This is a genomic window from Salininema proteolyticum, assembly GCF_042685645.1.
In the GTDB taxonomy this organism is placed as follows: domain Bacteria; phylum Actinomycetota; class Actinomycetes; order Mycobacteriales; family Micromonosporaceae; genus Salininema; species Salininema proteolyticum.
The window spans coordinates 2,604,987-2,661,917 of sequence record NZ_JBHUNX010000001.1 but is presented as its reverse complement, the minus strand read 5'-3'; the positions used below and the strand labels follow the sequence as shown (position 1 = coordinate 2,661,917).

Here is a 56,931-nt window from a genome sequence, read left to right as displayed (position 1 = left end):
GAAGTGCTCCAGGAAGACGCCGCCCTGCAGCATGTGGCCGTCGCGGTTCATGCCCTGCGCGACCTGGCTGATGTCGGCGATCGGGGACTCCATGTTCTTGCGGATGTCCTCCGGGAGGGGCATCGGCCAGCCCTTCTCGCCGGTGAGGTCGCCCAGCCGCTTGACGCGGGCGGTCTCCTCCTCGCTGCCCATGAGGCCCATGGTGCGGCTGCCCAGGGCGACGACCTGTCCACCGGTGAGGGTGGCGATGTCGTAGACGGCGTCGGGCCCGTCCTCGACGGCGCGGGAGAGCGCGTCGGCCAGGACCATGCGCCCCTCGGCGTCGGTGTTGAGGACCTCGATGGTCTTGCCGTTGCGTGCGGTGACCACGTCGCCGGGGCGGTAGGCGGAGCCGGACGGCATGTTCTCGGCCAGCGCGACGGTCGCGGTCACGTTGATCGGAAGGCCGAGGCGGGCGATGGCGAAGATGGCGCCGATCGCGGCTGCGGAACCGCCCATGTCGCCCTTCATGTCCCACATGCCCTGCGAGGGCTTGAGGGAGATGCCGCCGGTGTCGAAGGTGATGCCCTTGCCGACCAGGGCGATGTGCTTGGAGGCGCCCTCCGGGCGGTACTCGACGCGGACCAGGCGGGGCTCGGCCTCGGACCCGCCGCCCACGGCGAGGATGCCGCCGTAGCCGCCGGAGGTCAGCTCTTCGGTCCCCAGGACCTCGGTCCGCATGCCCAGCTCGGCCGCGCCGCGCTCGATCTCCGCGGCGAAGGACGGGGGACGCAGGTAGTTGGGCGGGGTGTTGACCCAGTCGCGGGCGGCGAACACGCCGGCGGCGAGCGACTCGGCGCGCTTCACGGCGTCCTCGCCGACGCCCAGCAGGAGGACGCGGCCGGGCGCCTCGTCGGCCTCGTCGCCGCTCTTGTAGCCCTCGTAACGGTAGGTGCCCAGGGCGGCGCCGACGGCGATGGCGTCGGCGTCGCCGTCGAGGGCCACCGCGACGCTGTCGCGGCCGAAGGAGGCTTTGACGCCCTGAGCGGCGGCGCGGCGCAGCGACTCGTCGTCGGCGTCCCCGGCCTTGCCGAGCCCGACGACGGCGACCGTGTTGGCGGCGACACCCTCGGGGGCGGGGAGCTTGGCGACAGAGGCGGCCGCGCCCTTGAAGTCCACTTCTGCCAGGCGGGCCGCGAGGTCGCCGCCGAAGGCGGCGTCGACCCCGGAGGCCGAGGCGGTGAGGACGGGGACGGACTCCTCGGAGGAGTGGGCTCCGATGACCAGGACGTCTACCGCGGCCTCCTGAGCCGCTGCTACGTCGAAGCGGAGTTCAGACACGACTTACCTCAATTCGTTGCTGTTCGGTGCTTGCCTTGGCAATGCGGGGCGCCCGCAGGGGCTGTGGGGCCCGATCGAAGGGACCGGGGCTGCGGACCTTACGAAAACCCAATCCCGATCTTATGCCCCTCCGTCCGGCCAGTAACGTATAACTCATGGCCGAGACTCATGCATCACCTCACGAGGGAGACCTCCGTCCGTCGCCGCTGCACGCCCGCCACCTCGCGCTGGGCGCCAAGTTCGCGCCCTTCGCCGGCTGGGAGATGCCGCTGGAGTACGACGGAGTCATCGCCGAGCACACCGCCGTGCGATCCAAGGCGGGCGTCTTCGACGTATCGCACCTGGGCAAGCTCTGGATCACCGGTCCGGGGGCGGTCGAGTTCGTCAACTCGTGCTTCAGCAACGACCTGAACCGCATCAAGAACGGCGGAGCCCAGTACACGCTGTGCTGCACCTTCGAGGGCGGCGTCGTCGACGACATCATCTGCTACCGCTTCGACGAGGACAAGGTCCTGGCGATCCCCAACGCGGCGAACAACGCCGAGGTGGCACGCCGGCTGCGCGACGCGGCCCCCGCGGACATCCGCGTCGACGACGAGCACACCGAGTACGCGGTGCTGGCCGTCCAGGGCCCCGAGGCGCCCGGGATCGTGGCCGAGCTCGGCCTGCCGATCGACCACGAGGACTTCATGGAGTTCAAGACGGCCTCCTTCGAGGACGTCGAGGTGATCATCTGCCGCACCGGCTACACCGGCGAGAAGGGCTTCGAACTGCTCGTGCCCTCGGCCGAGGCCGGCCGGGTGTGGGACGCGCTCATGGAGAAGGGCGTCCAGCCCTGCGGCCTCGGCGCTCGCGACACCCTGCGCCTGGAGATGGGCTACCCGCTGCACGGCAACGACCTCAGCGTCGACATCACTCCCGTCCAGGCGCGCCTGATCTGGGCGGTCGGCTGGGACAAGCCGGACTTCTGGGGCAAGGAGATCCTGGCGGCCGAGCGCGAGGCCAAGCCGCGCCGCCGCCTGTGGGGACTGGAGTCCGAAGGCCGCCGTCCGCTGCGTGCGGGCATGGAGGTCTACGACGGGGAGACCAAGGTCGGAGAGACCACGTCCGGCGGTTTCGCCCCCAGCCTCCAGAAGGGCATCGCGCTCGGGCTGGTCTCGACCCAGTACAAGGTCGGCGCCGAGCTGGAGGTCGACGTGCGCGGCCGCCGCATGCCGGTCAAGATGGTCAAGCCGCCGTTCGTGGCCTCTTCCACGCGCTACTGAATTTGTAATTTCGGGGTCATCTGGCGTGTCCGAGTGGGCCTGTCCTCGTTGAACTATCTGTGAGATATGGAGACGGGGGCGGCCTGAACGCCGCAGCGCGCGCCAAGCGTGAGGCGATTCGTCTTGAGGCCGCCGCAATGTTCGACGCCGGAGCCACACCTTTGGAAGTGTCCCAGACGTTCGAGGTTTCGACCAAAACCGGCCATCAGTGGCATCGTGCCTGGAAGGAGGGCGGAGATGCTGCACTGAAATCCAAGGGCGCCTCGGGAGCAAAGGCGCGCCTGGATGCCGACCAGCTCGCACAGTTGGAGAAGGCACTGGAGGCCGGTCCGCAGGCCGCCGGCCTCGGAGACGATCAACGCTGGACTCTAGCGCGGGTGCGCGCTCTGGTCCAGCACCTGTTCGCCACCACCTACAGTCTCAAGGGCATTTCCCTGGTCTTGCACGGCATGGGCTGGAGTCCGCAGATACCCGACGCCAAAGCCTCCGACCGAGACGACGAAGCCATCGTGCAGTGGCAGAAGAAGACCTGGCCGCAGGTAAAAGGATCGCGCGCAGGCTGGGCGCGTGGATAGTCTTCGAAGACGAAGCGTCGCACACCCTCGTACCAGCCCGGTCCCGTACCTGGGGCCGACGAGGACGAACCCCGGTGGTCCGAGTCCGCAAACGCGGGTCAGGGCGAGTCTCCCTGGCCGGGCTGTCCGCCTACCGACCTGGTGAGCGCTCCCGGTTCTTCTACCGCACCATGCCCCACCGCAAACGCAAGGGTGAGAAGAACGGGTTCCGCGAACGCCAGTTCGCCGACATGCTCGATGCCGCCCACCGTGCTCTGGACGGTCCGATAGTCCTCGTATGGGACAACCTCAACGCCCACAAGTCGGCGCGGATGCGTGAGCTGATCGCCGCCCGCCCCTGGCTGCGGGTCTACCAACTGCCCTCCTACGCTCCCGAACTCAACCCCGTCGAGAGCGCATGGTCCCTGCTCAAACGCCGCATGGCCAACACCCTGATCGAGGGCGTCGACCACCTTCTCGAGCTCGTTCGAACACACCTGGAAGATATCCAGGCCCGCACCGACCTCATCGACGGATTCTTCGCCGGAACCGGCCTCAAACCGCCGTAAACCCCGACACTACAAGTTCGCTAGCGGGCCACAGGGGTCGAACGGCCCCTGGCGGGATCCGGGCCCACACCTGCGACCGACTCCGGCCGACGAGCGGCGAAGTCCGCCCGGCAGCGGGAGGGCGATGATCCGCGACATCGAAAAAGGGGCGGGGCGCATGCGCCCCGCCCCTTCGCCGTGCCGTGACCGCGTTCAGCGGCCACCTGGCGCGGCTACACTGCTTCGGTTCTCGGTAACGCTCGAGTCTATAAGTCTCCCTTCACCGTCCGCGTGTACATGGCCTGAGTGAGGACCGGGCGGGCCGCCGAGCTGGCGGCGAGGACCCCGGCGAAGCCGACGGCGACCGCGATGCCGAGGACCCACACCATGGACCCGCCCTCCGGGGCGATCTGCAGCAGCGGCAGTCCCGCGAGCACGCCCGCCAGGATCGAACCGCCGCCCAGGACCGTCATGGGCATGAGCGTCTCCTGCCGCCGGGCGGCGTTGAGAACGCGCCGCGGCGTGCCCGCCAAGTGGAGGAGGTGGTAGACCTCCTTGCGCTCCAAGGTGGAGGAGACGCCGACGATGGCGGAGGAGACGATCGCGGTCAGGAACGCCACGGCCAGCACCACGAGCACGCCCGTCCTCACACTGGCGCCGCTGCGCTCGTTGGCGACCGTCCAGTCGTCGACGGTCTGCGCGCTCGCCCCGGGGAGGATCTCCGCCATGAGGGTGCGCGCCTTGTCGACGTCCATGTCGAAGGCGGCCGACACCTGGCCCGCGCCGGACTCGCCGTCGAGGGTCACTTGCACGTCGGAGGCCTCGGGAACGGACTCCTCCAGTTCGGCGCCGGCCTTCTCGACGGACTCGGCCGAGGCCGTCGCGGAAAGCACGGGGTCCCCGCCGGGTGACTCCTCCGCGCCGAGGAGCGGCATGACCGCCATGAACCCGGCCACGAAGCCGATCAGCGTCACCCCCGAGACGGTCCGCCACGCGCTCTTGGGGTCGGCGCTCATCCTCCGGGCGGCCAAGAGCCGCGCCGGCCGCCGGGCCAGTGCCCCGGCGATCCTCCCGAGGGTCTGGACCACCCACGGTCCGATGAAGCTCAGCCCCCACAGGAAGGCCCCCATGAGGCCGAAGAGGATGAGCGACCCGGCCACATTGGGCGTGACCACCGTGGTGGCGGCGAAGAAGGCGCCGGCGAGGCCGAGGAAGACCAGCAGGCGCCCGGCCCTGATCCGCTTCCTGGTCTGATGCCGCACGACACCGAGCGGAGAGACGAGGACGCCCTTGAGCCCGACGAGGGCCGACAGCGCCACCAGGAGCGGGATTCCGGCCACGACGCCGAGCATCGGACCGACGCCCATCATCAAGTGGCCGGTGAACCAGGTCGTCCCGTCGATGGGAATGAGGCCCACCAACGGGATCGCGAGCGTCCAGACGATCGCCCCGAGGATCGACGCCGCCAGGGCCAGAAGTGCCGCCTCCATGACGGTGATCAGAGTCACCTGCGCCGGGGTGGCGCCCATGAGACGCATGGCGGCCAACCGGTCCTCCTTGCGGGAGACCGAGAGCCGGGCCGTCGCCGCACCGAAGACGAACAGCGGCACCAGCATGAACACCGTCGCCAGGACCATGAGCATCAGGTACATGGAATAGACGTCCGACGCCTCGCCGCCGTCGAACGAGGCGAAGGAGTAGGCGGAGGTTCCATCCATGTCGTACCGCGGCTCGGTGAGGGCCGCGTCGTCCGGCGAGTGCCCGACGACGATGACGGCCTCCTCCGGGCCGACGAGCGCGTCGTCGCCCAGCGTCCCCGTGACCGGCCCGTACCGGTCGCCCAGTTCGTCGGCGGGATATTGCCGCAAGAGGTCCTCCGCGGCGGGAGAGGCGTAGACCTCCCCCGGGGCGGGGAACCTGTCCAGCCCGGGCGGGGCGGGAGCGTCGCCCGGGTCGGCGCTGCCCAGGTCGATACGGGCCAACGACGTGTCGGCGACATAGTCGGTGGACGTGGCGATGACCGCCCCGCCCGACGCCGCCTCCTGCGGCGCGCGCCAGGCGGTCGCGTCGCTGCGCGCTTGGAAGGCGATGTTGCCCGCCACGGTGAACAGCAGGACCACCGCAACCGTCGTCACGGCCAGCACCGTCAGGGCGGAGGACAGGCGGCTCTGCCCCCGCCCGCCTTTGAAGAGCATCCAGGCGATGCCGGGCACTGTCCTCACGCGGCGGCCCCCTGCGCCAGCGGACCGGAGGGCAGCGAATCGGCGATGATGCGGCCGTCCTGGATCTCGACGACGCGCTCGCACGCCTGGGCGACGTTCGCGTCGTGGGTCACAACCACGAGGCTCGCTCCGCGCTGCTTGACGGAGGTCAGCAGGGTCTTCAGCGTCTCCGCCCCGGTGGCCTGGTCGAGCGCCCCCGTCGGTTCGTCCGCGAAGACGACGGCCGGCTCGATGACCAGCGCGCGCGCCAACGCCACCCGCTGGGCCTGGCCGCCGGACATCTCTCCGGGGCGGTTGTCGGCGAGGTCGCCGATGCCCAGCCAGTTGAGCCAGTCGGCCGCCGTCTTGGCCGCGCGGCGCCGGCTCTTCCCGTCCAGCATGAGCGGCAGGGCCACGTTGTCCAGCGCCGAAAGCTCGGGCAGCAGCCCGTTGAACTGGAAGAGGAAGCCGAACTCAGTGCGGCGCAGACGGGAGCGCTGTCCCTCGGTCAGGTCGTCCACTCGCTCGCCGCCGAGGCGGACCTCGCCGGCGTCGGGCGCCTGGATCGCGGCCAGGGCGTGCAGCAGTGTGGACTTTCCCGAGCCGGACGGGCCGACGATGGCGACCGTCTGCCCGGCCGGGATGGCGATGTCGACACCGCCGAGGGCGACGGTGGAACCGTAGTGCTTCTGGAGGGAGATCCCCCGCAGTTCTCCATGGGCGGACATCAGATGTGATTCCTTTCGTTGTCCTGGTCGTCGGCCAGGGGCATGGCGATCCCGGCGACGAGAAACGGTAGGGCCATCAGTGCGGCGATGGCGAAGCCGACGAGATTCAAAGCGTCCATGCCTTCGAGGATGCTCGGTGGGCGGGCGGGACCGCATCGGCTCGGGGACCGGTTCCGCGTCGGCGCCCTCCGCCTTTCGGCCGATGGCGCGTTCCACACGTATACGGTGGTCAAGTGATGCAACCGAGACACGTCAAGCGGATCAACAAGGTCGGCGAGAAGCTCTTCCAGTGGGGCATGGTCGCCGTCCTGGCGATGCTGGCGCTGCTGGAGCTGTCCCAGTACGGCTACTTCCCCTACAGCCTCGCGATCCTCGCCCCGCAGATCGTCGCCGCCTGGATGTTCCTGGAGTACCGGTCCGACCGCTACCGCCTCCTGCAGGTCCCCGCCTGGCTCTCGCTGGTGACGACCCTCGCCCTCACCCAGGTCATGCTCGGCCAGTACCAGAACTACTTCGGAGCCTCCGAACTGGTCTTCCTGGGCCTCATGGTCATCTACGCCGTCCGCGGATGGAAGGACCCCGGCGACTACCTCACCGTCGGCGTCCTCGTCCTGGCGATCCTCGCGACGCCGCTGCGCTCCGAGGCCACCGGCCTCGGCCTCGTGGCAGCCGACGTCATGCTCGCCTTCCCCACCACCGTCGCCGTCGCCATCGGCCTCTACCTGAGAGGCCTCGACAACACCCGCAAGCAGTCGGTCGATCAGGTGCGCCAAGAGGAGCGCACGGAGATGGCCCGCGAGATCCACGACTTCGTCGCCCACCACGTCACCGGCATGGTCGTCCGCGCCCAGGCGGCCCGGTTCGCCGCCGTCGACCGGCCCGAGGAGGCCGCCCGCGCCTTCGAGGAGATCGAACAGGCCGGCACCGAGGCGCTCAAGTCCATGCGCCGCATGGTGGCCATGCTCCGCCGCCAGGAGGACGGCGCGGAGTACACGCCCCTGGGGGACATCGCCCAGATCAAACCCATGGTCGAGTCCTGGGCGCGCAACGACGTGGACGCCACGGTCTTCCTCTCCCCGCAGCTGACCGCCGTGCCGCCGGACGTGGAGGCCACCGCGTTCCGCGTCGTGCGCGAGGCCCTGACCAACATCCGGAAGCACGCCCCCGACGCCGCCACCGTCCGCGTCACCGTCTCCCGCGCCGAAGAGGGCATCGAGGTGACCGTGCGCGACAACGGGTCGGGAAAGAACGCCAAGAAGTTCGCCGCCAGCGGCTTCGGCCTGGTCGGGCTCTCCGAGAGGGTCCGCGCCGTCGGCGGCCTGCTCCGCTGGGGGCCGCGAGAGGACGGCCTCGGCTGGGAGGTGTCGGCGTTCCTCCCCGACGAGATCGCCGGGGAGGAGTAGACCGTCAGTCACCCTGGACGTTCGCGGTCCGCATGGCCTGCGTCAGCACCGGCCTCGCCGCGGCACTCGCGAGCATCACGCCGGCGAAGCCGACGGCGGCGGCCACGGCGAGTATCCACTCCATGTCGCCGGTCGCGTTGGGAGGCGCGTACTTCGCCGTCGGCGCGGCCAGGAGCACTCCGGTGAGGATCGACCCTCCGCCGAGCAGCGCCAGGGGGAGCAGTACCTCCTGCGTCCGGGCGCGGTTGAGGACCTTGCGCGGCGTCCCCGTCAGGTGCAGGAGATGGTAGACCTCTTTTCGCTCCAGAGTGGAAGAGACGCCCGCGATCGCGGCCGAGACTATCGCCAGCGCGAAGGTGACTGCGAGGACGACGATCGCTCCGGTCTGGACCGAGACGGCCTGCCTGTTCATGACGACGACGGCGTCCCTGCCCGTGGTCGGCGCGGAACCGGGCACCAGCGCGCCCATGTCGGTGCGGGCCGCGTCGAGGTCTGTCCCCGGGGCGAACCGCATCCTCACAGTGCCGTCCTCGTGGGCCTCGGCCTCCTCGACCCCGACGATGTCGTCGGCCTTCTCGGCCGCCTGGGCCGCGACCTCCGGAGTCGTCCACACGCGGAGGGTGGCGGCCCCAGTCTGCTCCGGAGCTGTCTGCGTCATGGGCATGACGGCGACGAACCCGGCGACGAATCCGACCAGGGTGATGCCCGAGACCGTCCTCCAGGCGTTGCGCGGGTCGGAGGCGAGCCTCCGGCCCGCCAGAAGGGTCGACGGACGGCGGGCGGCGAGTCCCGTCAGAAAACCGATCAGCTGGATCAGCCACGGCCCCAGGAGGGACAGCGCGCCGACGAAGCTGCCCAGGGCCAGCAGGAGGACGATCGAGGACTCGACGGTCGGGTCGGGATAGTAGCGGACCGCCCCGAGGAACAGCGCCGCGAGCGCGACGAAGGCGACCGGGCGGACCCACTTGAGCCTGGGGTTCCGCTGCCGTTGGGCCACGCCGAGCGGCGAGACGACGGTCCGGCGCAGCCCCACGACGGCGGAGATTGCCACCAGGAGGGGGACGGCCAGCACGCATCCGAGCAGCGGGAGCGCGCCCATCCAGAGGTCGCCGGCGAACCAGGTGGTCCCGTCGATCTCGATCCGCGTCAACAGCGGAGCCAAAGCCGACCACGCGGCGGCGCCCACCGCGGACCCGACGAGCGCGAGCATCGAGGTCTCCAACGCCGTTATGCCCCGCACTTGCCCGGGGGTGGCTCCCATGAGGCGCATGGAGGCCAGACGGCGGTCCTTGCGGGCGACCGAGAGGCGGGCGATGGCCGCGCCGAAGATGAGGACCGGCACCAGCATGAACACCGTCGCCAGACCCATCAGGGCCCGGTACATCTTGTACTCGGAGGCGGTGCCGCCCTCCGCGAAGGAGCCGAACGGCCGTGCCGTCGGTTCGCCGAACATGTCCCGGTTGGCGGTCATGGCGGTTCCGTCATAGCTCCGGCCGACGACGACCAGCAGTTCTCCGGGGCCGGTGAGGGCGTCGTCGCCGATCGTTCCAGTCACTTCGCCGTAGCGGTCGGCCAGCTGCTCATCCGGGAACTGCTCCAGCAGGTCCGCGGCGGCGGGCGAGACGTAGACCTCGCCGGGCCGGGGGAAGGCGTCGAGGCCGGGCGGGGATTCCATGGTGGAGGCGTCCTCGGCGGCGAGGTCGATGCGGTGGATCGCGGTGCCGCCGACGTAATCGGGGTACTCGGCGATCAGGGCCGGTCCGTCCCGGTCCTCTGCCGGATAGCGCCACCGGGTGGAGTCGCCGCGGTCGGCGAAGGCGAAATTGCCCGCCACGCTGAAGAGGAGGATGAGGGTGACGACGGCGACGGCGGCGATCGTCATCGCCGAGGAGAGACGGCCTTCGCGCCGCCCTCCCTTGAACAACAGCCAGGCGAGCGGGGCGGTCGTCTTCACAGGGGTTCTCCAATCGGGGAATCGGGCCTATGGGCACCATACCAAGTATGGTCAAGGATCGGGGCTCCCGCCCTCGGCCGCAAGGACGAATCACTCCCCGACGCCTCCGCCTTTCGGCCGATGCCGCCCCTCGGCCCCCGTACAGTGGAGGCGAGACCCGTTCCCGCAGAAGAAGGCCCGACACCATGACCGTTTCCGTCCTGATAGCCGACGACCAGGCCATGGTGAGGGCCGGGTTCTCCATGGTCATCAACTCGCAGAGCGATATGGAGGTCGTCGCCGAGGCCTCCGACGGCGTCGAGGCCGTCGCCCTGTCGCGCAAGCTCATGCCGGACGTGGTCCTCATGGACATCCGCATGCCCAAACAGGACGGGCTCACCGCAACCAAGATCCTCTCGGAGTCGGCCGCCGCACCGCGCATCGTCGTCGTCACCACCTACGACACGGACGAGTACGTCTACGAGGCCCTCCGCAACGGCGCCACCGGATTCCTGCTCAAAGACTCCGGCCCCAACCTCCTCCTGGAGGCCATACGCGCGGCCGCCGACGGCCAGTCGCTCGTCTCCCCGTCGGTGACCGTCCGCCTGCTGGAGCACGTCACCCAGAGCAAGAGGCGCACCGCGGACTGGGAGAAGGCCGGACTCACCGAGCGCGAGCTCGACGTCGCGGAGAAGGTCGCCCGCGGTCGCACCAACGGGGAGATCGCCGCCGACCTGTTCCTGGCGCTGTCGACGGTCAAGACCCACCTGGAGTCCATCCGTACCAAACTGGGGGTGCGCAACCGCGTCGAGATCGCCGCCTGGGCCTGGGAGCACGGCCTCGTCGGCGGCGACCGCTGAACCGGGGCTCTCAGCCGGTGAAGAGCGAGGCCGCCTCGACGGGCTCGACGCCGGGGACGAGTCCCCAGAAGTCCTCCCCGGGCTGGGCGGTGACGTCCAGGCGCTCGCCCAGCCACTCGGCGTCGAACGCCAGGCGCGCCGAGTGCAGCCCCGTCCGCTCGGTGGACCGCTTGTCGAACAGGGGATCGCCCGCGATGGCGTGGCCTATCCACGCCAGGTGGACCCGGATCTGGTGGCGCCTGCCGCTCTCCGGATTCACCAGCAGCAGCGACCTGCCGTCCGCCCGCTCCAGCGTCCGGAACTCCGTCACCGACGGATACGTCTTCACATGGTCGAACACCGCGCCGTCGGGAACCGACCAGACGCCGCCCGACTCCGCGATCGCATCCCGCTCGGCCGCGATCCGCACGCGGTTCTTGCGGCCCACCGACAACGGCAGGTCGATCCGCCCGGCGTCGGGCACCTCGCCCTCCGCCACCGCCAGGTAGGCCTTCTCGACCGTCTTCTTGTTGAACTGGCGGGTCAGGCCGCCGTGCGCCTCCAAGTCCTTGGCGAAGAGGATCGCGCCGGACGTCACCTTGTCGATCCGGTGCACCGGCCACAGCTTCTCCCCGGCGTCCTCCGACAGCCGCGCCAGGTCGGTGTCGTGGCGCTCGCCCATGACCGACCACCCGGCCGGCTTGTTGAGCACCAGAATCCGCTCGTCCTCGAACACCAGGCCCTCGGCCCGGATCTCCCGCCAGTCCGCCACGTTCTTAGAGCCCCACTCGCTTCAGCAGCTCGTCGTGCAGGTTCCCGTTGGTCGCCAGGGCGGTGCCGCCCGCCGGACCGGGGTTCCCCTTCAGGTCGGTGAAGCGGCCGCCGGCCTCCTCCACGATGACCGCCAGGGGAGCCAGGTCCCAGAGGGACACGACGCACTCGGCGGCGACGTCCAGGGCGCCCTCGGCGAGCAGGCAGTAATGGTAGAAGTCGCCGTAGGCGCGCTCGCGCCAGGCATCGTCGAGCAGCTCCACCACGGCGTCGACCTTGCCGTAGCGCTTCCAGGTCGACAGCGCCGAGATGGAGACGAACGCGTCGGACACCGAGGAGACGTCGGAGACGTGCAGGCGCTCGACCTCGCCCTTGTGGCCCTCGGTCGGTCCGGCGAAGGCTCCGCCCCCCTTGACCGCCCACCAGCGCTTGCCCAGCGCCGGTGCGCTCGCGACGCCGACGACGGGCCGGTCGTTCTCGTCGAACAGCGCGATGAGCGTGCCCCACACCGGGTTTCCGCGGACGTAGTCGGCGGTGCCGTCGATCGGGTCGAGGACCCAGCGGCGGCCCGAGGTGCCCTCCGCGTCGGCGTACTCCTCGCCGTGGACCGCGTCCTCGGGACGCTCCTCGGCGAGAGTGTCGCGAATAGAGCGCTCGACGGCGAGGTCGGCCTCCGTCACGTGCGTCATGTCGGGCTTGTTGTCGATCTTCAGGTCGTTGGAGCGGAAGCGCTCCATGCTGATGCGGTCGGAGGCGTCGGCCAGGGACAGGGCCAGGCGCAGGTCGTCGCTGTAGGCGGTGTCGTTCACCATGGAAACCTTCGTGTCGAAAGCGGAATCACTGGTCGCCCTTCGCGCCGTACTGGTTCTTCCCGGCCTCGAGCAGCGAGGCGGCCATGCGGCGGAAGGATTCGAGACGGGCGGTGCGGGGGTCGTCGTCTTTGAAGACCCCGTTGAGGACGCAATCGGCAGTGTCGGCGGCGTGCTCGCAGCCCTTGGGACATTCCTGGGCGGCCTCCGCCAGTTCCGGGAAGGCGTCCAGCAGTGAATCTACCGTAACGTGGGCCAGCCCGAAGGAGCGCACCCCCGGAGTGTCGATGACCCAGCCGCCGCCGGGCAGCTCGAAGGAGACGGCGCTGGTGGAGGTGTGGCTGCCCTTGCCGATGGAGCGGACTTCGCCGACCGCGCGTCCCGCTCCGGGGATGAGGCGGTTGACCAGCGTCGACTTTCCGACTCCGGAATGGCCGAAGAAGACGTTCTCCCTGCCCTCCACCAGGTCGCGGATCTCGTCCAGGGGACGGTCGGGGGAGGTTTCCACAATGGTCAGGCCCGATCCGGTGAAGTAGCGGCGGACCTCGTCCAGCTCTCCCGAGTCCAGGTCGGTCTTGGTGCAGCACAGTACCGGGTCGATGCCCTCGTCCAGGGCCGCGACCAGGCAGCGGTCGACGAAGCCGTAGCTGATCGGGGGATCGGTCACCGAGGCGACGACCACCAGCTGGTCCACATTGGCCACCACGACGCGCTCGTGCGGGTTGTCGTCGTCGGCCGAGCGTCGGAGCACGCCGCGGCGCTCCTTGACGCGGACGATCCTGGCCAGCGTCCCCTCGGATCCCGACAGGTCGCCGACCAGGTCGACGCGGTCTCCCACCACGATGGACTTGCGGCCCAGCTCGCGGGCCTTCATGGCCGTCACCGTGACGCCGTCGGCCAGGCACCGGTAGCGGCCCCGGTCGACGCCGGTGACGACCGCGGTGGCGGCGTTTTCGTGCTTGGGGCGGATCTTGGTCCGGGGCCGGGATTTCTTGGGCGGGCGGACCCTAACGTCGTCCTCGTCCCAGTCGCGGCCCCTGTACGGCACTCTAGACCCCTTCTCCGTTCGCGAATTCCTCCCACACTTCGGGGAACTCCGGCCACGTCTTGGACGTGCAGGCCACGTCCGACAGCTCGATGCCGCGGACGGCGAGTCCCGCCAGGACCGCCGCGTGGGCGATCCGGTGATCATCGTAAGTCTCGAAGACCGACGCGGAGAGCAGTCCCGGGATGACAGTGAGCCCGTCGGCGTGCTCTTCCACCGTCGCACCGATCTTCCGCAGCTCGGTGACCATGGCGTCGATGCGGTCCGTCTCGTGACCGCGAATGTGCTCGACTCCGCGTATCTCCATGTGGCCCTTGGTGACCGCCGCCAGGGCGGCCAGTGTGGGGGTGATCTCCGAGGCGTCGGAGAGGTCGAAGCGGGAATTGGCGTTCATCGGTTGGGCCACCACCGTCAGCCCTCCGCGGGACCACTCGGTCCGGCCGCCCAGCTCGCCGATGACCTCGCGGAGGTGGTCGCCGGCCTGCGTGGTCTCCCTCGGCCATCCGGTGACCGTCACCCGGCCGCCCACGACCAGCGGCGCCAGCGCGAACGGGGCGGCGTTCTGCAGGTCCGGTTCGACGACCCATTCGCGGGCCGCGACGGGGCCCGGCTCGACCTTCCAGCGGTCGGGGACCGAGTCGTCCACGGTCACGCCCGCCTCGCGGAGCATCCCCACCGCCATGTCCAGGTACGGCCGGCTCGGGATCTCGCCGCCCACGTGCGTCAGCTCGAGGCCCTGCTCGAACCTCGGCGCGGCCAGCAGCAGCGCCGTCACGAACTGGGAGGAGGCCGAGGCGTCGATGGACACCGCTCCGCCCTTGACCGAGCCGGTTCCCTCGACGGAGAACGGCAGTGCTCCGCGGCCCTCGTCCTCGATGGCCACGCCCAGGGCCTTCAATGCCTCCAGGACGGGTTTGACCGGGCGTTTGTAGGCCGCCTCGTCGCCGTCGAACGACACCCGGCCCGGGGCCAGCGCGGCGACCGGCGGGAGGAAGCGCATGACCGTGCCGGCCAGGCCGCAGTCGACGGCGGCGTCCGAGCGGAGTTCGCCCGGTACGACCGTCCAGCGCTCGGGGTCGGAGGTGTCGACCTCGACGCCCAGGGACTCCAGCGCCTGCGCCATGAGAACGGTGTCGCGCGAGTTCAGTGGGCGCACCAGCGTCGACGGACCGTCGGCGAGCGCGGCCAGAACCAGGGCACGGGCGGTCTGCGACTTGGAGCCCGGGATGGAGACTACGGCGTCCAGCGGCTGCTCCCGGTGCGGCGCCGTCCATGCTCGTTTCTGGGGTTTCTCGGCTGTGTTCACCGTTCCAGTGTAGTGGCAGTGCGCGGTCCGGCCGCTCATGTCACATCCGCCTCTTACCATGTGATATATGTGCGGACGATATGTGAACGCCATGTCCTCGCCGGACATGGCCCGGGTCTTCGACGCCGAGGACCGGACGGCGGACTGGGCCGCCAGCTACAACGTGGCGCCCACCCAGATGGCGCCGGTCGTCGTCGGGGACGACGGCTCGCGGGAGCTGCGCCTGGCGCATTTCGGGCTGGTGCCGCCCTGGTCGAAGGACACTTCCATGTCCACCCGGATGATCAACGCCCGGATCGAGACGGTCGAGACCTCGCGGGCCTATAAGCGGCCCTTCGCCCGGCATCGCGGCGTCGTGCCCGTCTCCGGCTGGTACGAGTGGAAGAGCGTGCCGGGGGAGAAGAAGCAGCCGTACTTCTTCACCTTCGGGCCCGATGTGGCCGTTCCCCTCGCGGGGCTATGGGAGCGGTGGAGCTCCCGCCGCGAGGAGGAGCCCCTCTGGTCGTTCACCATCATCACTTGTCCCGCGATGGGCGAAGGCCTGGAGGAGATCCACCCTCGGATGCCCTACGTCCTGCCGGACTCGCGGATACCGGCGTGGCTGGGGGAGGAGGAGGCGCCCGCGTCCGAGCTGCTGCGCGGTCCCGACGCGGCCCAGATCGGCGACCTGGACGTCTTTCCGGTGAGCAGGGCGGTGGGTTCAGTCCGGAACAACGGGCCCGACCTGGTCCGGCCCGTGGAGGCTCCGGCCGGCGAGAGCGGCCCCGAGACCCTGCCCGGTCTCTGAACACTCCTCGCCGTGGGCTCCTGTCGGGCGGATATCCGGGCCCAGTCCACCGACAGTGTTCGCTGGGTGGTTCTCTGCGACCACCGGCCCGCTGAACCTTCCCGGGCGTTATCTGCGTCGGAAGACCCCGCCGCGGGTCCCGTCGGGCCGAGTTCGCGGCCGCCGCGTTGTGGACTTCCCGGTCTTCCGCCACTGCCCTGCCCTGTGCAGGCCTCCGGCGCGCGGCCCTGGCACGGGGCCCGCGGGCCTCCTACACCGGGCCCTGGAACGGGGGCCCGCAGGCCCCCGGCACCCGGCTCTGGAACGCACCTCGCAGGCCTCCGACACAGGGCCCTGGAACGTACCCCGGACGACGGAAGAGGGCCCACCGTGCGGTGGGCCCTCTTCCGTTCGCGATGACTCTGGTCGGACCGGGCTCGCCTGTCTCCCAGTCCGCCTTCTCCTCTTCGCGCGAGTAGTCGGTCGGGACTCCGACCGGCCACTGCTCTCGTGTCACGGCTTCGGCCGGAACCGCGGTCCCGGCGCGCTGGTGAGACTCGGCCCTACCGGGGCGTCGCGTCCCCGTTTCGAACCGATCCGACTGTGCGGAGTGACCCGTCGACGTCCGATCGCGACCTCGGGGAGGGAGCCGTGCTTCGTGAACGGTGTCCCCGCGGCCGCCGTTCTCGACGACGAGTGCGGTAGTGCGTTTTCAGCTGTAGCGGTGCCAGCTGCAGGTCGTACTCTGCAACCTAGACCTTCCGGGTCCGGGCGTCAACCTTCGCGGCACATACCGTCTAACGGACGTGGGTCCCACGGGGTTCTGCCACTGCACTATGTGGTGTGTCACAAGTGGTCGTGAACTGGGGCGACGTCGAACCGTTCGCGATCCGCCCCCTTCGGACCTGTGTCGGCGCTCATAGCGGAAATAACCGGGGGCCTCTTCGCGTTGAGCCGGATACACCACGGGAGGAGAGCACATGACGACCACGGCCACGGCGACGCTGCCCCGGGCGGAGCGCCACCCCCGCCGCGAGATTTCCACTGGAGCCCCCGAGGAGCAGGAGTCTAAACTGGCGAACGTGACAGTCAACAGCGTCGTAGGCTCTAAGGCATCCCGAGGAAATGAGGAGCCAGTGACGCCGAGTACGACCTCCGAGACCAGCGAAGAGCGCCGCGCCAGGTTCGAGCGCGAGGCCATGCCCCTCTTGGACCAGCTCTACGGCGCCGCCCTGCGTATGACCCGCAACCCCGCCGACGCCGAGGACCTCCTCCAGGAGACCTATCTCAAGGCCTACTCGAAGTTCCACCAGTTCAAGGCGGGGACGAACCTCAAGGCGTGGATGTACCGGATCCTGACCAACACCTACATCAACTCGTACCGGAAGAAGAAGCGCCAGCCGCTCACCTCGCCCACCGACGAGATCACGGACTGGCAGCTCGCCGAGGCCGAGTCCCACACCTCCAGCGGGCTCCGCTCGGCCGAGGTCGAGGCGCTCGACCGCCTTCCCGACAGCGACGTCAAGGACGCGCTGCAGGACCTTCCGGAGGACTTCCGGATCGTCGTCTACCTCGCCGATGTCGAGGGATTCTCCTATAAGGAGATCGCGGAGATCATGGGCACCCCCATCGGTACCGTCATGTCCCGGCTGCACCGCGGACGCCGCCAGCTGCGCGAGAAGCTGAGTTCCTACGCCGCCCGGTACGGCGCGGACGGCTCCCCGGACAGCGAGTCGAGCAGGGTGAAGGAGTTAAGAACCAACATGTGTGAGGAAGCCATGCCGACAGAGAACCACTCGGGCCGGGGCGACTGCGGCGACGTGATCGAAGCGGTCTACCTGTACCTCGACAACGAGTGCTCCGAGGATCGGCGTGCCGTGATCCGCCGGCACCTCGAAGAGTGCTCGCCCTGTCTCGCCGAGTACGGGATCGAACAGGAAGTGCGCACGCTCGTCCACCGCTGCTGCTCGCAGGAGCGCGCGCCGGAGAACGTCCGCGACCAACTGCGGGAGAAGCTAGCCGCCCTGGACAAGGTCGGCGACTCGGTCCTGCAGGGCGAGCGCGCCGTCGAGCACAACGAGGCCTGAGCCCGCCGTCGGCCGCAGAAGGGTCGGTCCGATCCCGAGCGGCGAGGCGCCTCCCGGGCGGTCGCCCGGAGCTGTGAAGACCCGTTTCAGGGCCGCTGGGCCCCGGGCCACACCGGACGGCACGGTGCTGAACGACCGCTCAGTCCGGGCCGGAACCGCCGACGGCGTCCACCGTCGTCACAGGAACGAGTTCGAGGGCCCCGTTCCGAGAACCCCGTCATGGACGGTGGGTTCTCGGAACGGGGCCCTCGTTCGTGTTGGGTCAGCCGTTCCATTCACTCTGCCCGCTCGCCGCCTCTCGGCCCTCGGCCGCCCTGCCGGCGATTGCCGCCGGCTCGCCGGGTCCGCGATCCGGGGCGGAACGCAGCGGGCGGTCGCGGCCCCGGGGCGGCCCGGTCACGCCCGGCTGTTGGCGTCGATCAGGCTCATCGAGATTTCCAGGGCGGCCTCGCGCATCTGCTGGTCGGTGTCGGTCTTCTGGCGTCCTCGCCAGGTCACCAGGCCCGAGTACAGGGTGGTGAGCGCGTCCCAGGCCCGGAGGCGGTTGGTCAGCGGTTCGTCCTGGTCCACGAGCAGGTCCCGCAGCCGGTCGAGCCGGTTCTGGAAGACGCTGCCCCTGTCCAGCCTCGTCAGGGCCGCCTGGTTGTGCTGCATGAAGCGCATGACGGGGACATGGCTCTGAACGACCTCCGCGTAGCGGCGGAGGAGCTCGCGGCGGGTCTCCAGGTCGCGCGGCTGCCGGTCTCCCCAGTCGCAGATGACGTCCACGTCTTTGGCGTAGGAGTCGAAGAAGGAGGCGGCGATGTCCTCCTTCGTCTTGAAGTGGTAGTAGAGCGCGGCCTTGGTCAGGCCCAGGTGCTCGGCGATCTCACGAAGAGAGGTCCGCTCGTACCCGTTCTCGCTGAACAGTTCGATGGCAGTCTTCTGGATGCGTTCACGGGTAGGTACGGGGTTCTGCGAAGTCTGGGTCATTAGTCTAAATCCATGGGCGAAGCGATCAACATGACCGCGGGCGGCAGTTCGTCGTACTGTACTACGTCAACTGCGACCAGTGGTTGACCGCCTCTGGGTCGGAGGCACCGCGGTGCCTCTGGTCTGAGTGTCGGGCATGCCGCCGACGGTCGACGTTCGCCGGCGTTCCTTTGTCGTCCATAACATTCTCTCCGAAAAGGCCGGTAATGACAAGCGGGGGACCGAAAACTGTCCGGTCTCGGCGGTGAATGGCATTGCGCCGACGGGCGAATCGGCCTCGGGGGCCGCGGTCGCGATTCGTTCCTGTGACTCCCCAAGGGAATGTGATGAAGACTCATAACAGGGTGGCAGCAGTGCCGAGTCGGGGATCGGCCAGTGGAATCCGGGAGTCAGGCGCCGCCGTTCCGGGCGGGCCGATTCCCCGATCGGCGCCCTCGGCCATTAGGTATTACCAATGGTACGGTCATGGGAAAATCCACATGGTGTCCGAGGTTCGTCGGGTTCTCGGCCGAGACTCCGCAGGGCGGTTCACGAGCGGGTGCCGAGTCCGGCCGGTCCGACGGCGAATAATCATGCGTCGTTTCCGCTGAAATAACATGCGTGCCTTCGCACTGATATCAGGATCGTCTGATCGTGCCCATCATATTGTAGACAATCAATTGAAACGAAACGTATCGTTTCGCGTTCAGTTGGTTCTGTCGCGGGCGCTGCCGGAATTCGGTGCCCGCAATTTTCGAATCTGCGCAGGCGGCCGATTTGTCGATCTTTGTCGGAATATCGTCGATATTGTTGTTTTCGGAGAACTGGCCGCATGAGGAAGGCGCCCGCCTGTTCCTCCGGCCGGCCCCGCGAAAGGCCCGACGGAGGATCGGCACCCTGCGCCGCAGGGGCGAAGGCCAGGCGGGCGGCTTCGCCGCCGTTCGGGCCGGGACAGTCCTCAGTGGCCCGACGAAACGGCCCTAGCTGTTCGGGCGCTTGCCGTGGTTGGCCTTCTTCCTCTTGCGCGCCTTGCGCTTGCGTGCGGCTTTCGCCATGGTCCGCGCACCTCCTCCCGTTGCCTCGGTCATTTCCGCCCCACGATACATCCGGAAGGTCGGAAAACCGGCTCGGACAGCGCTTTCCGCCCGCGGTTCGTTCCTCGCCGTTCTTTTCGGGCCCGCCTTCTCCCGGGATGCCGGCCGTTTTCCGAGCGCGGACTGCCGATCCCTGCTCGTTTCCGTTCGTTCATCCGTCGCGGTGCGCCGCCCGCGCCGGCCGATCGGCGTTCACCCGCTGAGGCGAGTGCTTCTCCTGTGTGCGGCCCGGGCTGCGCACGCGTCGGGGCGTCTGGAGTCAGCCTTGGCTCATCATCGGCGTGTTCCTTGTGAAAACAGTGGTCATGGCGGTGATGTGTCGATGAGATCCCGAGGACTCCGGCGGCGGTGTGCGGGCGGTGGAGGGTCTGGTTATCCGGATCTCTTCTTCCGTGCGGTCGGCCCTGTGGACATGATGAGAGCGGACCCTCTATCCTAGGGATGAAAGTTTATAATTCAAAACAGCGAATATCGCGCAATACTGCGCACAGAACGTTCTCATTTTGATCGTTTTGGTTTCGGTGCTCTGGGGTGCGGCTACTCGTCCAATCGTCGACAAGCAGGTCCGCGGCATCTCCACAGCGGAGATGCGGACGGCACGCTGTTCGGCTCGAATGAACGAAGGTGACCGCTTCTGCGATCATTCAATGCGTAATGATCACGGCAGGCAGCTGCACCGCGAACCGGGTGCGGGGTGGATCGTCGCGGCGGCCTCCGCGTCCGACGATGGCGCGGCGATCGTGCCGAATGGGATAGGCGCAGGCCAGAGTGGTCGAATCGCCCGTTCCGGTCCGCGATTCGAGCGAAGCTTGGACAATCGGCAGTGAGGCACGCCCAGGCGCGCCGCGTGATGTTCGAAGTTCTGCACATGACCAAGGAGCGCAACTGTGAACGACACGACGCAGGCCAAGCCTGGCGCGGGTATGGCTGCCGACATCTCCGAGCAGCCGGAGGTATACGCCGGCCTGATCGACAACGGCATGAGCGAGATTTCCGCCGTGGCCGCGGCCATCGCCGAACGCCGTCCCCGGTCCATCGTGTTCACCGCCCGCGGGACCTCGGACCACGCCGCCCTCTACGGTGCGTACCTCTCCGAGATCCGCCTGGGAATTCCCGCCGGCCTGGCCTCGCCGAGTGTGGTCACCGTCTTCGACGCCCGCCCCGACTGGAAGGACTCGCTGGTCATCGCGGTCAGCCAGTCCGGTGGATCGCCGGACCTCGCCGCCGTCGTCAAGGCGGCACGCGAGTCGGGCGCCATGACTCTGGCGATCACCAACAACCCGAACTCCCCGCTGGCGGCGGAGGCCGAGTTCCACATCGACGTCCGCGCCGGACACGAGCGCGCCGTGGCCGCCACCAAGACCTACACCGCGGAGCTCCTCGCGCTCTTCCTCCTGTTCGAGGGTATCCGCACGGGCGACGGCAAGCTGGAGGGAACCGAGACCGGCCTGCTGTCGAAGCTGCCCGAGCTGGCCTCGGACGTCCTCACCCACAGCACCGCTCCGGACCTCGCCGGCCGCTACCGCTTCGCCGAGCGCTTCGTGACCACCGGCCGCGGATACGCCTACCCGACCGCGCGCGAGACCGCCCTCAAACTGATGGAGACCTCCTACCTCCCCTCTCTGGCGTTCTCCGGCGCGGACCTGCTCCACGGCCCGTTGGCGATGGCCGACCCGGGCGTTCCGGTGCTGGCCGTCGTCGGCTCCGGCCCCGGAGGCAAGGCCATGCACGACGTCCTCGGCCGCCTGGAGAACCAGCGCGCGGACATCGTCATCGTCGGATCGTACGACCTGCAGGGCCAGACGGCCCGAATGGCGACCCCGGACATCGACGAGCGGATCGCCTCGATGCTGGACATCCTGCCTCTGCAGCAGCTCGCACTTCACCTCGCGCTCCAGCGCGGTGAGAACCCCGACGCGCCGCGCGGCCTGAAGAAGGTCACCGAGACCGTCTGACGGACGCCGGACTTACGGGATACCGGTTATCGAACGGGCCTCCGAACGGCGTGAACCGCGCCGGTCGGGGCCCGTTCGTGTGTCCGGCCGCTGTCGGCGAGCGCGGAGACGGGCGAATTCCGCCGGCGGACTTCCGTCGGCGCCGATGGAAGTCCGTTCAAAGCAGCGGCCGTCCGTTCGCGCCGGAGGGCGCCCGTTCGCCGGCACGAACGCGGCGGGCACCGCGACCTGACGATGGTCTCGACCGGAACACCACCGTGTCCTCATCTATCTACGGGCAGCCGCCACCTCCCCTCGACGCATTGGACCCAACCGGTCGAGGCCAACCGCTCCAGAACCTTCGCGGTCTCGGCGACGGGCAGCCCCGCGTCCGACGCGACGGCGGCGGTCTCCCGGACCCACCCGCGCCGGAGGACTTCGACGACGCGCGCGTCCGCCTCATCGAGCCGGTCCATGGGCCGATCATCGGCGGATGAGTCGGGCTCGGCGACGGCTTCGAACGGCGCCAGGTCCGCTATGACGTCGGCAGCCGATGTCACCAGTCGGGGCTCCCAGCATTCCCTGGCCATCTGGTGCACGCCCGCGGAACTGGCCGAGGTGATGGGGCCGGGGACGAACATGAGGGTCCGGTCCAGTTCCGCGGCGAGGCGTGCCGTATGGCGAGCTCCCGATCGGGAAGCGGCCTCTACGACAATAGTTCCCCTGGTCAGGGCCGCTATGACTCGATTGCGGGTGAGAAAGCGATGGCGTCGCGGACTGAACCCCGGAGGCCACTCGCTGAGCAGGAGTCCGGTGTCCGCGATCTTGGTGAAGAGGCGTTCGTTCCCCTGCGGATAACCCTGGTCGACGCCGCAGGCGAGCACGGAGACGGTGGGCGAATGCGCCGACAGGGCGCCCTGGTGGGCGGCCCGGTCGATGCCGTAGGCGCCGCCGGAGACGATCGTCCAGCCGGCCTCGGCGAGCTCGAAGGCCATGTTCTCCGCGGCCAGGCTGCCGTACTCGGTACAGGCGCGGGAGCCGACGATGGAGACGGCCCGGTCGAGGAACTCGGTGAGCGAGAGCTCGCCGCGAACCCACAGGCACCTCGGAGGACGCATGTGGGGCTGGCTTTCGTCCGAGATCGCGTAGAGGTCCGAGAGCTGATCGGGCCAGTCGTCGTCGGAGGGTACGAGGACCCGTGATCCGCACGCGGCGGTGAGCCGGTGCATCTCGTCGGCCAGGACGTGCGGCGAAGCGTGCCGCTCGACGGAGGCGCGTGTCAGCAGCGAAACGCGATCGGGGAGGTCTCCCGACCAGACGGCGCGGACGGTCTCCGGCGCGCCCTCCGCCTCGACCAGGTCGTCGACGTCGCTGTCCCCCGGTTCCACGATGGCCGACAGGACCATGCGGGCCGATCGGTCGTCCAGGAGGTCGGAGAACCCGGTACCCGTGACGGTGGTCGGGGGCGGCGCCGGCGTCGCCGACTGGTCGGGCGCCGTGTCGGGCGGCGGCGGGCCGAACCGCTCGAAGTCCGAGGGCGTGGAGGCAGGGCCGTCGGGGGGTTCCACGCAGGGGACCTCTCGAGTAGGAGCCTCCGAGGGACTCGGACCGGGGAACTCCCCGCACGGACCGGCCTCCGCGCCCTCGGTTCCGGTGGAGTGCGGGGAGGCGGGGTCGGAACACGGCGGCGCAACCGAGCGCGGTGCTGTGGAATCGCGGCACGGGCGCGCCGCGTCGGAATGAGCGGCACGAGCGGCGAGTCGGTCGATCAGCGAGCGGATGGTCATGATGTGGCTCCTTTGAGTCCTAGTCGGAATTCGCATGCTTCGTGGACGTCCGCAGGTCGAGGACTGTCGTGCCCGCCCAGGTCGGCGATGGTCCAGGCGAGCCTCAGCACCCGGTCGTAACCGCGGGTGCTGAGGCGGCCCTTGCGGAGAAGGTGGTCCAGCTGCCGAGTCGTGCTACCGGGCAGCCGCAGGTTGGTGGCGCGCAGCCGATTGCCGGGCACCTCGCCGTTGCAGGTCCAGGGTTCGCCCATGGAGCCCCACCGCTCCTTCGCGGCTCGGCGGGCTCGGAGCACCCTCTCGGCGACGACCGCGCTGTCCTCGACGTCGACGAGATCGGTGAGGATGGACGACGGCTTGGGAGGCTGCACATCGAGCTGCAGGTCGACACGGTCGAGGAGGGGTTTCGACAGCCGGTTCATATAGCGCCGGCGGGCGGTGGCCGAGCAGGTGCAGTCCGCCGGCCGCAGCGCCGCGCAAGGACAGGGATTGGCGGCGAGCACCAGCAACACCCTGGACGGATAACGCATGACGGCCCCGGCGCGGTGAAGGATCACCTCGCCGCTCTCGACGGGTTGCCGAATGGACTCGAGGACCTCCCTCTTCCATTCGGGCGCTTCGTCGAGGAAGAGCACCCCGCGGTGTGCCAGGGAGAGCGCGCCCGGACCGATGTCGGTATGGCCCCCGCCGACGAGCGACTGCATGGTGCTCGAATGGTGCGGCGCCTGGAACGGGGCGAACCTGATGAGCCCGTCCCGGGCGGTGCCGGAGGACGGGTGCAGGGAGTGCACGCACGTCACTTCCAGGGACTCCTGGTCGGAAAGCGGCGGCAGGATCGACGGCAGACGCTCGGCCAGCATGGTCTTCCCCGACCCCGGCGGCCCGACGAAGAACACGTTGTGGCGCCCGGCGGCGGCGAGTTCGACCGCACGGCGGGCGAAATCCTGACCTCGGATATCGGCCATGTCGGGCAGAGCCTCTGGGGAGGACGGCCCGGGCGGCTCCGGCGGCGGGATCTCCGCCCGCCCGCGGAGCCAGTCCACCAGTTGGCGGAGGCTGCCGGGCGAGACCAGTTCCAAACCGTCGGCCAGGCTCGCCTCCGAAGCGTTCTCCGCCGGGACCACGGCGGTCGACAGCCCGGCCTCAGAGGCGCGGAGGAGGGCGGGGAGGACGCCGGACACCGGGCGGACACTGCCGTCGAGCCCGAGCTCGCCGAAGAAGAAGGACTTCTGCAGCCGCTCGGCGGGGACCAGCCCGGAGGCGGAGAGGATGCTGACGGCGAGCGGTAGGTCGACCGCCGTTCCGCGCGTGGGAACGGACGCCGGAGCGAAATTGACGGAGATGATCTGGTCGGGCAGGTGGAAGCCTGAGTTGGCGATGGCCGACCGGATCCTGGTCTGGCTCTGGGCGACGGCGCTGTCGGGCAGTCCGGACAGCTGGAAGCGGCTCTTCTCCTGGGAGGAGACGCACGGCGTCACCGACGTCTCCACGGTGAGAAGCTCGGCGTGCGACCCGGTGAGGCAGACGGTGTGTACTTTTCCGTAACCCACGGCGAATTCCTTTCTGGTGCAGAACCCGGCACCGACCGTCGGGGTGCAGCAGGACCCCGACGAGATCGAGCCGGATGTCGCGGCGGACGAGGTTCTTCGAGGACTCCCACCGGCGGGCCCCGGCCAGGAGCCTGTCGATCTGGCAGGCCCCGGTGACGTCGAGCGGCGCGGCGTAGGCGGGATTGCGGGTCGTCTTCACCTCGCAGACGACGAGGGTGGGGCCGTCGCGGGCGAGGATGTCGATCTCGGTGCGTCCGTGGCGCCAGTTCCGCTCCAGGATCTGGTACCGGTCCCTTCGGAGGTGGGCTACGGCGAGCGACTCTCCGACGCGGCCGAGCTCGGCGGTGGTCATCGTGTTCATGTGTTCGCGGACCTTTCATGGCGTGTCTTCAAGGCGTGTCGGCGCCGATGGGCGGCTCTGTCGAGGAGCGCGCCGGCGGAAGCGCCGGGCGGGCCGAGAGTTTCGCGTCGGTCGACGCGCAGGCGATGCCGGGCGGTGCTGTGTGCGGTGATGTGTGCGATGCCGGGACGTGTTGTGTGCGGTGACGGGAGGTGCGAGGCGACGGCGGAGGCGGACACTCTCACCGGACGCGCGGGAGCCCCCGCCGGCTATAGGACCGACTCCTCTCCCGACAGCGGCGGCATAGCGACGGGCGGAAGCCCCTGCGGGTTAAAGAGTCGGCCGGGCCCGACAAGGGGAGGAGGCGGACGAGCCCGTATCCCCAGAGGAGGCGGGGATCGAGGTACCGGTCGCCGAGCTTGACGCCGAAATGGAGGCAGGCCGCGGAGGGACAGGACGCGTGGCCCGGGGCGAGCTCGCCGATCACCTGCCCGACCGATACGCGGTCCCCCGGCGAGACCGCGGGCTCGACGGGCTCGTAGGTGGTGCGGACGCCGCCGGAATGCTCGATGGAGACGACGCCCCGGCCGGCGAGCTCGGCGGCGAAGACCACCGTGCCGCTCCCCGCCGCGGTGACGTCCGAACCGGGGGCGGCGGCGAGGTCTATGCCCCGGTGCCCGGGCAGCCAAGGCCGGGAGGGCGGGTTGAAGGGCGTGGCGATGCGGACCGACCCGGTGGGAGGCCTCCACCGGCGCTCGCCGGACTCGGCGGCGTGCTCCGTGTCCGACGGCTCCTGGGCTTTGACGGACAGGGGCGACCCGGTGGTGGCGAGTATGGCGATGGCGCCCGTCATGGCGGCGATGACGAGGAACGTGACTATGAATGCGTGCAGACGATGCATGTGGAGATCGTGCGGGAGAAGTCAAGGAAAGGGAAGAAAAAGTTTTCGGCCTGTGGATAATAATGTTCGTCATTTGATCTATTTAGGGGATGAACAGGCATTTCATGAGGTCAATGCTCGAACGGCCCCTTCGTCCGCGAATGAACGGCCGATCATTTCATCGGGCGTTCTTTGTATAGGGGATCCGTTATTCGGGGGAGGGCGGATTGTCGTATAACGCCGGTTTGCCCGACGGGTGGAACCCGGGCCCTCCGGGGGCGCGCGGCGTGTCGGAACTCCACCGCGCCCCACGCGTTTCCCGACCTGGATCCACCGGAGGTGAGCGGCGTGTCTGGTGTGAGGCGCCGTGTCGCCGGCCGGGCGGCGGGGGTCGCGGCGGCAATGCGCGGATCTATCGGGTGAAAATCACGCGCGCACGGAACATCCCCGCTGATCAGGTGTTGGGAAGATCTCGCGTGGGTCCGGGGTCACTGTGCCCCACCATGCTGGTCGGGCCGGTGGGAGACCACGTACACTGAGGGATAGCAACGCGGGCGGTCAATGCTGCCCACGTTGACTTCGCGCATCTCGAGCGGGGCCGGATTCACGGCCCGCAAGACGCTGCTCTACAGGTCCGTTCTGTGCAGAGGTCTGTTCGCGTGCGCCGGACTGTCGCGGATCCGAAACGGTCGCGCCCCTGGGGGCGGCCGGATCGAAAGCGCCCACGCGGCGCGGAACGCCGAAGAGTCCGGGCATCGTCGAACAAGCCCCCGCAGGACCGGTCGAGGCCGGTCCGACAGGGCGGTGGAGCGGCGCGGAGATGCCAGGAGCGGGGACGACCCGCTGTGAACCGAAACGAGAGGACGATCAAAAGTGGCAGCTGTCACCATGCGCCAGCTCCTTGAGAGCGGCGTGCACTTCGGGCACCAGACCCGTCGCTGGAACCCGAAGATGAAGCGTTTCATCCTGACCGAGCGCAACGGTATCTACGTGATCGACCTGCGCCAGACGGTCGACTACGCGCAGAAGGCCAACGACTTCGTGAAGAACCTCGTCGCCGAGGGCGGCCAGGTCCTCTTCGTGGGCACCAAGAAGCAGGCCCAGGAGTCGATCACCGAGCAGGCGCAGCGCGTGGGCATGCCCTACGTCAACCACCGCTGGCTCGGCGGAATGCTGACGAACTTCCAGACCATCAAGAAGCGCCTCATGCGCCTCAAGGAGCTGGAGATCATCGAGGCCAACGGCGCCCCGGGCCGCACCAAGAAGGAACTGCTGCAGCTCATGCGCGAGAAGGACAAGCTCGAGCGCTCGCTCGGCGGTCTCCGCGACATGGACAAGCTTCCGCAGGCGGTCTGGATCGTCGACACCAAGAAAGAGCACATCGCCGTCGGCGAGGCCCGTAAGCTGGGCCTGCCGGTCGTCGCGATCCTCGACACCAACTGCGACCCCGACGAGGTCGACTTCCCGATCCCGGGCAACGACGACGCGATCCGCTCGGTCAACCTGCTGACCAAGATCGTCGCCGACGGCATCGCCGAGGGCCTCCTGGCCCGCAGCTCGGGCGCCGAGGCCGACGCCGGCAAGACCGACGGAGAGCCGCTCGCCGAGTGGGAGAAGGACCTCCTCGAGGCCGACAAGAAGACCGAGACCGAGAAGGTCGTCGAGCCTGCCGGCGAGAAGACCGAAGAAGCTGCGGAGAAATAGGGAGAAGCATGGCCAACTACACGATGGCCGACGTCAAGCGCCTTCGTGAGGCGACCGGCGCCGGAATGATGGACGTCAAGAAGGCCCTCGAGCAGACCGAGGGCGACTACGATGCCGCCGTCGAGGTCCTGCGCATCAAGGGTGCGAAGGACGTCGGGAAGCGCGCCGAGCGCACCACCGCCCAGGGCCTGGTCGCCCAGTCGGGCAAGACGATCCTCGAACTGCGCTGCGAGACCGACTTCGTGGCCAAGTCCGGCCCCTTCATCGAGCTGGCCCAGAGCCTGGTCGAGGCCGCCGACGAGGCCCGTCCGGCCGACGCCGCCGCTTTCGGCGCCGCCAAGATCGGCGAGAAGACGGTCTCCGAGGTAGTTCAGGAAGAGTCCGCCAAGATCGGCGAGAAGCTCGAGATCGGCCAGATCGGCTCGCTCGACGGTGAGGTCAGCGCCTACATGCACCGCCGTTCCGCCGACCTGCCGCCGGCCGTCGGCGTGCTGGTCCAGTACAGCGGAGACGCCGAGGCGGCCCGCCAGGTGGGCATGCAGATCGCCGCGATGCGTCCGAAGTACCTCAAGCGCGAGGAAGTTCCGGCCGACATCGTCGAGGGCGAGAAGCGCGTCGCCGAGGAGACCGCGAGGGAAGAGGGCAAGCCCGAGCGCGCCTGGCCCAACATCATCGAGGGCAAGGTCAACGCCTACTACCGCGACTTCGTGCTGCTCGAGCAGAACTCGATCGTGGACAACAAGAAGAAGGTGCAGGCGATTCTCGACGAGTCCGGCACCACCGTGACCGGCTTCCTGCGTTTCGAGGTCGGCCAGTAGAGGGAACGGCGAGCCCAGGTTCGCTGCGCCCGCAACGCACTTGATGGGGCGGCGGTCTACGCCGCCCCACATTTCTATGCTGAGGAGAAGTCGTGAGTTATCGCCGTGTGCTGTTGAAACTGTCGGGAGAGTCCTTCGGAGGCGGAGCCGTGGGAGTGGACCCGGACGTCGTCCAGGAGATCGCGGTGCAGATCGCGGCGGCCGTCGACGCCGGCGTGCAGGTCGCCGTGGTCATCGGCGGCGGCAACTTCTTCCGCGGCGCCGAGCTGCAGAAGCGCGGCATGGAGCGCACCCGCGCCGACTACATGGGCATGCTCGGCACGGTCATGAACTCGCTGGCGCTGCAGGACTTCATAGAGAAGCAGGGTATCGACACGCGCGTCCAGACGGCCATTTCCATGGCGCAAGTGGCCGAGGCCTACATTCCCAGGAGGGCCATCCGGCACATGGAGAAGGGCCGCGTGGTCATCTTCGGCGCCGGCGCGGGCCTCCCGTACTTCTCCACCGACACGGTGGCCGCCCAGCGCGCGCTGGAGGTCCAGGCCGAGGTCGTCCTGATGAGCAAGAACGGTGTCGACGCGGTCTACACGGCAGACCCGCGCACCAATCCCGACGCGGAGCGCATCGAGGACATCACCTACGAGCAGGCCCTCAAGGACGAGCTCCAGGTCGTCGACCAGACCGCGTTCAGCCTGTGCAAGGACAACAGCCTGCCGATGCAGGTGTTCGGGGCCGACGGCGACGAGAACCTGCGCCGCGCTCTGGTGGGCGAGCGCCTGGGCACCTTCATCCACGCCTGAGCGCCGAAGGCGGGGCGACCGTCGTCGCCCTCCGCCCCGGGGCGGCTAAAGTCATTACCTAAAGACCTTCCTACGAGAATGTGAGTAAGCCGTGATCGACGAGATCCTGCTCGAAGCCGAGACCAAGATGGAGGGCGCGGTCCACCACGCCCGCGACGAGTTCTCGACCATCCGCACCGGCCGGGCCTCCGCCGCCATGTTCAACCGCGTCATGGTCGACTACTACGGCGCGCCGACTCAGTTGACCCAGGTGGCCTCCATCGGCATCCCCGAGCCCCGCATGGTCATCGTCAAGCCCTTCGACATGTCCCAGATCGATGCCGTCGAGCGCGCCATCCGCGACTCCGACCTGGGCCTGAACCCCGCCAACGAGGGCAGCCAGCTGCGTATCAACCTGCCCCACATGACCGAGGAGCGCCGCCGTGAAATGGTGAAGCTCGTCAAGTCCAAGGGCGAGGACTCCAAGGTCGCGGTGCGCAACGTCCGCCGCAAGGCCAAGGACGAGATCGGAAAGCTAGTCAAGGACAAGGAGGCCTCCGAGGACGAGGGGCACTCGGCCGAGAAGGAGCTCGACGACCTGACCGCTCGCTACGTCTCCCAGGTGGACGACGTCATGCAGGCCAAAGAGAACGAACTGCTCGAAATCTGATGGAGCGTCTCGACGACTCGCCGGCCCCGGCCGAACCCCGGCGCCCCTCGTCCGGCCGGAACCTCCCCATCGCCATCGGAGTCGGGGTGGTCCTGGGCGCCGCCGTCGTCGGCTCGCTGCTGTGGCAGGCGACGGTGTTCTTCGCCCTCGCCTGTGCCGCTCTGGCCATCGCCTGCTGGGAGACGGCCACGGCGATGCGCAAGGGCGGCCGCCCGGTCCCGGTCTGGCTGCTGACCGCGTGCGGTCCGCTGATCGGTGCGATGGCGTGGTTCGGCGGAGGCACGGGGCTCGCGCTGGGAACGGCCGTCGCCGTCGCCGCGGTGCTGGTGTGGCGCCTCGCCGAGGGAGCCACCGGCTACCGGGCCGACGTGGCCTCCTCGGTGCAGCTGGTGGTGCAGGTGCCGTTCCTTGCCGGCTTCCTCCTGCTGCTGGCCCAGTCGGACGACCGAGGTCCGATGAAGGTGCTCGTGCTGCTGCTGATGGTGGTGCTCTCCGACACGGGCGGTTACACCGCCGGAGTGCTTTTCGGCAGGCATCCGATGACGCCGCGGATCAGCCCCAAGAAGTCCTGGGAGGGCCTGGCCGGCTCTGTCGTCGCCGCCGCCGCGGGCGGCGCGGCGGCGTGTTGGCTGATCTTCTCCTTCCCGGTCCACCTCGGCCTCGCCTTCGGAGCTACGATCGCTCTGGCTGCTACCCTAGGTGATCTCGCCGTCTCCCTCCTCAAGAGGGACCTGGACATCAAGGACATGAGCCACTTGATTCCCGGGCACGGGGGGCTGATGGACCGCTTGGACTCCATCGTCATGGCCGCGCCCCTGGGCTTCCTCTGGTTCACGTACCTGCTCGGCTGACAGTTCCCTGAGTGGTCCCCGCAGTGTGCCGTCCGCATCCGCCGACGGTAGGGAGCGGGGGAGCCACGGACGGTGAAAGCACAGTACACCGCCTTGAAAGAGGCCCGAACGGGTACCCGAAAGCACCCGGTCGGATGTGCCGTGCGATTGGCAATACCCACCTGATCCATGCGAGACTAGATCACGACATGTCTGTAGCACTTACTCTGAGCGAACCGAGGCAGCGCGTCAAGCCGCCTCGGCATCTCGCCGACCTCAGCCTTGGCGAATGCCAGGACGTCCTGGCGGAGCTGGGGCAGCCCGCCTTCCGCGCCAAGCAGATCCGCCGCCAATACTATGCCAACCACCTGACGGACGCGTCGGCCATGACCGACCTCCCCGCCTCGGCGCGGGAGGACATCGGCAAGGCCCTCCTGCCGCGCCTGCTCAATCCGGTGCGCGTCGACTCCTGCGACGGGGGCGAGACGGTCAAGGCGGCGTGGCGGCTGCATGACAACGCCCTGGTGGAGAGCGTCATCATGTCGTACCCCGACAGGGTGACGGCATGCGTCTCCTCGCAGGCGGGCTGCGGAATGGCCTGTCCGTTCTGCGCCACCGGCCAGGCCGGGCTGACGCGCAACCTGACGACGGCGGAGATCGTCGACCAGGTCGTGCACGCGGCCAGGCTCTCCGAAGAGCGGGGCCTGGGCCGCCTGAGCCATATCGTGTTCATGGGCATGGGGGAGCCGCTGGCCAACTGGGCCCGGCTGAAGAAGGCGCTCCGTATCATTACGTCCCCGAATCCTGAGGGTATCGGCCTGTCGGCGAGGCACGTCACGGTGTCCACCGTCGGCCTGGTTCCCGCGATCGGGAAACTGGCCGAGGAGGGGATGCCGGTCACTCTGGCGGTGTCCCTGCACGCCCCGGACGACGAACTGCGCGACGAGCTGGTCCCGATCAACACCCGCTGGAAGGTCGGCGAGGTGTTGGGCGCGGCCTGGGACTACGCCGCGAAGACCAAGCGCCGCGTGTCGATCGAGTACGCCATGATCCGCGACGTCAACGACCAGCCTTGGCGGGCTGATCTGTTGGCGCGCAAGCTGGCAGGCAAGCTCGCGCATGTTAACCTGATACCGCTGAACCCCACCCCGGGCAGCAAGTGGGACGCCTCTCCCGCCCCAGTACAGGACGAGTTCGTGGCGCGTTTGCGCGCCGGAGGCGTGCCGGTCACGGTGCGCGACACACGAGGCCAGGAAATCGATGGCGCCTGCGGGCAGTTGGCCGCGGCCATCCGTCAGGACCAGCGTCAAGACGCGGCCAAGTAGGGAAGGTGGCTCATCAAGTGGCTAGTCACGGAGATCGTTTCCGCCGTCGGGCTCTCAGCCGCGGCTACAAGGTCGACGAGGTAGACGACTTCCTGGATCGGGTCGAGGCCACTTTGGCCGGCGAGCCCGTCGGCAGTTCCCCGGTCAAGGCCGCGGAGGTCGACGACGTCGTCTTCCGCGTGCGCTTCGGCGGCTACGACGAGTGGCAGGTGGACGTCTACCTCGACCGCGTGGCTCGCCAGCTGGCCGAACTGGAGGAGCGCGGAGTGCTCGGCAAGGCGCCCGCCCCCGACTACGGCAAGCCCGGAGAGATCGAGGCGGCGCCCGAGTCCAGCGGGTTCGGCGCCCCAGTCGAGCAGCAGGGCGCGTTCGGCGAGCCCCAGCAGGGTTTCGCCGAGCAGCAGTCCGCCTTCGCCGCCGCGCCGCCCCCGCAGCCACAACCTCAGCCCCAGCCGCAGCCCAATCCCGCCGCCGCCACGACCGTCATGCCTTCCCAGCGGGGCGTGGACGACGCGGAGGGGTTCGGCCACCTGCGAGCGGGCAATGACGATGACGAGGGCTTCGGATTCCTGGCCCCGCCGGCCAACGGCCCCGACCCCGACGACCCGTTCGCCAAGCCGGCGCCCGCGCCGGCTCAGGGCGGTTTCGGCGGAGGCGCCTTCGACCCGGAGCCGGCCCCCGAGGCGGCCCCGGCGCCGGGGGCGTTCAACGACGCCGCTTCGGCCACCCAGCAGCTTCCCCTGGCCGGCGACTCTTCGACGGCCGACACCCAGCCCCTGGGCGGCGGTTTCCAGCCGCAGGCCGGGAGCCGTCCCGCCCCGCAGGCGGGCGGCATGCCCAACGCGGGCCAGGGGTTCGCGCCCCGCCCGATGGACGCCGACGCCACCCAGATCCAGCCCCCGGTCGGCGGTGCCGCCTCCGTGCCGCGCCGCGCCGAACCGGAGGCCCCCGGTTTCGGCGCCGCCTACTCGGACCAGCGCGGCCAGTTCTCCGACACCGGTTCGCGCCGGGCCGCCCCGGTCGAGCCTTCGCAGCCGGAGACCCCTTCGCGCGGCTTCGCGGCCCCGGAGCAGGGCTTCGGCGCTCCCGATCAGGGTTACGGCAATGCCGACCAGGGTTTCGGGGGAGGAGACCAGGGATTCTCGGTGGAGGTGCCCCTCGGCGGACGCCGCGCGCGGCGCTACGCCGAGGAGGAGCCCAACGCCGGTTTCGCCGGCCAGTCGACGCCCCCGCCCGTGGAGGAGCGCGGTTTCGGCGCTCCGCGCGGCGGTTTCGACCGCGGCGCCAACCCCAACCCGACTCCGCCCGGCGCGGCCTCCGTGCCGGCGCAGCACGACGCGCCCTCCGCTTACCGCGGCTTCACCGGGGCCCGCGCCGCCGCGACGCCTCCCGCGGGCGGCCGTGCTGCCCACCCGTACGAGGGACGCACCGCCTACGACCCGCCGGGGCGCCACGGCCGCGAAGAGATGACCACCGAGATGCGCGCGACCGACTCGCCGTTCTCCCCAGACGACCTGCAGCGTCTGGAGATGCTCCGCAGGGGCTTCCAGCCGCGCCGCTTCGGTTCGGGGTACGACCCCGAACAGGTCAACCGGATCTTCGACGCCGTCACCGCGGCCATGACCGGGCGCAATCCGGTCCCGTTGTCGGACAGGGAGCTCGACACCAGCCAGTTCTCGCTGGTCCAGGGCGGATACTTCGAGGCCGAGGTGGAGTCGGCGCTGCGCGAGATCAGAGAGATCTTCTCCAGCCGTGGTATGATGCGCTAGTCCGCGCCCCCTGGACGAGACTCAGTGCCACCGGCCTTGCGCCGGTGGCACTTTCGCTTGCCACCGCATTCTACGAAGAGACGAGGCGCTTGTGAGGGAATCAGTCAACGACCTGCAGCACATAGTCCGCCGGCTTCGGGCCATGGCGTCCGACGCCCTGTACTGGGGGGCCGACCGGCATCTCCTCCCGTCGTGGGAGGAGGTCAGAGGGTTGACGGCCCGGCTGCAGGCGCGGACGGACTCCCTCGGCGCCGAGGCGATCGAGCGCCATTACCGCGCCGACATCAACCTCCAGGCGCCGCGGGCGGGCCTCGAGGTCGCGGTGGACTGCGCCGACGGAGAGACGGTCTCGCGCCGCTGGCGGCTGGACTACGGCGAGAACATCGTCCACCGACTCCGGGACGTCGAGTACGAGGTCCAGGCGGAGTCCCCGGCCCGCATGATCGGCCTGAGCGACACCGACAGGGCCGGGCACGGCGGCCCGCAGACGACCCTCTGGATCCACCGTTTGACCAGTCCGTGCGACTCGTTCACGGTGGAGCAGCGCGTGCGGAACTCCACGGAGGACCTCGCCGGCGCGGCCCTGCCGGTGCACGACGTCCTCGACGCCGCGCCGAGGCCCAAGAGCCTGCGGGTGACCGAGGAGGAGGCGCGGATCCTCGGGGAGATCGGGTCGGTCGTCGCGTCCATGGTGCCCCGGGCGGAGAACTTCTGGGGCCACGAGAAGCTGGAGTCCCTGGCCGACGACCTGCGCTCCATCGAAGTGGCCGACGTGGACCGGGCCGGAGCGGTCTGGACCCCGCGCCCGACCGTCGGGACGGGCATCGGAGCGGAGTGCGCCATCTTCAACGCGGCGGGGGAGATGCTCCTCGTGCTGAGGCTGGACACCTCGACATGGTGCATTCCCGGCGGAGCCACCGAGATTGGCGAGCTGCCGGCCGAAGCGGCCCTGCGGGAGGCCAAGGAGGAGACCGGGATCGACGCCGACCTGCTCGGACCGGTGAGGCTGTTCTCCGGCCGCCACGGCAGCCACGTCCGAATCGGGGCGATCAGCACCTACCTGGCCACGGTCCGGGACCCGGAGCAGGCGGCCCGGCCGCAGCCGCAGGAGGCGCTGGAGGTCCGCTGGGTGAGCCGCGAGGAGTCGCGGGACCTGGAGTACTTCCACGCGCACTCGGAGAAGGTGCCGTGGGCCTTCGCGACCTATGAGCGTTCGGGCCGGTGACGCGGCGGGCCGGGGCGTACCCCGGCCCGTTCGCGTTTCGCCGCGTGTCCGGGCGGCGGGGCGGGATTCCGCCGCCGTGCGCGCCCGGCGCGGCCCGCGCGGTTACGAGTCGGCCTGGGCGCGTTCCACGCCCTCCTCGACGACGGTGCTCTGCTCGTCGAGCTCCCCCGACTCCGGCAGCGGCGAATGGCCCGGCGCCTCGCGGGAGAGCCGCAGGAACTCCAGGTGCCGCTCGTAGTTGTCGAGGATGTCGCCGATCATCTGGCTCTCGGTGTAGCCCATGACGTCGTAGCCCAGATGGGTGTTGTTGACGTAGACCTCGACGCGCCAGTAGGAGTCCTCGCCGGCGGCGTGGTTGAACGCGAAGGCCGGCATCTGAGCGGACTCGGGCCGCAGCAGGTAGGCGAAGTGCTCCTCGTCGTCCATGCCGACCTGCAGCTCGATATAGGGCATGTCGGTGGTCTCGTCCATTGACTTGACGACCTCGACCTCGTCGAAGCCGCGCGAGCGGACCTCGGCGGCCACGGCCTCGACGGCGTTCAGCGCGGTGGAGGCGAGGTAGTCGCTGGTCTGCCGGCGCGTCGGGTACGACAGGGCACGCCCCAGCCTCTGGCGCCAGGAGCGCGCCGCCCCGCCCGAACCGGGGGCGCGCTCGGCCAGCTGGGCGGACCGGGCGAGGTTCCCGGCCTCGACCCGGTAGGCCTCGACGCGCAGGGCCTTCCACAGCCCCCAGATCACGAGGTACATGACGATGGAGAACGGCAGCCCCATGACGATCGTTATGCCCTGCAGGGCGCTGATCCCGCCGGCGATCATGATGGCGATGGTCAGGACGCCCAGGAGCACCGACCAGAAGATCCTGAGCCAGCGCGCGGAGTCCTTGGTCGGGTCGGTGGCCTTCGAGGAGCAGTTGCCCAGCACGACCGCGCCGGAGTCGGCGGAGGTGACGAAGAACAGCAGCCCCACGAGGGTGGCCAGGCCGATGAGGAACAGCCCACCCGGGTACTGCTGGAGCAGGCCGTAGAAGCCCTGTTCGGGATGGGCCATGGTGGCCGCCCCGTAGGCCGGGTCCTCGTCGACGAGGGAGAGCGCCGCGTTGCCGAAGATCCCGATGAAGAGGGCCACGAAGAGGAAGGGGATCACCAGGGCGCCGGTGACGAACTGGCGGATGGTGCGTCCGCGTGAGATCTTGGCCAGGAAGAGCCCCACGAACGGGGCCCACGCGATCCACCAGGCCCAGAAGAAGAGCGTCCAGGCGTTGAGCCAGTCGGCGGGTGGGTCGTAGCCGAAGGTGTCGAAGGTGAGCGGGACGAACTCGGTGATGTAGTCGCCGACGTTGAGCACCAGCTTGTTGAGCAGCTGGACCGGCCCCTCGGCGATGGCCACGTAGAGCATGAGCCCCATGGCGAGGACGACGTTGACCTGTGACAGCAGCTTGATGCCGCGGTCGACGCCGGAGACGGCCGAGACCGTCGCCAGGACGACGGCCATGGCTATGAGCGCGACCTGCAGCGTCAGGCTCATCGGCCAGCCGAAGAGCACGTGGAGGCCGTAGTTGAGCTGGACGATGCCGATGCCCAGGCTGACGGCCACGCCGAAGACCGTGCCGAGGATCGCGGCTATGTCGACGGCGTCGCCGACCGGGCCGTGGATCCGCTTGCCGAAGATCGGGTAGAGCGCCGAGCGGATCGACAGCGGCAGGCGGTACCGGTAGGCGAAGTAGGCGAGGGCGCAGCCCATGATGGCGTAGACCGCCCAGCCGGTGATGCCGTAGTGGAAGAGGGTCCAGACGATCGACATGCGCGCGGCCTCGATCGTCCCTCCGTCGCCGGTCGGCGGCCCGAGGTACTGGGAGACCGGCTCGGCCACCGAGTAGAACATGACGCTGATGCCGATCCCGGCGGCGAAGAGCATCGCCGACCACGAGAACAGGCTGAAACTCGGCTGGGAGTGGTCCGGGCCGAGCTTGACCTTGCCGTACCGGGAGGCGGCCAGCCAGACGATGAAGACCACGAAGACCGCCGCGGTCAGGAAGTAGTACCAGCCGAAGGTCCCGGATATCGCGGATACGACGGCGTTGATGGCCTTGTCGGCCGTGTCCGGCACGGCCATGGCCCACCCGCTGAGGGCCAGCACGCCGAACGCGGAGATCCACAGCACCGGCCGGTTGACGGGGTTGACCTTTCGTTCAGGCGCGTCCGCGTCCTTGCCGCCGGTGGCGTCGGCCTCTTCGGGCCTGGTCATCATGGTGGTCACAGTGGTTCCTCAGTGGAGTTCGGGGGCGCCGGTCCCGTGAGGCGGGGAGCGGCAGGCCCCGGAGATGAAGAAAAGCCATATGAAAATAACTCATGCGAAGCGAGGGGGTATCACTGAGTAGCGGCACTGTGACTCTGTGCGAATAAATGGGAGGATTGGGCACGAAAAACCCGCCGCCGGAGAGGCGGCGGGGAAGTGCGGGCGAGGCTAGCGCCAGCCGCGCTTGCGCATGGCGGCGTCCGACACCACGAAGCCCACCAGGACCAGAACGCTCAGGTAGATGAAGACGTTCTCGATCCAGCCGGTGTGGTTCCCCAAGCGGAACAGCAGGATGACGGCGGCGGACGCGAGCAGGACGGAGTACAGGCCTTTGCGGCTCGTGGGCTTGTCCTGGTCGGGCGAGGTGACCTGTTCTTCGGCGGCGGACACTGGCAACTCCTTCTCGACGTGCTCTTACCGCATCAGTCTGCCAGAACACAGACCCACATCATAGGCGGCATGATGGAACTGAGATGTGGTTCCCAAGTCGGTATTCTATAGTGGCAATCCACGAAACCTGAGGGAGACGCGAATGCGCATCACCGGAACCGGGCATGCCAGTATGCTCATCGAGACCGCCGCGGGGACCATCCTCACCGACCCCTGGGTCAACCCCGCCTACTTCGCCTCCTGGTTCCCCTTCCCCGACAATTCCCAGCTGGACTGGAAGGCCCTCGGGCGGACCGACTTCCTCTACGTCTCCCACCTGCACCGCGACCACTTCGACGCCGACAACCTGCGGGAGAACATCTCCAAGGACACCACCGTCCTGCTGCCCGAGTACCCGACGTCGGAACTCGAGGACGAGCTGCGCGAACTGGGATTCCACAAGTTCATCCGCTCGAAGAACGAAGAGGTCTTCGAGATCGGCGAGGGCGTCAAGGTCATGATCCAGGCACTCACCTCGCCGACCGACGGCCCCATCGGAGACTCCTCGCTGTGGGTCGAGGACGCCGACGGCACCCGCCTGCTCAACCAGAACGACGCGCGCCCGACCGACCTGACCACCTTCCTCCAGCACGGCCCCCTCCACGCGCACCTCCTCCAGTTCTCCGGCGCCATCTGGTACCCGATGGTCTACGAGATCCCCGACAAGGCCAAGGAGGCCTTCGGCAAGCAGAAGCGCGAGCGCCAGTTCGACCGCTCCCTGCGCTACATCGACGACGCCAAGGCCGACTGGGTCTTCCCCATCGCCGGACCGCCCTGCTTCCTCGACCCCGACCTCTACCGGTTCAACGACGTCTTCGACGACCCGGGCAACATCTTCCCCGACCAGCAGGTCTACGTCGACTGGCTGGAGACCCAGGGCAAGGAGAACAACGTCGTCCTCATGCCCGGCACCGTGGTCGACCTCGACCACACCGGCCGCATCGAGACCAAGCACCCCGTCGAGGACGTCCGCGAGTGGTTCGACAAGAAGGCCGACCACCTCAAGGCCTTCCAGGAGCGCGAGCTCGACCGCCTCGCCGAGATCAAGGCCTCCTGGAGCCACCCGGAGATCGAGGTCCTCCCGACCCTCCGGGAGCGCATCCAGCCGCTCATGGAGGAGTCGAACCTCATCGCCCAGGGCGTCGGCGGCCCCGTCCGCTTCGACCTGACCGCCGACGACTCCGACGAGATCGTCGAGTCGGTCCTCTTCGACTTCCTGGAGAAGGTCATCGTCCCCGACGACGGCCGCAAGGTCCGCTACCGCTTCCGCACCGAGCGGCGCCTCATCCAGCACCTCCTGCACATCGAGGAGCCCGACTGGGTCAACTCGCTCTTCCTCTCCTGCCGCTTCACCGCCGCGCGCATCGGACAGTACAACGAGTTCATCTACGTGTTCTTCAAGTGCCTCAGCCGCGAGCGCCTGCAGTACGCCGAGGGCTGGTACGAGGAGCAGGCCCCCGACGAGGAGAACATCACCATGCAGGGCCACACCTTCCAGCGGCGCTGCCCGCACCTGAAGGCCGACCTGTCGGTGTTCGGCAAGATCGAGGGCTCCACCCTGACCTGCCAGATGCACGGCTGGCAGTGGAACCTGACCAACGGCAAGTGCATCACCAGCGCCGGCCACCCGCTGCGCGTGGTCGAGGAGGAGGCCGAGGCCCACTCCTAGCACCGAAAGCACTGAGAGGGAAGGACCCCTCGCGTAGTCTGTCGGAAGACGACTGACGCGGGGGGGGTCCTTCATGTTCCAACGCCTGGGGAACGGCGTGGTCCGGCTGCGGTGGGCCATTCTGGCCGGCGCGCTCGCGGTGTTCGCCGCGGGCGTCCTCTGGGGTCTGGGCGTGTTCGACGAGTTCGTCTCTGGCGGGTACTTCCCCGAGGACTCGCGGGTCGCGCGGGACGCGGACCGGATCGAGCAGGTCTTCGGCGAGACCGGTTCCAACCTGGTCGTCCTCTACGAGGGCGAAGGGCTGTCCATCGAGGACGCGGAGTTCGAGAAGGCCGTGGAGGACGCGGCCGAGAAGATGCGCGCCCTGGGCGGGATCGACGAGGTCACGACCTACTACGAGGCCGCCCGGCTCGACCCGGCGCTAGCGGCGCCGATGGCCTCCGAAGAGGGCGACGCCGTCATCACCACCGCCGACATCGCCGGCGAGAACGACAGCGAGGTCGCCGACCGGTTCCAGGAGCTCGAGCCGGAACTGGAGCGGGCCGGCCCCCTGACGGTCCGCCTCGGTGGCCCGGTGGCGATGGGAGACGACCTCAACGAGCAGATCCAGTCCGACCTCGTCACCGCCGAGGCGATCTCCTTCCCCGTCCTCCTGGCCATCACCGTGGTCGTCTTCGGGGCACTGGTCGCGGCGTGTCTGCCGCTTCTCATCGGAGCCCTGGCCATCCTCGGCGGCTTCACCCTGACCCACCTCATCGCCGGGTTCGCCGACGTCAACGTCTTCGCCGCCAACGTCATCACCATCATCGGCCTGGGCATGTCCATCGACTACAGCCTCTTCGTGCTGCGCCGCTTCCGGGAGGAGATGTCCGAAGGGAAGGGCCGGCGCGCCGCCGTGGCCGGCACGCTCTCCACGGCCGGGCGCACCGTCTTCGTCTCCGGCACCGTCATCGTCCTGTCCGTGGCCGGGCTCCTCCTCGTCGACCTGCCCTTCCTGCACGGGATCGCCTTCGGGGCCATGTCGGCGGTGGCCATGGCCATGCTCTCCGCGATCGTCGTCCTGCCCGCCGTCCTGTACCTCCTGGGGGAACGGGTGGAGAAGGGGCGGATGCCGTGGCGCAAGGGCGCCGCGGCGGACCCGGCCAAGGGCGTCTGGAGCCGCGTGGGCGGGTTCGTCATGAACCGGCCCTGGGGCGTCCTGGCGGGAACGGTCGCCTTCCTCGCCGTGCTGGCGGCGCCGGTGCTGTCCTTCCACCCCGGAATGGTCGATGAGAACCAGTTGCCCGAAGGGGCCCCGTCCCGCCATGTGTCTCAGACGGTCGCCGAGGACTTCCCCGGCGGGGACGAGCGGACCATGGACGTCATGATCCGCGGCGGCCGGGCCAACTCGGCCTCGACGCTGGAGGCCGTCTCCGGCCTCGACCACGTCGCGGGCATGGACCCGGTGGAGCGCTCGGGCGACGCCACGCTCTACCGCCTCGTCTACGACAGCGACACCTTCAGCACCGAGACCCGCGACCTGGTGACCGCGGTCCGCGACGCGGGCATCGGCGACGCGGAGGTGGCGGTGCAGGGACCGCCCGCCGAGTTCCAGGACTCCCTGACGGCGCTGGGCGAGGGGCTGCCCTGGGTCGTCCTGTTCATCCTGGCCGTCACCTTCGTGATCCTGTTCCTCGCCTTCGGGTCGGCGGTCCTGCCGCTGAAGGCCGTCCTCATGAACGCCTTCGGGCTGGCCGCCGCTCTGGGCGTGACGGTGTGGATCTTCCAGGAGGGCCACCTCTCGGGACTGCTCGGCTTCACGGCCACCGGCTACCTGGAGGCGTCCTCGCTGCTGCTGATGGGCGTGCTCATGTTCGCCCTGTCGACCGACTACGAGGTCTTCCTGCTGTCGCGCGTGCGCGAGGAGCGGGACGCGGGGGCGGACAACCGGACGGCGGTCCTGCGCGGCATGCAGCGCACGGGCGGCGTGATCACGGCCGCCGCGGTGATCCTCATCGTCGTGGTGGGGGCCTTCGCCATGAGCGACGTGGTGTTCCTCCAGATGATCGGCGTCGGGATGGCGGTCGCGATCCTGTTGGACGCGACGGTGGTCCGTATGCTGTTGGTGCCGGCCACCATGCGGCTGCTGGGAGACGCGAACTGGTGGATGCCGCGATGGAGCCGGGGACTCTACCGCCGCTACTCGATCAAGGAATGACCCCGTGGGCCTCCTCTTCCTCTTCGACCTCCTGTTCGCCGAAGTCCTGCCGTACGTCCTCGCCGCCGTGGTGATCGCCCTGGGAGCCATATGGGCGCTCGGCTTCCGGAAGGGGGAGCGGCCGACTTCCCGGCGGTGGTTCGCGCGCGCGTCGGCCGCGAGTGCGCTCATCGGGATCGCCGTGTACGACTACGGGTTCACCAAGCTTTCGGTGTTCTACTTCGAGCGCTCCGACGTGTGCGCCGCGCAGAACCTGGACGGTTCGGGGCCCTACCTGAGGGTGAACGAGACCGGTGAGCAGACGCTCATGCCTTTGAGCAACACCCTGTGCCGCAGTTACTCCGGCCCGGCGGACCTGGTCCCCGCCTTCGTGAATCCGCTGTGGATGATCGCCCTGGCGCTCTCCGCCGTCTGCGCTATCATGGCCTTCTCCTTGCCACGCCGAAGAAGAGCAGTGAGGCGCTTATGTGGGATCCCGCCCCCTCCCTTCCCGTCCTGGCCGCCCCGATGGCGGGCGGCGCGAGCACTCCGGAACTGGTCGTAGCCGCGGCACGTGCCGGGGGCGCGGGCTTTCTGGCGGGCGGGTACAAGACCGCCGAGTCGCTGGCCGACCAGGTCGGGGCGGTGCGGCGGGCCGGCGTCCCCTTCGGTGTCAACGTCTTCGCGCCCAATCCGGTGCCGGTCGACCGGCGGGAGTACCGCCGCTACGCCGAGGCGGTCGGGGACCTCGCCTCCGAACTCGGTGTGGAGCTGGACGTTTCGCATCCAACGGAGGACGACGACGCCTGGGACGACAAGATCGACCTGCTGCTGTCCGATCCGGTCCCCATGGTGTCGTTCACCTTCGGGATACCGGATCGAAAGGTCGTCTCCGCCCTGCGGCGGGCCGGTTCGCGCGTGGCGCAGACGGTCACGTCGGCCGAGGAGGCGTGCCGTGCCGCCACGGCCGGCGCAGACGTGCTCGTGGTGCAGGGTTCGGAGGCGGGTGGCCACTCGGCGACTCTCACGCCCCGTCGGCCTGCCCGGCCGGAGCGCCTGGCCGACCTCGTCGGACGTCTGCGGTCCCTGGGGCTTCCGATCATCGCCGCGGGCGGCCTGGCGACCCCCGGGGCGGTGGCCGAGGTGGTCCGGGCCGGGGCTCGGGCGGCCATGGTGGGGACCGTTCTGCTGCGGACGGAGGAGAGCGGGGCTTCGGCGGTGCACCGGGAGGCATTGGCGAGCCCGCGCTTCACAGAGACGACGGTGACGCGGGCGTTCACCGGTCGCCCGGCGCGGGCGTTGCGGAACGGGTTCATCGACCGCTTCGACCGGGGCGCGCCGCACGGATATCCGGCGCTGCACCATTTGACGAGTCCGCTGCGCAAGGCCGCCGCGGCCGAGGGCGAGGCGGAGGCGGTCCACCTCTGGGCCGGGACTGGTTACCGCGAGGCCAGGGCCGAGTCAGCGGAGCGGACTCTGCGGCGCTTGGGGTCCGGCCTCCGCGGCGGAGGTCAACGTACATAGGGCCAGGCGCAATGCGGACTGCGAGATATCGTCCAGCGGCCGGAAGTACTCCTCTTCGGCGGCGGCGATGGCCTTCTCGGCCTTGCCGAGGGCGCTCTTCCCGCGCCTGGTCAAGGTGACGATGTAGCGCCGCCTGTCGATGCGGCAGCGCCGGCGCTGCGCCAGCTCGCGTTCGGCGAGCCGGTCGACGAGCGCCACCATCGTGGTGCGGTCCAGGCCGGCGGCGTCCCCGATCTCCCGCTGGGAGAGCTTCACCCCGGCCATGGCCCGCATGGCGCGGAAGTCCTTGGGAGACAGGTCCATGGTCCGCAGCGCCTCGTCCCGGGCGCGGTCCAGGCTGGCGCTCGCGCCGCGCAGCAGCGCCGCCGTGGCGTCTTCCTCCATCGCTTCCGTCCCTTGCCCTTCCCTCAATCGTCAACTAGTCTGATCGTCAGTAGTGCTGATCATTTTATCGCATCGAAAGGCGGACCCATGTCGCGATACCTCCCGGCTCGGGCTCTGGCGGCCATCGTCGGAGTCGGCACGTTCCTCTTCCTGTTCGTCAACGAATCGTGGCGCGCGGACAACCTCTTCCTCGTTCCCGACCTGGTTCTCACCGCCGCACTCGGCGTAGCGGCGATCATGCCGGACCGGTGGGCGAAGGGCGCACTTGCGGCGTCCCACGGCCTGGCCGCCGGAGTCCTCATGACGTCGGTGTCCTCCTACGCCGTCCGGGGCGAGTTCGGCGGGGCGAGCTTCCTCGGCGCCGCGGCTTGCCTCGCTGCGGTGGCGACGCTCTCCGTGTCGCGGACTCGGCGCGAGTCGGAACCGGACGCGGTGCCCAGCAGAGTCTGAGCGGTTGCCTCGTCGGCGGGGAAGAACGACTCGATCGCCAGCTCGGCCACAGTGACGTCCAGGGGCGATCCGAAGACGGTCGTGGTGCTGAAGAACCGGAGCTCCCCGTCCGGGGTGTCCAGGTGCAGCGGGGTCACCAGGCTGCCGGGAGGCGCGTGGTCGGTCCCGCCGGGGTACTCCCACAGCTCGTCGCGCAGCCGCGCGAGCCCGATGTCCCCGGTGGCCTCGATCTGGTGGTCCAGGCAGGCGAGGATATGGCCCCGCCACTGGGGCAGGTTGCGGATCCGGGGCGCCATTCCGTCCGGGTGCAGGCTCATGCGCAGCACGTTAACCGGGGGTTCCAGGAGCTCCGGGGCGCAGCCGGCCACGAGCCGGTCGACTCCGGAGTTCGCGTCGACCATCGTCCAGTGCCGGTCGACGACGATGGCGGGGTAGGGGCGGTGACCGTCCAGGATCTGGATGAGCGCGGCGCTGACGCTCTTCATGGACGGCTGTTCCAGTGAGGACTCGCCGTAGGCGGGGGCGTGGCCCGCTGCCAAGAGGATGTCGTTGCGGTACCGGAGGGGGACGTCGAGCTCTTCGCAGACGCGGATGGCCATGCCGGAGCTGGGGATCGAGCGTCCCGTCTCGATGAAGCTCAGGTGCCGGGCGGAGACGCCGCACCGCAGGGCCAGTTCCTGCTGGGTGAGGCGGCGCTGGGAGCGCCAGTGTCGCACCAGCTCGCCGGGGCCGGGCCGCGAGGCGGTCCCAGTGGGTTCCGTTGCCATGCTTACAGTCTAGGGTCGCCGGTAGCCGATCCCATTACCTCGGAGGTAATCGACGCGGGGCCGGCGCGGGGGCATTCTGGAGTCGTTCTCGCGAACGGCGGGAACGGAAACGAAGGAGAATGAACCATGCACGACTTCAAGGCCGTCGCCTCCCGCTACATCGACGCCTTCAACGCCGTGGACGCGGTGGAGCGCAAGCGCCTCGTCGCCGAAGTCCTCGGCGCCGATGTGGCCTATGTGGATCCCATGGCGGCCGTGGACGGGCACGAGGGTATGGACGCCTTCATCGCAGGCTGCCACCGGCAGTTCCCCGGATGGACGTTCACCTTGATCGGGGAGGTGGACGGACACCACGACCAGGCGCGGTTCTCGTGGGGGTTCGGTCCGGCGGGAGAGGAGCCTCCGCTGCTGGGGTTCGACGTGATCGTCCTCGACGGCGAGGGCAGGATCAAGACCGTGTTCGGCTTCCTGGACCGGGTGCCCGCCGCCTGAGGCCTCTTCCCGGCATCCCGGGAGAGAACGAGGCGTTCGCCGGACGCTCGTCGAGGGTGTTCGGCGCGCTTGCTATGCCGGGCGTTCGGCCGATGGGGCGGCGATGAGCTGTGCGTCCGGTTAAATGTCATGTATACTGTATGCATGGGTAAGGCTCAAATAACCGCCTCCATCACCAGCGAGGATTTGGAGGCCCTGGATCGCAAAGCTCGCCGAAAAGGCCTGTCCAGGTCGGCCTATATCGCCCACGTCATTCACCGGGATCTGGCCGGGCAAGAACCGCCTCCTCCGCCGATCCGGCCGTTGGACATGGGGCCCGCCACGACTCGGGAGGAGCGGCGGCGCGCCATGGTCGAGTCGATGGAGCGACGGGCGAAGAAGAGATGATCATCGTCGCGGACACGTCCGCCTTGCTCGCTGCTTTTTCTCCCGCTGAATCCGATCACCACGACTGCCTCGCGTACCTCAACGCCCATGGTCAATTCGTGTATTCACCCATGGTCCTTACGGAGTTCGATCACTTGGTGCGGGCCCGGTCGGGGAGGTTCGACACGGCACTCGACGCCCACCGACAGCTGTTGGCCAGAGTCGAGGCGGGGAGCGACCTCATCGCAGATATTGAGATGGCCGACCATCTCGCCGCCGCCGGGCTCAGGGAAAAGCACCGGGATATGGAACTCGACCTGGCCGATGCCCTAGGAGTGGTCCTGGCACGCAAATACAGCACCGACCTGATATTCACCCTTGACGAAGGCGACTTCCGACGGCTGCGTCCTCTTGACGACTTCACTCATTTCCGGATTATGCCGAAGGACGTCGTGTAAGGCTGCCAAGTGCGGCGGTCGAATGGGAGCGGAACCCGGTCGGGCAGTCGTTGAAAAACGCATATCGCAGGAGGCAGCGCCTGAACTCCGCAGGCGACCGATCAGGGGAGCGAGTCCTCGATCAGCTTCAGCGCCAGGTCTTTGCGCTCCTGCGGCGCCTCGACGGCATTGCCCGTCCCGAAGGGCGGTCGGGGGTCGTACTCGACGGCCAGCTCCAGCGCCTCGGCGGTGGCCCGGTCGGACAGCTTCTCGGAGAGCCAGAGGGCCATGTCCTGACCCGCTGAGACGCCCGCGCCGGTCAGGAGTTTCCCGTCGCGCACATGGCGTTCCGGAACGTACACGGCGCCGAACCTCTCCTCGACGACCGGCCCGGCGGCCCAGTAGGTGGTCACCCTCTTGCCGCGCAGGAGCCCCGCTTGGCCGAGGACCCACGCCCCGGTGCAGACGGACGAAGTCCACGTGGTCCTCCGGTCCACGGCTCGGATCCAGTCGAGGATTCGGGAGTTCTCCCCGGCGGAGGTGACGCCGTCGTTGCTACCGCCGGGAACCAGCAGGACGTCGAGCTTCGCATGGTCGCCGAGAGCGTAGTCGGCGACCATCGCGGCGTGCCCGGTGTCGCAGCGGACCGGTCCCGTCCGGTCGGCGATGAGGGAGACGTCCGCGTCGGGGGCCCTGGAAAGGACTTCGAGGGGCCCGGCCACGTCGAGCAGGGTGAAGTTCTCGTACAGGAGGATGCCGATGTGCGGCCCCTTGCCCGAGGGCGGGCGTACTCCGTTCGCGGAACCCTGCGTCGGCAGGGTCAGAGCGGCCGCCGCGCCGAGGCCGCCGGCCAATCCCGTTCGGAGCAGGGCCCGTCGTGTCCCTCTCATGGCGCCTCCTGGTGCGAAATCGGCGGGATGCTACGAAAGCGATTGTAGGACAACGACTTACGGACGACCAATAGACCGTCTATCGGGCCTTCCGGGCCGCCGGGGCCCTGGCCCGGACTACGCGGACGCGGAGGAACCCGACCTCCTCGACTCGGGATCGGGTCGCGATCTGGCCGAGCGAGAGCCGTGTCGACCTCAAGCCGCCCATGCCTTCCACAGACGCGCGTAGGTCCCGCCCTGGTCAACGAGGTCGGCGTGGGCGCCGTCCTCCACGATCCGCCCCCGGTCCATGACCAGGACGCGGTCGGCGTCGCGCGCCGCCGAGAGGCGGTGGGCGATGGTGATGACGGTGCGGTCCTCGGCGAAGCTCGCGAAGCGCGCCTCCACCGACCGCGCGTCGTGCCCCGGCAGCAGGGCGGTGGCCTCGTCCAGGATCAGGATGGAGGCGTCCGAGACGAGGATCCGCGCCAGGGCGAGCCTCTGCGCGACGGTGTCGTCCACGTCCTCCCCTCCCTGGCCCAGCGGCGTTTCCAGGCCGTCGGGGAGCGACTCCGCCCAGGACTCGGCGCCGACGACCTTGAGCGCGCGGCGCAGGTCCGAGTCGGACGCCTCCGGCGAGCCGAGCGTCAGGTTCTGCCGCACGGTCGCGGCGAAGACGTGGTGTTCCTGGTTGACGAGCAGGGCGATGCGCCGGTGCTGCTGGTGCGAGAGCCCGGTCGCGTCGAGGCCGTCGACGAGGACGGCGCCGACCTCAGCGTGCAACGACCCGGTGATCAAGCGCGCGAGAGTCGTCTTCCCGGAACCGGAGGCCCCCACGACGGCGACCTTCTCCCCGGGCGCGACGGTCAGCGACACGTCGGAGACCACCGGGCGGTCGTTGTAGGAGAACGAGACCGACTCGAGGGCGATCCCGCCGGGCTCCGGCCCCGCGACGGAGGAGGCGTCCCCGTCGTTGCGGACCTCGGCCAGGCCGATGATCCGGGCGAACGAGGCGGCCCCCTGCATCACGCTCTGGAAGAAGATCACCAGCATCGCCAGGGGTTCGCTGACGATCCGGAGCAACAGCAGGCCCGTGACCACCGCGCCGAGGTCGGCCCAGCCGTTGAGGTGTCCCACCGTGCCGAGCACGATGGCGGCCAGCAGGATCATGTTCTTGCCGATGTCGATCGAGGGGAAGAAGACGTTGCGGATGACCATGCTCCAGCGTCCCCAGCGCCAGTACTGGCGGATGGACTCGTCCACGGCCGCCTCGCGGAGCGGGCGGAGCCGCAGGGCCTCGACGGTGCGGCTGCCGGTGATGTTCTCACTGGCCTTGTCCGTCGTCTCGGCTCGTGCGGCGAACTCGTTCTTGTTGACGCGCAGGGCCCTCTTGAGCGCCCAGCGCGAGCCGGGGTACATGAACAGGCATCCGAAGACCAGCGAGAGCGCCATGAGCGGGCTGATGACCGCGAGCGCGACGGTGATGACGGCGACGGTGATGGCGCTGACGGCGGCCATGGGGAAGCCGAAGCGCAGCGCTTCAGTGAGAACCGAGACGTCGGTGGTGGCCCGGGAGGTCACGTCCCCGACCTTGGCATTGTCCAGATCGGTGGGGTCGACGTGCAGGGCGTCGTCGACGAACTCGTCGCGCAGCCCCCGCATCATCTCCTCGGTCCACCGCCCGGCGACGTAGCGCGAGACGACGGTGAAGGCGCCCTGCGCGACCACGAAGCCCGAGGCGAGGGCGATCCAGAAACCGAGGGTGTCGGCCCGCCCGCCGGTGAAGTCCTGCACGAGGCGGCCCAGCACCCACGAGGGCACCACGGCGACGGCGGCGGTGGCCGCGAACAGGGCGACGATCAGAACGATGCGCCCGCGGGTGCGGCGGAAGTGGCGTTTGGCGTTCGTCCAGGTCTCCCTGGCCGACGCGACTGGCAGTGTGCTCATGATCAGCTCCGGGAGACGGCGGCGGCGTATTCGGGGACGTCGAGCTGGAGCCCGGCGTGGGTGCCGCTGCGGGCGGGCCCCGCGGCGGGCAGGTAACGGATCTCGTCGGCGGCCTCGATCCACAGGGGAGAGGAGGACATGACGACGGTGGTGCGTCCGAGGCGCGCCTCGCGGACGCGCTCGACGACCAGCGACTCGGTGTAGGAGTCGAGGGCCGAGGTCGGTTCGATGGCGAAGAGCCTATCCGGGTCGGCGCACAGCGCGCGGGCGAGCCGAAGCCGCTGGCGCTGGCCCCCGGAGAGGTTGCGGCCGTCCTTGGACACGACGCCGTCGAACCCCCCGAGGCTGTCGTAGGCGTCCTGCGCGGCGGCGGTGTCCAGGTGGCGGACGAGGTCCCCGTCGTCCAACCGCCCGTGCGGGTCGAGGTTGTCGCGCAGGGGCCCGGTGAACAGGACGTGGTCGTTGCGCAGGCCGAGCACCCCGGTGCGGAGGGCATCGGTGTCCACATCGTCCACCCGTACCTCGCCGATGGCCGCGTCGCCGCCGGTATAGCCGCACAGGCGGTCCGCCGCCTCGGAGACGCGGTCGAGCGAGCCCACGACGACCGTGAGCCGCCCCTCGGGCAGGGAGAGGGCGGTCTCGGGATCCGTCCAGTCGCCCCGGGGCAGCGGCTCGGTGCCGTCGCGTTCGACCGGCTCGATGTTCAACAGGTCGGCGATCCGGCCGGCGGCGGTGACCGCCTGCGGGACGCGGGCGAAGGCCCAGGCGATGTTCTCCATCGGCATCAGCAGGAACGCGGAGAGCCCGAAGACGGCCACCACGTCGCCGGCCGACATCCGGCCGTCGATGGCCATGGACACGGCGATCCACAGGACGGCGATGCCCAGGGCCGCCGGGATGACGACCGTGAGGCCCTCGATGATCGCCTGGGGCCAGGCGGTCTTGTATCCGCGGTCGCGCAGGCGCCGGGAGTGGCCCCGGAAGCGTTCGTTGAAGCCGGCCTCGCCGCCGATGGAGCGCAGGACCCGGATGCCGGTCACGATGTCCACCATCTGCTCGGAGAGGCGTCCGGCCTCGCCCCGATAACGGTCGATGCGCCTCTTGAGCGGCTTGGCCACCTGGTAGAGGACGATCATGTGCAGTGCCAGCCCGATGAGGACGACGAGTCCCAGGAGGAACGAGTAGGAGAACAGGACGCCGGCCACGGCGACGGCGATGGCGAGGGCGCCCACGACGCGGGTGCCGAACGACAGGGACATGGCGATGGTGTTGGGGTCCACCGAGGCCACGGTGACGGCCTCCCCGGCCGAGGTGCGGCGCTGGAGCTGGGAGCCGAGGGCGTTCATGTGGCGGTTGACCATCCGTTGGGAGAGGAAGCCGCAGCCGTAGCCGACATAGGTGGTCGTCACCTCCCGGGCGACGGTCAGCAGGGCGACGACGGCGGCGAGGGCCGCGAATCCGGCCACCCACCACCAGATCCCCTCGCCGGTGGTGATGACGGAGTCGGTCGCCTCTCCGAAGAGCAGGGGGAGGACGGCGATGGTGGAGAGCCAGACGAGGTTGACGATCATGCCCGACACGACGATCGGCCAGTGGCGGCCCATCAGCCACAGGAGGTATCCCGTGCCGGTGAACCGGCGGGGCGGGGATACGGGGGCGGACCACCGCAGCGGCCGGTAACGGGACAGCATCGTGGAAGCGCTCCAGACAGGGGATCGGTCAAGGCTCTTCTCACGGTAAAGAAGCGCTGAACAGGGGGCAAGTCGTTAAAGAGTATTACTAGTCACATTCTTAACAGTTAACGCTCCAGGGCACGGCCGAAACCGATCCATCCGGAGGACACCCGATCTTAGGATTCCTCACCGCTTGGACTCCCCTTAACTCGCCGTCCACCTTCCGTTATCCCTTGCCCCACAGCATGGTCGGCATGGACATCATCATCGTGGGCGGCGGAGTCGTGGGCACTCTGCAGGCTTGGGAGGCGATCGATCACGGCCACAACGTGGTCCAGATCGAGCGGGAACCCGAGGCGCGGGGCGCCTCGGTCAGGAACTTCGGACTGGTGTGGACCTCGGGGCGCGACAAGGGAGCCGAGAGCCGCGCGGCGACGCGCTCGCGTGAACTCTGGGAGAAGATCTCCTTGCTCGTGGATGGCGTGGGATTCCGCAACTGCGGGTCGATGACGCTGGCCCGCACCGACGCGGAGGTCGCCGTGGCCGAGGCGGCGGCGAAGGACGACGAGGTCGGGGAGCGCTTCACCGTGCTCGAACCCGACGAGGTGCGCAAGGTCAACCCTCTCCTCCAGGGCGACTTCAAGGCTGGCCTGTGGTGCCCGGGGGACGCCGCGGTCGAGTCGCGCCAAGCCCTGCCCGCTCTGCGCGCGCACATGGGTGCCACCGGACGCTACCGCTGGCTGAAGGGGCGCGAGGTGCGCGACGCTGGCACCGGCTGGGTCCGCGACGACCAGGGGCGGCGCCACGAGGGCGACCAAGTGCTGCTGTGCACCGGAGCCTGGCACTCCGGCCTGGTCCGCGAGATGGCCGGCGAAATCCCGGTGCGTCGCGTGCGCCTCCAGATGATGCAGACGGCCCCGCTGATGGAAAAGGTCTCGACGGCCGTGGCCAACGCCGACTCCTTCCGCTACTACCCGGCGTACCGGTCGCCCGAGCTCGAGGAGCTCGTCGAGTCCGAGCCGCAGAGCGACACCGCGGCGGCCCACCGCATGCAGCTCCTCGCGGTCCAACGCCTGGACGGCTCCCTGACCATAGGCGACACCCACGAGTACGAGGAGCCTTTCGGATTCGACGTCACCGAGGATGCCTACGACGAACTGCGCCGCGAGATAGAGTCCCTCTTCGGCCGTGAGCTGCCGCCCACCCGCCGACGCTGGGCGGGCGTCTACTCGCAGCTGGCCGACCCCGACGGTGAGGAGCTCCTGCTGCGCAAGGAGGTCGTCGACGGCGTCTGGCTGCTCACCGGACCGGGTGGGCGCGGCTTGACCATGGCGCCCTACTTCGCCCACCAGTCCTCCCTGGACCTGAACTGGTGAGCAGTCGGCTACGACGTGCCGGGCCGGCCGCGGTGATCGGGACGGACACGGGTGCCGAGGCCCTCGACTCGGCGGCCGCCCGCGCCGGGCCGCCGGGGTGGGACAGTCGCCTGCTCGGCTTGAGAAGTCAGCCCCGGTTAAGGAAGGGGCGTCCGCCTCGCTGTAGTACGATTCTGGAGGTTCGAGCCTTCGCCCTCCCCATCGCGACAGTGAGGATTTAGCGCGTGTTCTCCTTGTCCCACAACGACCCTCGTCAGATCGGGCCGTTCACCCTGATCGCCGTCCTGGGAGAGGGGGCGATGGGCCGCGTCTACCTCGGCCTCGGCGCGGAGGGCGAAATGGCCGCCGTCAAGCAGGTCCTGCCGAACCTCGCACAGGACCCCGGTTTCCGGCGCCGCTTCGCCATGGAGGTCACCGCCGCGCACAGGGTGAACGGCACGTCGACGGTCCGGTTGCTGGGCGCCGACACCGAGGCCCCGCAGCCGTGGCTCGCCACGGACTTCGTGCTCGGACCCACGCTCACCGAGGCCGTCGAGGAGGCCGGCCCTCTGCCCGAGGACCACGCGCGCCGACTCGGGCGCGACCTGGCGGTGGCCCTGGAGGACATACACAGTGTCGGGCTCGTCCATCGGGACGTCAAGCCCTCCAACGTGATCCTCGCTCCCGACGGCGCCAAGCTCATCGACTTCGGCATCTCCCGGGCCGTGGACTACTCCGCGAGCATGGCCCTGACGCAGACGGGCGGCGCGGTGGGCTCGCCGCTGTACATGTCGCCCGAACAGGCCGACGCGAAGCCGCTCACCGCGCAGTCGGACGTCTTCAGCGTCGGCTGCGTCCTCGCCATGGCCTCGGGCGGCGTGAACCCGTTCGCCGGGCCCTCCATTCCGACAGTGCTCTACAACGTCGTCCACGGGGAGCCGAGCCTCAGCACCGTCCCGGAAGGGATGCGGGACATCGTCGCGTCGTGCCTCAGGAAGGACCCCGCCCAGCGGCCCGCGCCCGCGCGACTCCGCGAGCTCCTGAGCGGGGGAGAAGTGGCGTCGCCCCTGCCGTTCACCGCGTCGTTCACCGGTGCGCAGCAGGCCGAGGTGAACCGCTTCCGCGCCGAGTTCGGAGAGAGGACGACGCTCGCCGACCAGGGGGACACCTACGCCCTGCCGGTCCAGCCCGCCGGATTGGCGGATCCGCCCCCGCGCAAGCGCGGCAAGAAGGTTCCCCTGGCCATCGGATCCGCGGTGGCCGCGCTGGTCCTGGCCGTCCCGCTGCTCTGGTTCGTCCTCCGCGAGGAGCGCCCGGAAGAGCCCGCGCCGCCGCCGGACGACGGTTCGACCGAGGAGGCGGGCTTCGAGTTGGCCGCGGGCGAAGGCGAGATCGAGGTGGCGTTCGTGCCCTGGTCGGATGAGGACGTCGTCGTGTCCAATCTCTGGAAGGCCGTTCTGGAGGACGCCGGGTACACCGTCACGCTCCGCGCGGTAGAGGACGTGGACGTCCTCTACCGGGGGCTTGACGACGGGACTTTCGACCTGTACTTCACCAGCTGGCTGTCGAAGGGGCACGCCTTCTACTGGGACGAGTACGGCGACGGTCTGGAGGACTTCGGCTCCTGGTACGAGGGAGCCGGCCTCAACCTGACCGTTCCGGCCTACGTCGAGGGAGTCGACGGCATCGAGGACCTCCGGGGCGATCCGGACCTCTTCAACGGTGAGATCATCGGAATCGAACAGGACTCCATTCCAGCGAAGACCATCGACGACGAGGTGATCCCCGCCTACGGCCTCGACGGTTTCGACCAGGTGAACACGTCCGGCCTGGCGATGGTGGCCGAGCTGGAGGCGGCCGTGGCGGAGGAGAGGCCCATCGTGGTGGGACTGTGGCGGCCGCACTGGGTGTACGGCGCTTTCGACCTGAAGGAGCTCGACGACCCGAAGGGCGCGTTCGGCGAACCGGAGGGCCTGCACATCGCCGGCAGGAGCGGATTCGGCGAGGACTTCCCGAACGTGGCCGAGGCGTTCAGGTCGTTCTCGATGACCCAGGCAGAGCTGGCGGCGCTGGAGGCCCACGTCCTGCGTGATCCGGCGTACTTCGACGACCGTGGAGCTGGTGTCGAGGAGTGGCTGGCGCGCAACGAGTTCGACGAGTACCTGGACTAGGGTGTCCGCGCGGGGCCCGTCGAGCTCCTCAGGCCGGCTTCACGACGGTGATTATCTCGCCGCTGTCGTCGGTGAAGGGGCCGCGCTTCCAGTCGCCGTACTGTTCGGAGACGGTGAGTCCCGCTTCGGTGAACAGCGCGTCGAGTGCGTCTTTTGCGGTGTAGAGCAGGGTTTCCAGGATGACCTGCGGTTCGTTCCAGGCAGGGCTCTCCTCGATGTGGGCGATCGTGACCCACCGGTCATCGACGACGCCGCGTATGTCCATGCTGCTGACGATTTCATCGCCCGTAGTCTCATCGACGGTTCGCGATGTCAGCTCGGGCCACCTCTCCCAACCGCGTACGAGCGGGTTGAGGGTCTCGAATACGAAGAGGCCGTCGGGCTTGAGGAACCGTCGAACCGCGCGGAGGGTGGCGAGGATGTCGGAGTCGGTCTGGATCTGCTGGAACGCGTGGCCGGTCATGAAGGCGAGGTCGAACTCGTCTTCCCAATCGAAGTCCGGCGCGAATCCTTGGAGCCATTGGAACTGCGTGGCTTTGCGGGCGTGTTCGAGCATGGGGCTCGCCGGGTCGATTCCGCTGCCGTTGCCGCGCCAGCCGCGTTCCCACGCGCCTTTGAGGGTGCGACCGGTTCCGCACCCGATGTCGAGGACGCGATCGGCCCGGGAGACGTACTCGAAGTAGAAGTCGTCGCCGGTCGTCCACTGGTAGGCGTCGTCGTATCCGTCGGCTACGACGGGGATTTCATATACATTGGTCACTACGTCATAGTGCGGTGGGTCCCCGGAGGTGTCAACGGAAATACCGGTGCCGCAAGCGCACGGGGTTCAGGGCTCAACCGACGACCGTGGCGTGGGCGCCGAGGACTGGCTGGCGTGCAACGAGTTTGACGAGTATTTCGCCTGGGCTGCCAGCCATGTCGACCGATAGTTTCCGTCGTTTCCTCCTGCATCCAGTCGCTTATGGAGGGGCTTTCTCGCCGGAGAACCGGAGTTATTGGAAATGCGGATGAACAGCGAATTGGAGCGGGTTTGCGATGAACGCTAGTCAGCCGTCAAGCAATCGCATCCCGACCTTGGCGGCCGCGCTGCGGTCGAACGTGGCGGTGTACCGGCAACCGGCGAGGCGGCCGGCTGCGGCGATGAGCGCATCTCCGAAGTCAGCGCCCGTATCTTCGGCAGTGGACAGTGCTTCGAGGATGGTTTCGCCGGACTCCAGCTCGATCTCTCTTGCACTAAGGACGGTGCGCATTGCGCGCAAGGCGTCCTTCGGAGGGTATCTGTAGGCCTTGGCCTTAGTCAGCACCCAGTAGAGCTCGACGGCAACGGCAGAGGTGATGTATCCGGGGGAGTCCTCGGTCAGGCTGTCAATGACCGAGTTCGCACAACGGGCTTGAACGGGATCGTCTTGGGTGATGTACCGGACGAGGATATTGGTGTCGATGCCGATCATTGCAGGTTGTCTCCTTCAGCGACGGCTTCGGCTACTGCGTCGTCCATCTCCTCGAGCGTCGCTGCTCTTTCTGGGGTCGGGAGAATACCCTTGGCATCCTGGATCGACCCTGTCAGGGCGACTATCTCGTAGGTGCCGTGGTCGGTTGCGATGAAGTCGACCTTGGTTCCGGTGCGCAGGCGCATTTTCTCCCGTACCCGTTTAGGTATGGTGAGCTGGCCTTTCGATGTGATAGTCGAGGACATGACTAAAACCTCCATTCCTTACCTATTGTAAGGATCGCCCGACGCGCGCGCAACTGAATTCGGAACACTGTTTGAGTGAGGGGTTATACACGGAGGCTATTTTGCTCGTGGGGAACCAGCCAGTACTGGAAACAAGTTGAACGGCCGCAAATCAGATCTGGATTGCGGATTCCAGCAGTGACCCGTCCGCTCCACGGGTGGCGATCAGCGGCAGCCCAATCGGGAGGCCTACGGCCTTTTCTAGCGGCAACGACATTGCCGGTGCCTCGGAAATCCCGGTCAGACACTTTAGCTGGACCAGCGCTTCGCGGTCCAGGTCTGGCATTCGACGGCCTCCCAGGGGCTCAGCAGTCGGACCCCTGCGACTCCAGGGCGCGGTGCTCCGCTCGGTCGACGGCGAGATCGTACTTCAGCTTGATCTCTATCCACTGGTCGATGTAGTCGCACCAGACCGATTCGTCCTCCGGCATCCATTCGGCCGGGTCGGAGTCGCCTTTCTCCCGGTTCTCGGCGCGTGACGAGGGAATGAGGTTCTCCGCGTCGTTGGCGAAGGCTTCACGCCGGTCGCGGTCCCAGTCGTTCCCGCCGGACTTGGCGGCCTCTGAAAGCGGAACCACGTGGTCCATGTCGACGAGAGAGGAGTCCGTGATCGTCTCTCCGTCGTACCAGGAGACCCATTCGCCTGTCATTTTGCCCCCGCAATCGTCGGAGGTCACGGCGCCACTCTCTTCGTTGTCGAGGAGGACTTGTTCGCGGCTGGTGCAGCCGTTGCCGGTCGCGGACCAGTGCGGCCAGTCGTCGCGGTCGTATCCGCCCTCCTGCTCTGGGACTATTTCCAACGCTTCGAGACCTGCGGGCGCGGCGTCGTCGGCGTCGGGCGTGTCCGTATCGAGCGTCGAGCAGGCCGTCGTCAAGAGGAGGGCGGCGGCGCTGATCCCTATGGTCGACGTGCGGCGGTTGATCATTCGTGGTCGCTCCCTGCGTCGAGGTTCGTGAGCAGTCG

The 56,931-nt window shown here is 68.9% G+C and carries 48 protein-coding genes and 4 pseudogenes (1 of these 52 cut by a window edge); 26 read left to right on the top strand and 26 right to left on the bottom strand.

Annotation, left to right across the window (positions count from 1 at the left end):
- Positions 1-1,320 carry the 5' portion of a leucyl aminopeptidase gene (locus ACFTE1_RS12390; RefSeq protein WP_380622837.1) on the bottom strand. It extends 138 nt beyond the left edge of the window, so the window shows 1,320 of its 1,458 coding nt (coding positions 1-1,320); the start codon lies at positions 1,318-1,320; its stop codon lies off the left edge, out of view.
- Between the two features lie 155 nt (positions 1,321-1,475).
- Between ACFTE1_RS12390 and gcvT the strand changes: the two genes are divergently transcribed.
- From gcvT to ACFTE1_RS12375, 3 genes and pseudogenes are all read left to right on the top strand, one after another.
- Entirely contained in the window at positions 1,476-2,585 is a 1,110-nt protein-coding gene (gene gcvT / locus ACFTE1_RS12385) for a glycine cleavage system aminomethyltransferase GcvT (RefSeq protein WP_380622839.1), read from the top strand.
- Positions 2,586-2,722: 137 nt separating this feature from the next.
- Positions 2,723-3,055 (top strand): annotated as a pseudogene (locus tag ACFTE1_RS12380) (winged helix-turn-helix domain-containing protein); the annotation flags it as partial.
- On the top strand, positions 2,947-3,708 hold the full coding sequence (locus ACFTE1_RS12375; protein ID WP_380762939.1) for an IS630 family transposase: 762 nt from the start codon (positions 2,947-2,949) through the stop codon (positions 3,706-3,708). The pseudogene ACFTE1_RS12380 and the gene ACFTE1_RS12375, both read left to right, overlap by 109 nt.
- A 245-nt stretch (positions 3,709-3,953) precedes the next feature.
- Here the strand turns inward: ACFTE1_RS12375 and ACFTE1_RS12370 are convergent, their stop codons facing one another.
- Together ACFTE1_RS12370 and ACFTE1_RS12365 are read right to left on the bottom strand one after the other, a co-directional pair.
- On the bottom strand, positions 3,954-5,909 hold the full coding sequence (locus ACFTE1_RS12370; RefSeq protein WP_380622841.1) for an FtsX-like permease family protein: 1,956 nt from the start codon (positions 5,907-5,909) through the stop codon (positions 3,954-3,956).
- Positions 5,906-6,616, bottom strand: coding sequence for an ABC transporter ATP-binding protein (locus ACFTE1_RS12365; protein WP_380622844.1), 711 nt, complete (start codon positions 6,614-6,616; stop codon positions 5,906-5,908). The genes ACFTE1_RS12370 and ACFTE1_RS12365 overlap by 4 nt, the downstream gene beginning before the upstream one ends.
- A 236-nt stretch (positions 6,617-6,852) precedes the next feature.
- Here ACFTE1_RS12365 and ACFTE1_RS12360 point away from each other — a divergent pair, with 236 nt between their 5' ends.
- Entirely contained in the window at positions 6,853-8,019 is a 1,167-nt protein-coding gene (locus ACFTE1_RS12360) for a sensor histidine kinase (protein WP_380623122.1), read from the top strand.
- A 4-nt stretch (positions 8,020-8,023) separates the two neighbouring features.
- Here the strand turns inward: ACFTE1_RS12360 and ACFTE1_RS12355 are convergent, their stop codons facing one another.
- On the bottom strand, positions 8,024-9,973 hold the full coding sequence (locus ACFTE1_RS12355; RefSeq protein ID WP_380622846.1) for an FtsX-like permease family protein: 1,950 nt from the start codon (positions 9,971-9,973) through the stop codon (positions 8,024-8,026).
- Between the two features lie 185 nt (positions 9,974-10,158).
- Between ACFTE1_RS12355 and ACFTE1_RS12350 the strand changes: the two genes are divergently transcribed.
- The gene (locus ACFTE1_RS12350) at positions 10,159-10,812 is read left to right on the top strand and encodes a response regulator (RefSeq protein WP_380622848.1); all 654 of its coding nucleotides are present in this window, start codon (positions 10,159-10,161) and stop codon (positions 10,810-10,812) included.
- Positions 10,813-10,822: 10 nt separating this feature from the next.
- On the opposite strand, the gene ACFTE1_RS12345 is transcribed toward ACFTE1_RS12350, so the two are convergent.
- The 4 genes from ACFTE1_RS12345 to aroA are packed head-to-tail and all read right to left on the bottom strand — an operon-like array spanning position 10,823 to position 14,722.
- Positions 10,823-11,563 carry an RluA family pseudouridine synthase gene (locus tag ACFTE1_RS12345; RefSeq protein ID WP_380622850.1) on the bottom strand — a complete coding sequence of 247 codons (741 nt, stop codon included), beginning with the start codon at positions 11,561-11,563 and terminating at the stop codon, positions 10,823-10,825.
- A gap of 4 nt (positions 11,564-11,567) precedes the next feature.
- On the bottom strand, positions 11,568-12,374 hold the full coding sequence (hisN, locus tag ACFTE1_RS12340) for a histidinol-phosphatase (RefSeq protein ID WP_380622852.1): 807 nt from the start codon (positions 12,372-12,374) through the stop codon (positions 11,568-11,570).
- A 25-nt stretch (positions 12,375-12,399) separates the two neighbouring features.
- On the bottom strand, positions 12,400-13,419 hold the full coding sequence (gene rsgA / locus ACFTE1_RS12335; RefSeq protein ID WP_380622854.1) for a ribosome small subunit-dependent GTPase A: 1,020 nt from the start codon (positions 13,417-13,419) through the stop codon (positions 12,400-12,402).
- A 1-nt stretch (position 13,420) separates the two neighbouring features.
- Positions 13,421-14,722 (bottom strand): 3-phosphoshikimate 1-carboxyvinyltransferase, encoded by a 1,302-nt coding sequence (aroA, locus tag ACFTE1_RS12330; RefSeq protein WP_380622856.1) that lies wholly within the window; start codon positions 14,720-14,722, stop codon positions 13,421-13,423.
- Positions 14,723-14,789: 67 nt separating this feature from the next.
- Here aroA and ACFTE1_RS12325 point away from each other — a divergent pair, with 67 nt between their 5' ends.
- The 3 genes and pseudogenes from ACFTE1_RS12325 to rsrA all read left to right on the top strand — a co-directional run bounded on the left by ACFTE1_RS12325 (position 14,790) and on the right by rsrA (position 17,575).
- Entirely contained in the window at positions 14,790-15,509 is a 720-nt protein-coding gene (locus ACFTE1_RS12325) for an SOS response-associated peptidase (RefSeq protein WP_380622858.1), read from the top strand.
- Positions 15,510-16,468: 959 nt separating this feature from the next.
- A pseudogene (locus ACFTE1_RS12320) lies at positions 16,469-17,227 on the top strand (sigma-70 family RNA polymerase sigma factor); the annotation flags it as partial.
- A 24-nt stretch (positions 17,228-17,251) separates the two neighbouring features.
- Positions 17,252-17,575: a mycothiol system anti-sigma-R factor gene (gene rsrA, locus ACFTE1_RS12315; protein ID WP_380762936.1), complete on the top strand. Its 324-nt coding sequence runs from the start codon at positions 17,252-17,254 to the stop codon at positions 17,573-17,575.
- A gap of 396 nt (positions 17,576-17,971) precedes the next feature.
- Here rsrA and ACFTE1_RS12310 read toward each other — a convergent pair whose 3' ends face one another.
- The gene (locus ACFTE1_RS12310) at positions 17,972-18,547 is read right to left on the bottom strand and encodes a TetR/AcrR family transcriptional regulator (protein WP_380622860.1); all 576 of its coding nucleotides are present in this window, start codon (positions 18,545-18,547) and stop codon (positions 17,972-17,974) included.
- Positions 18,548-19,506: 959 nt separating this feature from the next.
- Positions 19,507-19,614, bottom strand: coding sequence for a 50S ribosomal protein bL37 (locus tag ACFTE1_RS12305; RefSeq protein WP_380622862.1), 108 nt, complete (start codon positions 19,612-19,614; stop codon positions 19,507-19,509).
- Between the two features lie 929 nt (positions 19,615-20,543).
- Here ACFTE1_RS12305 and ACFTE1_RS12300 point away from each other — a divergent pair.
- Entirely contained in the window at positions 20,544-21,575 is a 1,032-nt protein-coding gene (locus ACFTE1_RS12300; RefSeq protein ID WP_380623126.1) for an SIS domain-containing protein, read from the top strand.
- Between the two features lie 263 nt (positions 21,576-21,838).
- On the opposite strand, the gene dprA is transcribed toward ACFTE1_RS12300, so the two are convergent.
- From dprA to ACFTE1_RS12280, 4 genes and pseudogenes are all read right to left on the bottom strand, one after another.
- A complete protein-coding gene (dprA, locus tag ACFTE1_RS12295; RefSeq protein WP_380622864.1) occupies positions 21,839-23,122 on the bottom strand; it encodes a DNA-processing protein DprA in 1,284 nt (427 codons plus the stop codon).
- Positions 23,123-23,337: 215 nt separating this feature from the next.
- Positions 23,338-24,888, bottom strand: coding sequence for a YifB family Mg chelatase-like AAA ATPase (locus tag ACFTE1_RS12290; protein WP_380622866.1), 1,551 nt, complete (start codon positions 24,886-24,888; stop codon positions 23,338-23,340).
- A gap of 64 nt (positions 24,889-24,952) precedes the next feature.
- Positions 24,953-25,240 (bottom strand): annotated as a pseudogene (locus ACFTE1_RS12285) (YraN family protein); the annotation flags it as partial.
- Positions 25,241-25,469: 229 nt separating this feature from the next.
- Positions 25,470-26,129: a M23 family metallopeptidase gene (locus ACFTE1_RS12280; RefSeq protein ID WP_380622868.1), complete on the bottom strand. Its 660-nt coding sequence runs from the start codon at positions 26,127-26,129 to the stop codon at positions 25,470-25,472.
- An 852-nt stretch (positions 26,130-26,981) separates the two neighbouring features.
- On the opposite strand from ACFTE1_RS12280, the gene rpsB reads away from it, so the two are divergent.
- From rpsB to ACFTE1_RS12240, 8 genes and pseudogenes are all read left to right on the top strand, one after another.
- Complete coding sequence (rpsB, locus tag ACFTE1_RS12275) at positions 26,982-27,812, top strand: 30S ribosomal protein S2 (RefSeq protein WP_380622870.1); 831 nt, start codon at positions 26,982-26,984, stop codon at positions 27,810-27,812.
- A gap of 8 nt (positions 27,813-27,820) precedes the next feature.
- Positions 27,821-28,630, top strand: coding sequence for a translation elongation factor Ts (gene tsf / locus ACFTE1_RS12270; protein WP_380622872.1), 810 nt, complete (start codon positions 27,821-27,823; stop codon positions 28,628-28,630).
- A gap of 92 nt (positions 28,631-28,722) precedes the next feature.
- A complete protein-coding gene (gene pyrH, locus ACFTE1_RS12265; protein ID WP_380622874.1) occupies positions 28,723-29,430 on the top strand; it encodes a UMP kinase in 708 nt (235 codons plus the stop codon).
- A 91-nt stretch (positions 29,431-29,521) separates the two neighbouring features.
- Positions 29,522-30,079, top strand: a complete 558-nt coding sequence (frr, locus tag ACFTE1_RS12260) for a ribosome recycling factor (protein ID WP_380622876.1) — start codon at positions 29,522-29,524, stop codon at positions 30,077-30,079.
- On the top strand, positions 30,079-30,930 hold the full coding sequence (locus ACFTE1_RS12255) for a phosphatidate cytidylyltransferase (RefSeq protein WP_380622878.1): 852 nt from the start codon (positions 30,079-30,081) through the stop codon (positions 30,928-30,930). The genes frr and ACFTE1_RS12255 overlap by 1 nt, the downstream gene beginning before the upstream one ends.
- A 188-nt stretch (positions 30,931-31,118) precedes the next feature.
- Positions 31,119-32,234 carry a 23S rRNA (adenine(2503)-C(2))-methyltransferase RlmN gene (rlmN, locus tag ACFTE1_RS12250; RefSeq protein ID WP_380622880.1) on the top strand — a complete coding sequence of 372 codons (1,116 nt, stop codon included), beginning with the start codon at positions 31,119-31,121 and terminating at the stop codon, positions 32,232-32,234.
- 17 nt (positions 32,235-32,251) lie between these two features.
- A pseudogene (locus ACFTE1_RS23680) lies at positions 32,252-32,527 on the top strand (DivIVA domain-containing protein); the annotation flags it as partial.
- A 1,567-nt stretch (positions 32,528-34,094) separates the two neighbouring features.
- Positions 34,095-35,228, top strand: coding sequence for an NUDIX domain-containing protein (locus ACFTE1_RS12240; protein WP_380622884.1), 1,134 nt, complete (start codon positions 34,095-34,097; stop codon positions 35,226-35,228).
- Positions 35,229-35,330: 102 nt separating this feature from the next.
- On the opposite strand, the gene betT is transcribed toward ACFTE1_RS12240, so the two are convergent.
- Positions 35,331-37,475, bottom strand: a complete 2,145-nt coding sequence (gene betT / locus ACFTE1_RS12235; protein WP_380623128.1) for a choline BCCT transporter BetT — start codon at positions 37,473-37,475, stop codon at positions 35,331-35,333.
- A gap of 216 nt (positions 37,476-37,691) precedes the next feature.
- Positions 37,692-37,913, bottom strand: coding sequence for a hypothetical protein (locus ACFTE1_RS12230; protein WP_380622886.1), 222 nt, complete (start codon positions 37,911-37,913; stop codon positions 37,692-37,694).
- A gap of 142 nt (positions 37,914-38,055) precedes the next feature.
- Between ACFTE1_RS12230 and ACFTE1_RS12225 the strand changes: the two genes are divergently transcribed.
- The 4 genes from ACFTE1_RS12225 to ACFTE1_RS12210 all read left to right on the top strand — a co-directional run bounded on the left by ACFTE1_RS12225 (position 38,056) and on the right by ACFTE1_RS12210 (position 43,321).
- Complete coding sequence (locus ACFTE1_RS12225; RefSeq protein ID WP_380622888.1) at positions 38,056-39,621, top strand: Rieske 2Fe-2S domain-containing protein; 1,566 nt, start codon at positions 38,056-38,058, stop codon at positions 39,619-39,621.
- 73 nt (positions 39,622-39,694) lie between these two features.
- Positions 39,695-41,818 (top strand): MMPL family transporter, encoded by a 2,124-nt coding sequence (locus ACFTE1_RS12220; protein WP_380622890.1) that lies wholly within the window; start codon positions 39,695-39,697, stop codon positions 41,816-41,818.
- A 4-nt stretch (positions 41,819-41,822) separates the two neighbouring features.
- Positions 41,823-42,362, top strand: a complete 540-nt coding sequence (locus ACFTE1_RS12215; RefSeq protein ID WP_380622892.1) for a hypothetical protein — start codon at positions 41,823-41,825, stop codon at positions 42,360-42,362.
- Positions 42,284-43,321 (top strand): nitronate monooxygenase, encoded by a 1,038-nt coding sequence (locus tag ACFTE1_RS12210; RefSeq protein WP_380622894.1) that lies wholly within the window; start codon positions 42,284-42,286, stop codon positions 43,319-43,321. The genes ACFTE1_RS12215 and ACFTE1_RS12210 overlap by 79 nt, the downstream gene beginning before the upstream one ends.
- On the opposite strand, the gene ACFTE1_RS12205 is transcribed toward ACFTE1_RS12210, so the two are convergent.
- The gene (locus ACFTE1_RS12205; protein WP_380622896.1) at positions 43,259-43,705 is read right to left on the bottom strand and encodes a MarR family winged helix-turn-helix transcriptional regulator; all 447 of its coding nucleotides are present in this window, start codon (positions 43,703-43,705) and stop codon (positions 43,259-43,261) included. The two genes, ACFTE1_RS12210 and ACFTE1_RS12205, sit on opposite strands and share 63 nt — an antisense overlap.
- Positions 43,706-44,022: 317 nt before the next feature.
- On the bottom strand, positions 44,023-44,922 hold the full coding sequence (locus ACFTE1_RS12200) for a helix-turn-helix domain-containing protein (RefSeq protein WP_380622898.1): 900 nt from the start codon (positions 44,920-44,922) through the stop codon (positions 44,023-44,025).
- 126 nt (positions 44,923-45,048) lie between these two features.
- Between ACFTE1_RS12200 and ACFTE1_RS12195 the strand changes: the two genes are divergently transcribed.
- The 3 genes from ACFTE1_RS12195 (at position 45,049) to ACFTE1_RS12185 (ending at position 46,238) form a co-directional block, all read left to right on the top strand.
- Positions 45,049-45,414 carry a nuclear transport factor 2 family protein gene (locus ACFTE1_RS12195; protein WP_380622900.1) on the top strand — a complete coding sequence of 122 codons (366 nt, stop codon included), beginning with the start codon at positions 45,049-45,051 and terminating at the stop codon, positions 45,412-45,414.
- A gap of 144 nt (positions 45,415-45,558) precedes the next feature.
- Entirely contained in the window at positions 45,559-45,801 is a 243-nt protein-coding gene (locus ACFTE1_RS12190; protein ID WP_380622902.1) for a ribbon-helix-helix protein, CopG family, read from the top strand.
- Complete coding sequence (locus tag ACFTE1_RS12185; RefSeq protein ID WP_380622904.1) at positions 45,798-46,238, top strand: type II toxin-antitoxin system VapC family toxin; 441 nt, start codon at positions 45,798-45,800, stop codon at positions 46,236-46,238. The genes ACFTE1_RS12190 and ACFTE1_RS12185 overlap by 4 nt, the downstream gene beginning before the upstream one ends.
- 101 nt (positions 46,239-46,339) lie before the next feature.
- Here the strand turns inward: ACFTE1_RS12185 and ACFTE1_RS12180 are convergent, their stop codons facing one another.
- The 3 genes from ACFTE1_RS12180 to ACFTE1_RS12170 form a co-directional block, all read right to left on the bottom strand.
- The gene (locus ACFTE1_RS12180; RefSeq protein WP_380622906.1) at positions 46,340-47,107 is read right to left on the bottom strand and encodes a DJ-1/PfpI family protein; all 768 of its coding nucleotides are present in this window, start codon (positions 47,105-47,107) and stop codon (positions 46,340-46,342) included.
- Between the two features lie 195 nt (positions 47,108-47,302).
- A complete protein-coding gene (locus tag ACFTE1_RS12175) occupies positions 47,303-49,033 on the bottom strand; it encodes an ABC transporter ATP-binding protein (RefSeq protein ID WP_380622908.1) in 1,731 nt (576 codons plus the stop codon).
- 2 nt (positions 49,034-49,035) lie between these two features.
- Entirely contained in the window at positions 49,036-50,724 is a 1,689-nt protein-coding gene (locus ACFTE1_RS12170; protein WP_380622910.1) for an ABC transporter transmembrane domain-containing protein, read from the bottom strand.
- Between the two features lie 236 nt (positions 50,725-50,960).
- Between ACFTE1_RS12170 and ACFTE1_RS12165 the strand changes: the two genes are divergently transcribed.
- Entirely contained in the window at positions 50,961-52,082 is a 1,122-nt protein-coding gene (locus ACFTE1_RS12165; RefSeq protein WP_380622912.1) for a TIGR03364 family FAD-dependent oxidoreductase, read from the top strand.
- A 224-nt stretch (positions 52,083-52,306) separates the two neighbouring features.
- Complete coding sequence (locus ACFTE1_RS12160; protein WP_380622914.1) at positions 52,307-54,232, top strand: glycine betaine ABC transporter substrate-binding protein; 1,926 nt, start codon at positions 52,307-52,309, stop codon at positions 54,230-54,232.
- Positions 54,233-54,260: 28 nt separating this feature from the next.
- On the opposite strand, the gene ACFTE1_RS12155 is transcribed toward ACFTE1_RS12160, so the two are convergent.
- From ACFTE1_RS12155 to ACFTE1_RS12135, 5 genes are all read right to left on the bottom strand, one after another.
- Positions 54,261-54,992 carry a class I SAM-dependent methyltransferase gene (locus tag ACFTE1_RS12155; RefSeq protein WP_380622917.1) on the bottom strand — a complete coding sequence of 244 codons (732 nt, stop codon included), beginning with the start codon at positions 54,990-54,992 and terminating at the stop codon, positions 54,261-54,263.
- 286 nt (positions 54,993-55,278) lie between these two features.
- A complete protein-coding gene (locus ACFTE1_RS12150) occupies positions 55,279-55,683 on the bottom strand; it encodes a PIN domain-containing protein (protein WP_380622919.1) in 405 nt (134 codons plus the stop codon).
- Positions 55,680-55,928, bottom strand: a complete 249-nt coding sequence (locus ACFTE1_RS12145) for an AbrB/MazE/SpoVT family DNA-binding domain-containing protein (RefSeq protein ID WP_380622921.1) — start codon at positions 55,926-55,928, stop codon at positions 55,680-55,682. The genes ACFTE1_RS12150 and ACFTE1_RS12145 overlap by 4 nt, the downstream gene beginning before the upstream one ends.
- A 151-nt stretch (positions 55,929-56,079) precedes the next feature.
- Positions 56,080-56,253: a hypothetical protein gene (locus ACFTE1_RS12140; protein WP_380622923.1), complete on the bottom strand. Its 174-nt coding sequence runs from the start codon at positions 56,251-56,253 to the stop codon at positions 56,080-56,082.
- 19 nt (positions 56,254-56,272) lie between these two features.
- Positions 56,273-56,893 (bottom strand): HNH endonuclease family protein, encoded by a 621-nt coding sequence (locus ACFTE1_RS12135; RefSeq protein ID WP_380622925.1) that lies wholly within the window; start codon positions 56,891-56,893, stop codon positions 56,273-56,275.
- Positions 56,894-56,931 lie beyond the last annotated feature (38 nt).

Bases quoted from the DNA above. Each gene is read 5' to 3' on its own strand.
- ACFTE1_RS12190 (WP_380622902.1), top strand. From the start codon at position 45,559: ATGGGTAAGGCTCAAATAACCGCCTCCATCACCAGCGAGGATTTGGAG.
- ACFTE1_RS12195 (WP_380622900.1), top strand. From the start codon at position 45,049: ATGCACGACTTCAAGGCCGTCGCCTCCCGCTACATCGACGCCTTCAAC.
- ACFTE1_RS12305 (WP_380622862.1), bottom strand. From the start codon at position 19,614: ATGACCGAGGCAACGGGAGGAGGTGCGCGGACCATGGCGAAAGCCGCA.
- ACFTE1_RS12225 (WP_380622888.1), top strand. From the start codon at position 38,056: ATGCGCATCACCGGAACCGGGCATGCCAGTATGCTCATCGAGACCGCC.
- ACFTE1_RS12350 (WP_380622848.1), top strand. From the start codon at position 10,159: ATGACCGTTTCCGTCCTGATAGCCGACGACCAGGCCATGGTGAGGGCC.
- ACFTE1_RS12185 (WP_380622904.1), top strand. From the start codon at position 45,798: ATGATCATCGTCGCGGACACGTCCGCCTTGCTCGCTGCTTTTTCTCCC.
- tsf (WP_380622872.1), top strand. From the start codon at position 27,821: ATGGCCAACTACACGATGGCCGACGTCAAGCGCCTTCGTGAGGCGACC.
- ACFTE1_RS12210 (WP_380622894.1), top strand. From the start codon at position 42,284: ATGTGGGATCCCGCCCCCTCCCTTCCCGTCCTGGCCGCCCCGATGGCG.
- ACFTE1_RS12310 (WP_380622860.1), bottom strand. From the start codon at position 18,547: ATGACCCAGACTTCGCAGAACCCCGTACCTACCCGTGAACGCATCCAG.
- ACFTE1_RS12280 (WP_380622868.1), bottom strand. From the start codon at position 26,129: ATGCATCGTCTGCACGCATTCATAGTCACGTTCCTCGTCATCGCCGCC.
- ACFTE1_RS12325 (WP_380622858.1), top strand. From the start codon at position 14,790: ATGTGCGGACGATATGTGAACGCCATGTCCTCGCCGGACATGGCCCGG.
- ACFTE1_RS12300 (WP_380623126.1), top strand. From the start codon at position 20,544: ATGGCTGCCGACATCTCCGAGCAGCCGGAGGTATACGCCGGCCTGATC.
- ACFTE1_RS12165 (WP_380622912.1), top strand. From the start codon at position 50,961: ATGGACATCATCATCGTGGGCGGCGGAGTCGTGGGCACTCTGCAGGCT.
- ACFTE1_RS12180 (WP_380622906.1), bottom strand. From the start codon at position 47,107: ATGAGAGGGACACGACGGGCCCTGCTCCGAACGGGATTGGCCGGCGGC.
- betT (WP_380623128.1), bottom strand. From the start codon at position 37,475: ATGATGACCAGGCCCGAAGAGGCCGACGCCACCGGCGGCAAGGACGCG.
- ACFTE1_RS12140 (WP_380622923.1), bottom strand. From the start codon at position 56,253: ATGCCAGACCTGGACCGCGAAGCGCTGGTCCAGCTAAAGTGTCTGACC.
- ACFTE1_RS12200 (WP_380622898.1), bottom strand. From the start codon at position 44,922: ATGGCAACGGAACCCACTGGGACCGCCTCGCGGCCCGGCCCCGGCGAG.
- ACFTE1_RS12205 (WP_380622896.1), bottom strand. From the start codon at position 43,705: ATGGAGGAAGACGCCACGGCGGCGCTGCTGCGCGGCGCGAGCGCCAGC.
- ACFTE1_RS12360 (WP_380623122.1), top strand. From the start codon at position 6,853: ATGCAACCGAGACACGTCAAGCGGATCAACAAGGTCGGCGAGAAGCTC.
- rlmN (WP_380622880.1), top strand. From the start codon at position 31,119: ATGTCTGTAGCACTTACTCTGAGCGAACCGAGGCAGCGCGTCAAGCCG.
- ACFTE1_RS12220 (WP_380622890.1), top strand. From the start codon at position 39,695: ATGTTCCAACGCCTGGGGAACGGCGTGGTCCGGCTGCGGTGGGCCATT.
- ACFTE1_RS12255 (WP_380622878.1), top strand. From the start codon at position 30,079: ATGGAGCGTCTCGACGACTCGCCGGCCCCGGCCGAACCCCGGCGCCCC.
- ACFTE1_RS12150 (WP_380622919.1), bottom strand. From the start codon at position 55,683: ATGATCGGCATCGACACCAATATCCTCGTCCGGTACATCACCCAAGAC.
- rsrA (WP_380762936.1), top strand. From the start codon at position 17,252: ATGTGTGAGGAAGCCATGCCGACAGAGAACCACTCGGGCCGGGGCGAC.
- ACFTE1_RS12175 (WP_380622908.1), bottom strand. From the start codon at position 49,033: ATGAGCACACTGCCAGTCGCGTCGGCCAGGGAGACCTGGACGAACGCC.
- hisN (WP_380622852.1), bottom strand. From the start codon at position 12,374: ATGGTGAACGACACCGCCTACAGCGACGACCTGCGCCTGGCCCTGTCC.
- gcvT (WP_380622839.1), top strand. From the start codon at position 1,476: ATGGCCGAGACTCATGCATCACCTCACGAGGGAGACCTCCGTCCGTCG.
- ACFTE1_RS12135 (WP_380622925.1), bottom strand. From the start codon at position 56,893: ATGATCAACCGCCGCACGTCGACCATAGGGATCAGCGCCGCCGCCCTC.
- ACFTE1_RS12365 (WP_380622844.1), bottom strand. From the start codon at position 6,616: ATGTCCGCCCATGGAGAACTGCGGGGGATCTCCCTCCAGAAGCACTAC.
- ACFTE1_RS12170 (WP_380622910.1), bottom strand. From the start codon at position 50,724: ATGCTGTCCCGTTACCGGCCGCTGCGGTGGTCCGCCCCCGTATCCCCG.
- ACFTE1_RS12145 (WP_380622921.1), bottom strand. From the start codon at position 55,928: ATGTCCTCGACTATCACATCGAAAGGCCAGCTCACCATACCTAAACGG.